Source organism: Luteibacter sp. NPDC031894 (assembly GCF_050273135.1).
Taxonomy (GTDB): Bacteria; Pseudomonadota; Gammaproteobacteria; order Xanthomonadales; family Rhodanobacteraceae; genus Luteibacter.
The window spans coordinates 738423-793165 of the sequence record NZ_JBNNMV010000002.1 but is presented as its reverse complement, the minus strand read 5'-3'; the positions used below and the strand labels follow the sequence as shown (position 1 = coordinate 793165).

Genomic DNA, 54743 nt, shown 5'->3' with positions numbered 1-54743 from the left:
GACCCTTCTTCAGTTGACGGCAGGCAGGGACGCCGCCGGGTGCGTTGTTGTCAGTCATTCACACACCTGACCAGACGCCCAAGACTCCCTGAACGAACGGCCGTGCCTCGTGCACCCAATGACGCTCCCTCGATTGACCGCACTCGATTCGACGGTACACGCTGGTCCCAAGGCGCGCCCTAACGCGCGGCTGGAGGACCTTCCATGAAACGCATCACACTCGTGCTCACCATGCTTATGACGGTTTCATCGCTGAGTGGCTGCATCGTCGCGCCGCATCGCTGGCATGACGGCGATCGTGATCGCTACGATCACCGCGACAACGACAGGTGCGATAGCCGCTATCACGACTGCGGTCGCAACTGGCGCCACTGAGCCCATCCCCGGAGCCGATCATGTCCACGTCCGCACGCTTGCTGTTTGCGCTGGCTCTCGGTGCCTTCGTCACCAGTCCCGCCTGGGCGCGGAAGGACGACCCGGCCACCGAACTCGCCAAGCTGACCGAGGGCCGCGTCGCAGGTAAGCCGCAGCGCTGCATCAACCTGCCCTCGGTCACGGACACCCGGGTCATCGACAAGACCACCGTCGTGTATCGAATCGGCAACATCAACTACGTCAACCAGGTGAAATCCGGAGCTAGCGCTCTGGACGACGACGAGATCGCCGTGACCCACACGTCCGGCTCCCAATTGTGCGAGCTGGACACGGTGAAGATGGTGGATCGTTATGGCGGTGGCCTCCGCGGCTTCGCGATTCTTGGGCCGTTCGTACCGTACAAGGCGGCGCCGGCAAAGCCGTGATAGCGTCACGGAACCGCCCGCATGACAGGCACGGAATCCTGATCTCATTTTGACGCAGCGGCGGACATGGTCCGGGGGAGCAATTCAAAAGGACTCCCCATGAACGATGTCGTCAGCCATGTACTCAGCCCCGAGCCACTGGGATGGCTCGCCTCGCTGATCCTGCTCACGACGATCGGGCGTCAAATCTGGCGCCAAGCGCATGCGCCGTCGATAGAGGGTGTATCGAAGTGGCTGTTCCTGGGCCAGATGGCAGCGTCTCTGCTTTATCTGATTTACAGCGTCCTGCTCAGGAATCCCGTCTTCATCGTCAGCAACGCGGCGCTCCTGGCGGCCGGAATCACCGGCCAGGTGATCTACTGGCGCCGGCGGCGCCGGGAGACGCGCTCCACCGCCGCCTCAATCTAACCCAGGCCACACCGCTTGCTACGGGTGAGGCGCATGATGCCCTCCCCCAACTAGGACGCATGCGTGGGCACGGGGATCGCCGTGTTCGTTTCGAGTGGGCGGCCATGATGTGCGTCTGCCTGAGCGTGGCGTCATGCCTGAGGGCTCATCGCCGCTAGTGGATCCCGTGGCGTAAATGACCCGGAATCTGTCGTTTCCCGCCATACCTGGCGCGGCGCCGCCGCATCAGACTCCGCGTGGTCATCCTCCTGTTGCAGGTGCCCCCACGCATGAAACTCACCCCGGAACTGCACGTCCTCGCCGTCGTATGCGTCGTCACCATCATGATGTGGATTCCCTATATCACCGCGCGGATCTTCACCCGCGGCCTTACCCGGACGTTGGCTAACCCCGATCCCTCCTTCACCCCCGATCCAGCGTGGGCGGAGAGAGCGCGCAGGGCGCATGCTAATGTCGTAGAGAACCTCGTGGTTTTCGCACCGCTGGTCATCGTCGCGGCGCTGATCGGCGTGAGCACACCGACGACGTTCGCCGCCGTCCAGGTCTACCTCTGTGCTCGGATCGTCCATTACGTCGTTTACGCCCTCGGCATTCCCGTGCTTCGTACGCTCGCCTTCGCGACAGGCTTCGCGGCGACGCTTGCCATCGCGGGCGCCGTGCTCGGATCATGACGACGACCTAGCCGACGATCATCACGCCATGCGCATCCTGGTACTCGCTCTCGAGGGGCTCTTCGACACGGGGCTAGCCGTCACCCTCGACGCGGTGGCGACTGCGAACCATATTGCGTCCCGAGCGATGGGTGGCACACTGCGCTTCGATGTGTCGGTCGTCGGTGTGCGCAAGAAAGTACGATCCGGCCAAGGCTTCACCGTTCCGGTTGAGCGCATCGAGCCAGGGCTTAAGCCCGACTGGGTCGTGGTCCCCGCGCCGAATGCGACGACGCCTGAGCAATTGCTTTCCGCGCTCGCGCGAGCCGACGTGCTGGATGCACAGGCGCAGCTGTTACGGTGGCATGCGGCGGGCGTTCCGATCGCCGCGTCCTGCATCGGCACCTTCCTCCTCGCCGAGACCGGCCTGCTCGATCGTCGCGAGGCGACGACGACATGGTCGCTCGCGCCGTTGTTCCGGCAGCGTTATCCCCAGGTCTTACTCGACGAGTCGCGGATGCTCGTGCCGACGGACGTCGGTATCACCGCAGGCGCGGCGATGGGGCATCTCGACCTCGCACTGTGGTTGATCGGCAGGGCCAGCCCCGAGCTGGCCGCGATGGTGTCGCGTTACCTGCTGGCCGATGTTCGGTCCTTGCAGGCGCCGTACATCATTCCCAATCACCTGGCGATGGCGGATCCGCTCATTCACCGCTTCGAACGGTGGGCCCGGGACAACCTCAAGGGCGGCTTTTCATTGCAGGAGGCGGCCCGTGCCTTGGCGACGAGTTCCCGCACGTTGCAGCGAAAGTGCGAGGCGGTATTGGGCCAATCGCCGCTCGCCTTCTTCCAGGACCTGCGTGTGGAACGGGCGCGCTCGTTGATCCACGGCAGCAGCATGGCCGTCGATGCGATCGCGGCGGAAGTGGGTTATGAGGACGGGGCCACGCTGCGGACGTTGTTGCGAAAGCGACTGGGACGCGGCGTAAGAGAGCTTCGCGCTGAGTTCCGGTGATGTCGACGTAGGGAAGCCAGCGATGCGCAGGGTGCGCGGTGACGCCGCTACCTCGCCGTCGGAAGGAGCCACTCGTTCCGCAAGGTTTCCCGCAGCGTCTGCACGATGATCGAATGCAGTTGTTCGCCGGTCGCGCCGATGTCCTTCTCGGCCCGGTGCAGTGCGAGCCCGAGCGATGGCAGTTCCGGCAGGCCATAGTCGGACGGCTCGAGTTGTTTCACGGTGGCCGGGCGTCCGATCGGTGTGCGCAAGGCGATCCCGAGTCCCGCCGAAGTGGCTGCCCAGAGGCCGCCGAGGCTAGGACTGACGAAGGCGATGCGCCATGACAGTCCCTGTCGATCCAGGTGGTCGCAGGCGATGGTGCGCAACAGGCACGGCGCCTCCAGGGCGGCCAGGGGCAACGGCTCGTCATGACCGGCGCGCCAGGTCGGCGGCACGTTGGCCGAGCCGAGCCAGCACAGCGGCAAGGACGCGATGCGTTGTGCGCTCGTCTGCACAGCGGCGTCCATGTCCCACGCCAGAGCGAGGTCGAGCTGCCCCGAGGCGATCTTTTCCGTGAGCTCGGCATTGCGCGCGATGCGCCCCTCGATCCTCACCTTCGGGTGCGCGCGAGCGAAGCGGCCGAGTACCTGCGGCAAGATCGTCTCGCCGAAGTCCTCCTGCAGGCCGAGCCGTATCCAGCCTTCCAGCTCGACTCCGCGCACCGCGCTCACGGCCTCGTCGTTCAGTTCCAATAGCCGGCGGGCGTAAGACAGCAGGGCTTCCCCGCTGTCGGTGAGCGTCAATCCACGGCCCGACTTGCGGACCAGGTTCGTGCCGGACAGTTCTTCCAGCTTCTTCAGTTGGGCACTGACCGCGGAGGTCGAGCGGCCGAGGCGTTCGGCGGCACGCGCGAAGGAGCCCGCATCCACGCCGGTGACGAAGCTACGCAGCGCGTCGATGTTGAGGTTCGTGAGGCGCATGAAATGTCCTGATTTTCAGGAAGATCAGTCCTGAATTATTCGATTGCCGGGATGATGGTTGCGCGCGATAGTGCAGGTGTCAACTCGCCCACCGGGAGCCCGTCATGCCGTTCACTCGCGTATCGCTGCTGGCGGGAAAGCCGCCCGCCTATCTCGCCGCCATCTCGGACAGCCTCGACCGTGCGCTAGTGGAGTGTTTCAACGTACCGGAAGCAGACCGCTTCATGGTGTTCCACCAGCACCAGCCCGGCGAGATGATCTACGACCGTACCTATCGCGGCGGACCCCGCTCCGACGATTTCGTCGTCTTCCATGTCACCTCGGGCAAGCAACGCTCCGCCGCCACGAAGGAACGGTTCTTCCAGGGCCTGGTGGAGCGTCTTGCGAAGGCGCCGGGAATTCGACCCGAAGACGTCATGATCTTCATCGCGAACTCGGAGTTCGAAGACTGGTCGTTCGCGTCGGGCGTGTCGGCCGCGGCGCCTGTCCCGGCCGACCATTGAAGGCCATCGGAGCGACATCGTGATCGCCATGCAATACAGCTTCACCTTACCGGCGGGCTACGACATGTCGATCGTCGACCGACGTATCCGCGACAAGGGGCCCTCTTTCGACGGGTTTCCGCACCTACGCTTCAAGGCGTTCCTTTCCGCGCGCAAGGAGGACAGCGCGGTCGCAAGCGCGGAGAACCTGTACGCGCCTTTTTACCTGTGGAACGAGACGGAAGGCCTGAATGCCTTCCTGGCCGGGGCGGGGTTCGCTGCGCTCACGCACGATCTGGGTTGGCCGAGTGTGCGCACGTGGATGGTGTGGCATGCGGAACTCGCGGCAGATTTTTCGACCGCAAAGTACGCGAGCCGCGAGATCGAGCCGATTCTTCCCTATGCGGATCTAGGCGCCTTGCGCGCCCGCGCGGTCTCCCAGGCACGTGACGACGGGACGACCGGCGCCCTTGCCTCGGTCGTCGCCTTCGATCCGACAGCCTGGACCACCGTTCGCTTTCGTCTTTGGGACAGCGTGCCTTCCGTCGGTGCCGGTACCGGCCAGCTTTACGACGTGGGGCACGTGTCGACGTCCTGACGAGCGTGTCGGGTACGGGCGAGCCTCAAGCGATCGCGGTCGGATCCACTTGCCGGCACGCCTCGTCCATCGCCTTCGGATGGGTTCTGTCGCAAGGGCGATCGTCGACCACGGCGGCGGCCTGTGGCGCGATGCGCGTCACGATGTCCGCACCGGCATGCAGCGTCTTGCTGACCGGGCACGCCTCCGCGATGGCGACGAGGCGCTCCCGCTGTGCCTGCGTCAGGTCGCCATGGATGAAGACATTGCGCTCGAAGACATCGCGCGTGGTCGATTCATCGCGCCTGTGCGTCACCGACGCCTGCACCGTGACGAGGGGCCACGCCTTGCGCCGGGCGTACATCCGTATCGTCATGACGGTGCACGCGCCGAGGGCCGAACTGAGCAGGTCGTAGGGTGTCGGCCCGGATGCCATCCCGCCGAGGTCCAGCGGCTCGTCGATCAGGAACGACGGGCCCTGCCCGTGCGCCCTTACCTGATAAAGACCCTGCCCCGTTTCCTCGACGATGACCGGATTGGATGTCATGACATTGCTCCCATGCGATGCCGGCAGGGTAACTGCGATATCCGGGCGTGGATATACCGTTTGAATCGCCGCGTTCGGCGTTCGCGCCGACGCCACATTGGTGAAGCGGTGGCACTACGGGTTCAGTGAAGTGGTTTATCCCTGCACGCGGCAGTGCCGGGACTTCATCATGCCCTCTGAAGAATGTCATGGCGCCCGACCCAGGGCGCACAACGACTCGGGAGATCCACATGAAAAAGATCCTGATTTCCGGCCTCGCCCTGTCCCTTGCCGCTGCGGGCGCGTGCGCCATGGCCCAATCGGCAAGCTCGACGGGTAGCCGCAGCACCGACCCACAGGGCAAGTCCGGCACGCAGAGCCAGGACGCCAGCCGTACGGGGCAGCAAGGCAGCTCGTCCACGTCGGGCATGCAGAGCGGTAGTTCCAACAGCGGCATGCAGAGCGGAAGCTCCAGCACGGGCAGCCAGAGCGGTAGTTCCAGCACCGGCATGCAGAGCGGCTCTTCCAGCACCGGCACGCAAAGCGGTTCGTCGTCTTCCATGGGCACTCAAAGCGGGGGCACCTCTTCCGGTAACTCCACGGGTCGCCAGGGAAGCGGGATGGGCACGCACGACCGCACGCGCCGTGGCTCGTCCTCGAGCGGCACCACGGGGACGACTGGCACCAGCGGGTCGTCGACCGACTCGAGCAGCCAGCCGGGCGGTTCCACCGGCGGAACGTACCCGCCGTCGCAACAGCCCCCGTCGCCCCAGGGTGGGCAGCGCTGAGGACGTGACGGTAGATTGTTGCCCTTCGGGCAACACCATGGTCCGCGCCCCCTGGCTACCGGGGGCGCGGGTACGCGCCTAACCTCCACGCATTGGATGCGTCGATGAGGTGGGCTCGTGAGCCAACAACTTTCCAGCACTCTCCGACGGGTGCAGACCGCACGCGACGACGCCCTGGAGGCCGTCGCGGCGAAGGATCGCTTCGTCGTCGTCGCCGCGCACGAGCTGCGGCAGCCCCTTGCGGCGATGATGATCCAGGCCGATCTCCTGAGGCGACTGGCGGTGCAACGTCAGGATGCGCCCTTGGTGGAGCTGGCCGAGGATCTCCGTGCCACGCTGCACCGACAGGGGCGCCTGGTCGCCGACCTGCTCGACGTATCCCGCGCACGCGTCGGTAAGCTGCCTCTCGAACTGGAACAGGTGGAGCTCGGCGCCCTGGTGGCACGCGTGGCCACGTCGATGGCGGAAACCCTGCCCTCCGTGCAGTTGCGGCTCGACATCGACCCGCCGGAGACGCTGCGCTGCCGTGCGGATGGCGTTCGCGTCGAGCAAATCCTCAGCAACCTGATGGATAACGCGCTGAAATGCGTCGGCACCCAAGGTGTGATCGACGTGCGCGTTGTCGCGGAAGGAGACTTTGCCCGCATCAGCGTGCTGGATAACGGCCGCGGCATGGCTCCCGAGAAGGTCGCACGGCTTTTCCCCTCCCCTGACGAGGAACCGGTTCGTCGCATCGTTCCCGGTGAAAGCGACACGGGCCTGGGCATTGGTCTCGCCCTGGTCAGTGAACTGGTGAACGCCCATGGTGGCCGCGCGCGTGCCAGGTCGCAAGGCGTGGGCAAGGGCGCGGAGTTCACCGTGTGGCTGCCGCTGTCCGCCACCGACCGCTATGTACAAGCGCATGAAACGGCGACCTGCTTAGATAGGCCAGTCCGACAACCCCGAGGCAGATCACCATGCAGCACATCCTCTTGCAGACCACCATCGAAGGCGACCGCGACGATTGGCACATCGGGCGCTTCGGTCACCTGAAGGCGTTCCTCGAGGGTCTTCGCGACGAGAACGGCGACCCGGCGTTCCGTGTCACGGCTCGCGACCGTGATCCGGTCGGGCAGCCCGACCCGGTGCTGTCGACGCTGCACGAGTCCGATTACCAACAACTCTGGCTCTTCGCCGTCGATGTCGGGAACGGCCTCACCGCGGAAGACTGCGCGGGCATCAGCCGGTTTCGACGCCTCGGTGGCGGCCTGCTCGTCACGCGCGACCACATGGACCTCGGCAGTTCGATCTGCAGCCTCGCCGGCGTCGGCGCCGCGCACCACTTCCATTCGCACAATCCGGATCCCGACGCGACCCGGCACCGCATCGACGACGATGTGACGACCGATATCTCCTGGCCGAACTACCACTCCGGCGCGAACGGCGATTACCAGCGCGTCGAGGCGGTCGGCGACGTACACCCGGTGCTGCGCGACCCGGAATCAGCGGGCGGCACGATCGCATTCCTGCCTTCGCATCCGCACGAAGGTGCCGTCGGCGCGCCGCCCGAGGATCCGACGAGCCGCGTCATCCTGAAAGGATGCAGCCAGTGCACCGGCAGGGACTTCAACATCGCCGTGGCCTTCGAAGCTTCCGAGAACGGCGGGCGCGCCATCGCCGAGTCCACCTTCCACCACTTCGCCGACTACAACTGGGACGTCGCCGCCGGTTGTCCGTCGTTCGTATCCGAAGCGCCCGGCGATGGCCTGCTGCAGTTTCCGGAGGCGCTCCGCTCGACGAAGCGTTACGTACAGAACATCGCCTTCTGGCTGACCGGCCGGGCGTAACATGAGGGACGTGTCATGAACATCGTGGTCATCGGCGGCAGGGGTCTCGTCGGGCGCAACATCGTTGAGAGGCTGCGTGCGGAGGGGCACGACGTATCGGCTGCATCCCGTGCCACCGGCGTGGACGTCATCACAGGTCAGGGACTCGCCGAGTGCCTGGCTGGGGCGGAGGTGGTCGTCGATGTCACGAACTCGTCGACTTTCGATGGTGAAGAGGCCTTCGACTTCTTCCGGACCGCGATCGTCAACCTGCTGGAAGCCGAGCTGGCCGCGGGCGTCAGGCACCACGTCACGTTGTCGATCGTGGGCACCGACCGCTTGCAAGACAGTCATTACCTTCGCGGCAAGTCATTGCAGGACCGCATGATTCGCGCCTCGGGTATTCCCTTCACGATCGTCCATGCCACGCAGTTCTATGAGTTCCTCCTCGCGATCATCGCGGCCGCGTTGCGCGAGGAAAGCATGCATCTCTCACCGGCCTACATCCAGCCTGTGGCCTCGGACGATGTCGCCGCATTGATGGCCGAGCTCGCCATCGGTGAGCCGCTGAACGCCGCCATCGAGATCGCGGGGCCGGAGCGGGAGCGTATGTCGCAACTGATCCAGCGCTTCCTTATCGACATGGAGGCGCCGTGCACGGTGCAAGCCGATAAACACGCGCCCTACTTCGGCGCGCTACTCGACGAGCACAGCCTCGTGCCGACGGAAGGTGCGTTACAGGGTACGGTGGGTTTCCAGGCCTGGCTGGACCGATCGGCGTTCTCGCGCGTCGGCTGGTAGGAGCGCGCGCTCACATCTTGCTGTGCTCCACTTGCCGTTCGCGTTGCATCAGGGTCCACTCCGCATGCTCGGTCAGCGCGGCGTCACCCAGCGCATGCAGGATCGCGCGCTGCCTCGCCGGGTCGTCGGTTCGATCCAGCGCGGCACGCGCGCTGGCGAAGATGCGCTGCATGAAGCGGTACTGCCGGATCAGTTCCCGATCCGCCTTGCGATACGCATAGGCTTCGCGCACCGCGGCCACGATCGACAGGACCGCCATCGTCGTCACCAGGATCACCTTGCTTTCCGTGCCCAGGTTCGTCGCGAACGCCGCCAGGAACACGCTGATCGCCACGCCGCCCCAGAGGCTGATGTGTCCGATCGTCTCGGTGATGTGGTGCACGCCGGTGCGCTCGGCCGTCTTGCGTTCGTAGTAGTCGAGTTGCCCTGAGGTGCCCGACCGGCCCACCCATTCCTCGATCACTTCCCTGAGTGCGTCGTCGCCCGGTTCCTCCGGATGCGTGGAGGGATAGAGGCTGGCGGCGCGCATGACATGGCGGATCCAGCCCAGTTCGATGTTCTGCTTCTGCAGGAAATTATCGTGCGCGAACTCGTGGTCCGCGTCCGGCACGATGCCAGCACGACGCCAGCACGACTGGATGCGCAAGCCCTCCGCCAACGCGCGGTAATCGAGGTATTTTCGGTGCCACCCGCGATGTCGGGCGAGCAGGGCGACCGCGCCGCCGGTGGCGAAAAGGAGCAGGAAAAGATAGATGAGGGAGTCGTGCGCCGGTACGTGCGCATAGAAGGTAAAGGCGATGCCCATCAACGCGGCCACCGTGTACGTGATGCGCAGCGCCATCAACACGCGCTGGCGAAAGTGCACCGCCAGCCAGTCCGCCGCCTGGAACACCTGCTCGATGAGGGCGGTGGAGGCGCACGGCGTTCCATGCAGCAACGGCGGGGCGGCCGCGATACGCGCCGCGTGGCGTGCGCACTCGCGGTTGAACTCGGCCATGCGTGTGAACATCAGGTCGAACTCCTCCGGCATGCGCGCGTGCATCGCCGGGTCGTCACCGGTCCGCCATCCCGCGTCGAGCGGCTGCAGGCCGGACGCGGGGCCGCCGTCGCTGCGCGAGCAGACGATGTGGTAGAGCAGGCTTTCGGTACCGCCGCCGAGCACATGGCGCTTGTGTGGATGGCGCACGATCAGCCCGGGTAGCGTGCCGGTGAGGTGGTACGTCACGATCTGCGCCGTGCCGCCGAACCCACCGACGTCGTTGCCGTCCCAGAGCGCCAGCAGCACATGGCAATGGCTGGCGATGTACACGCCCGCCGTTGCGTACTGCCGGTCACGTTCGACGCCCGGCGTCGCGATGGCATGGCGCGGCTTGTCCATGAGGCGTGGCAGCAGTACCACCTCCGCCTGGGCACAGAGGGTTTCGAACGAGCGGCGCACCTCGGGGTCGTCGAAATCGTCCAGGTAAAGGTCCGGGGGCAAGGGCAACGGCGCCATCAGGTGCGCGCCGCTGGCCAACGCTTCGCGCGCGACCAGTTGGTCGCCTCCCTCCGCCAATGACGACAGCAGGACGATAGGCAGGCCGGGAAACCGGTCCGTCAGCGCGGCGAAGAAGTCGCGCACGCGCTGACGGATATCCTCCCATTGGTCGGGCGCGATATCGCGATGACTGGTGACGCCGACGACAAGGGGGATCATGGTGAAATCCATGCGTGGCGATGAACGGGTCAGCTCGGCTTGATCCCTGATCGCTTCGTCAGGTCCGCGGGGATGACCGGGGCGGTTTCCCTCCGGGGCTCGCTCGCATTGTCGTCATCGGGTGGCGCACGCCGTTCGGGCTTGTTGTCGCTGGGTGTGTTGGACATGGTGTTCTCCCGCAATGTGGAACGGTCCTTACCGACCTGCCGCCGCCGCTCCGTCGGCGGCCATCAACTGGCGCTGGAACAATGCATTGGGTGGATAGTCGATGCCCTGTTGCTGCAGGCGAGCCAGCAGGGCGGCGTCCCGGTAACCATCCGCCCAGAGGCGCGCGATCGCCGGCGTCGCCTCCGCCGTGCGGCCAAGCGATAACAACGCCTGCGTCCGCAGGGCGAGCAGACGCGGATCGGCGGCGTCGGGGCCTGCGGAGGCCATGGTGTCGAGGGCCTTCTCGCGCAATGCCCGCGCGCTCCCGGAGTCGGGCTCGGCGTCGGCCTGCGCCAGGAGCGCCGCTGTCGCGACGAGCAGGATGGAGCGATCTTCCGCGGCTTGCGCGGACAACGGCGCAAGGAGGGCCGAGGCTGCACGCGCCTGCCGGCGCGACCCCGCCAAGTCGTCCGCGTCCCGTAGCTGCGCGGCGTGTTCGACCAGCGTCTCGGCGTACTCGCGTCGCCACGTCGCGTTCCCCGGATCCATCGCCGTGAGCCGCGCAAAAATCGTCTCCGCCTTCGTCGTCAGCCGGCCCGCGGCGAGGAGGTCTCCGTCGAGGCGACGCAACCGGGCGAGTTGGGTGCCGTAGAGCGCGATCTGTTCCTGCAGTTCCGCGTTGCTTGCATCCCGGGCCGCGAGCGCCGTTGCGATGTCCACGGCGCGTTGCAGGCGCTCCATGCCGGAGGCAGGGTCGCCGACGAGGGCCTGCGTCCGGCCGAGGATCGCGTGCGCCGTCAACAACCGGCTCTGTCGATTGGCGTCCTTCGGCTCCTCGGCGGCGAGGCGTACCTGGATGCGTTCGTCCTCGGCGTATTTCCGCATGGCGTCGGCGAGGTCGCCACGCAGCAGCGCCAACTTGCCGAGGTTGTTATAGGCGGAGCCGAGGGATTCGCTCCATTCCGCGTTGCCGGGCTGCGCTGTCGCGAGGCGCTGCATCGACGCGAGCATGCGTCGATACTGGATCTCCGCCTCGTCCAGACGACCGCGCGCTTCCATGACATAGCCGATGTTGTTGTCGACGAGCGCCAGCTGGAACACGACGGCCAGATCGGCGGGCGCGCTGCCCGCCGCGCGCTCCAGTACCGTCTTCGCCGCGGCGAAGCTGGCCTGCGCAGCCTCGAGTTTGCCCTGGCGCCAGTAGACCAGGCCCACGAACGTCTGTGCCTCGGCATGCGCCAGCTGATGCGTCGTGTCGCCATCGTCCGCTGCGAGTTTGGCGGCGATGGCGAGAGCTGCCGCGTAGGACGCCATCGCTGGGTCCAGCCGTCCCTGGTCCAGGCGCACGCTGCCGATCTTTTCCAGCGCGGTCACCCGTTGGGCCAGTGCGCGCTCGCCGATGTCCTCGCCGGAGCGCGCCTGGAAATAATCCATTGCCTTGTCGTCGACCGCTTCCATGATGTCGAGCCGGGATACTTCGGCGAGCTTGTCGTTGAGGTCGCCGAGCATGAAGGCCACGAGGTCTTCGGCTTCCTTTTGCCGTCGTTCCGCCGCGTCGCGTGCGACGATCGCGGCGACGGCAAGCACGCCGGTGACGGCCGCGATGCTTACCGCGATCCCGGCAAGCATCATGGCGCGATGCGTGCGGCGCTGGTAATCGCGGCGCTTCAACGTATCGAGATCCACGCCCAGCAGGCCGGCGACGAGCCGGCACGTTGCTTCGCCGCGCGTGTCTTTTCCTGGCCTGACGTCGGCGGCAATCGGTTCGATCGCTTCGTTGGCGGCTTCGCCGCCGGCACCGGGCCGCTCGCGCAAGGCGGGAGCGAAACATTCCTCGCTCGCCTGTTCCGGCACCCGGCTTGCGTTCGGTTCGCCCGCGACGATGAGGCAATAGATGCGCTCGCTGCGACCGAGCCGCTTGAAGGTCGCCACCTCCTCGTTCACCCAGCGCGACATTGCGGCGCTCGGAGAGCAGACCACGATCAGGCTCGCGGATTGCGCCAGCGCCTCGCTTACCTTCCCGCCCAGATCGGCGGCCGTGGCGAGTTCGTCGCTGTCGCGGAAGATGGGCGTGAGCCGGCGCGGTATGTGCCCGTAAGGCGTGGCTTGGCCAACGAGGCGCCGCGGCACGACATACCCTTCCAGCGCCCGATGCAGCCAGCGTGCCCAGGACGCGTCCCGGTGGCTGTAGCTGAGGAAGGCGCGGTATCGGTATGCCGGTACCGCGGAAGTTTGGGCCGTCACGCGGGGCACTCCCCATGCACGCGGGTTTGCACAACCCTTCCGGCGTCCACGCCAGAAACGTGGTCACCGGGCCGCATCCGGACCCTGACGGATGCGGCGTTACGCTAGCACCAATAGTGTGATGCGTGTCACGTTTTCACGCGTCATTAACGGTTGCCGCTCAGAACGCCGCGAACTCGCGCGGAGCGTCGCCGGGCCGCACGGCCTTCGCTGCCAGTGACAGCACCGGGCCGAGCACGAGCACATGCACGGCGATGTCCATCGCCACCATGCCCACGGTGTTCTTGAACGGGGGTGCGAGCGAGAGAGGGAGCACCACCAAGTGCATGAACAGGTAAACCAGCAATCCGTACACCATGCCCGGAATGATGGGGCCGGAGCCCAACAAGGGAATGCGACGAGACAGCAACGCGTAGAGTCCCGCGGCAACGACGAGGATGCCCATGTGCAAGGCGAGGCCGAGGATGGCGACCCCTGCTCCCCCGTGGAAGGCGGCGGGTCCGAGCACGCCGCTGGCGATAACCATGGGGACGACGGCCGGCGGCATCCCGTGCAGGACCACCGTCGCGACCGCGTAGACCAGGTCGAGAACGCCAGCCGTCATGCCGGCCGCGACGATGATCCAACCGTTGACGCGACACGCGTCGCTCGAAACCTTGTTGTTGTTCATTGTCCTTTGCTCCGTGATGGTGCCGCGCCTGGATAGCGGCGCGAAGTCACGCTAGGCGCGCCTCCGGGGTGGCACAACGGCTTTGCGACGAGCGGACCGCGATCGACGGACAAGCGGTTCCATAGTCACTTCCGGAACGGCGCCTACGGAGCGCAAGCTTTGCGTCATGAACCGACAGGCAGCGGAACCGCGCCATCAAACCTTCTGGCTGTTCCAGCTGGGCGGCTGGATCGTCTACTGCGCGGTCAGCGCGCTGGGCGCGCTGCCTTACCGGAACAGCCGGCCGATCGTGCTCTACTTCGTCGCCACGGCCGCCGCGGGCGGCATCGCGAGCCTGCCACTCCGCGCACTCTGCCGGTGGCTGATGGCACGCGTGTCGTCATGGGCGAAGATCATCGCGGTCACGTTCGCCGCGTGCTACGGGCTGGGGTTCGCGTGTTCGTTGACAGGTGCCTTCATAGAGGCCCGGCTGGGTCACCTGCCGCCGAGCGTGTCGAGTTGGCGGGCCATGCTCCTCGTGAGCTTTTCCAACGCGCTCAGCCCCACCATCGTCTTGGTCGCATGGAGCGGCATCTACTATGGCGTTCGCCATTGGCAGGAAACGCGCCGGCGAGAACAGCGCCTCCTCTTGACGGAGTCGCTGGCGCGGGAGGCGGAGCTGCGTGCCCTGCGCTACCAGATCACCCCGCATTTCCTCTTCAACACGCTCAACGGCATCTCGACCCTCGTCGGCGAGGGCGAGGTCCAGCCGGCGCGGCGCATGATCGCGCTGCTTGCCGACTTCCTCCGCGCCACGCTGGAGCCGGGCGACGATGGCGACGTGAGCATCGAGGAGGAGCTGCAGCAGGTGCGCCGATATCTCGCCATCGAACAAGTCCGGCTCGGCGACCGGATGACCGTCCGGATCGCGTGCGCGCCCGAGGCGCGGGATGTTCCCATTCCCCACCTCCTTCTGCAGCCGCTGGTCGAGAACGCCATCCGCCACGGCATCGCGCCGCGACTGGATGGCGGCGTGCTGACGCTATCCATCGCCATGGACGTCGGGGTCGTGCACATCGACGTGCACGACAGTGGCAGCGGCAGCGAGCGGCGGGACGCCGTCTTCCAGGATGGCGTGGGCCTGACGAACACGCGTGAACGGCTCGCGGCGCGTTATGGCGCGGCGCACCGTTTCAGCGCGGGACCGGACCCCGACCGTGGTTGGCGAGTGGCCATCGACATTCCTTTCGACGGTCGGGAGGCACAGGCAGCATGATCAAGGTCCTGGTGGTGGACGACGAACCCCTTGCGCGACGAGGCGTGCGTGTCTGCCTGCGTGCCGCGAAGGACATGACCGTGGTGGGCGAAGCGTGTTCGGGACCGGACGCGCTGGAAAAAATCGCCGCGCTGTCGCCCGACCTCGTCTTCCTCGACGTACAGATGCCGGGTATGGACGGCTTCGACATGCTGGCACAGTTGCGACCCGCCGCCACACCCCTGATCGTCTTCCTCACCGCGCACGACGACTACGCGCTACAGGCGTTCGCCGCGCATGCGCTGGACTATGTGATGAAGCCAATCGACGACGCGCGCTTCGCCGCCGCATTGGATAACGTGCGGCGTCGCTGGCACGACCGTCAGGCTGGCGAGCAAATGGCGCACATACGCCATCTGCTCGCCGACCGCCCCGGCACGGAGCAGGCAGTCGGGCATGTCGTGGTCAGGTCGGGACATCGCACGCGTCTGCTGGATCACGCGGAGATCGACTGGATCGAAGCCGCCGGCGACTACGCCACGCTGCATGCGGGAAAACGAAGCTTCATGATCCGCACGACCATGGATGCGCTCGAGCAACGACTCGACCCGAGCGCGTTCGTCCGCATCCACCGCTCCACCATCGTGGCCGTGGACCGGTTGAGCGGCTTCAGCCTCTTGCCGAGCCGCGATGCACTGGTCCAGCTCAAGGATGGGACCGAGCTGCGCGCCAGCCGACGCTATCGGCATCGACTGGCTTTCCGGTGATTGCTCAGGGGTTGCTCGAGCGCGCATTGGTTTCCGCCGGCTCCTGGGCCCCAGCCGCATGGCCGTCGTCATGCGTTCTACCCGTGGGATCGGCGAACTGGATCACCTTGCCGTGCTGCCACGCGTCGGCACCGGGCGCGACGGGAGGCGGCTTGATGTCGCTCCGCTGCTGGCGTTCCCGGGCGGTGTCCACGCCGAGGCGCTGGTCCCGCGCCCGGACCATGGCTTGGTCGATCTGCCCGTCCTGGGTGAAGCCCATCATCAACTGCGGCACGCCCAGCGGGAGTTGCTTGTCCTGGTCGGTATGCCACGTGTGGAACGTCTTGCCGTATGTGCTGGCGAGCTTCTCCATGAGTTCGTGCTCCGCGACGTCGGGAAGCCCTGGCGCCACGAGTTCGCCGGACGTCACCTCGTACACATGGCTGTGCCAGAGCGGTTTCTCGGCCTCCGGTAGCGTGGCGAAAAGCTTCGCGCTGATGATGTATTCGACGCCCATGATCTTCGCGTCCGCGCCGTTACCGTCGAAGATGACGCACTGGTTCACTTCCTCGTTGAGCGCCGAGCAATAGTGGTGGGCCTCCATCTGTCCGGTCATATGGCCGTTGTAGAAGTGGAAGCCGTCCAGGTACATGTCGAGCGCGTTGAGCGGCGGCGCACGCTGGAGCATCGCGGCGCCCGCCTCCAATGCCTTCGTCTTCGCGGACTTGTCCGCTCCGGGCGCCTGTACGGGCGAATCCGTGTCGCCACCCTTGCAGGCCGCGAGCACGAGGAGAAGCAGGCATGGCAGGAGGCGGCGCATGGTCGTGTTCCCTCGGGGACGTCGCGGGAACTGTCGGGCACGCGCGCGAAACGCCGCGTGGAGCGCCGGCGGAATCGACCACACTTAGCTGAATGGGGCCGCTACGCTCCCGGCGGATTGGAGTCGATGACCTTTACCTTCGCGCCGGTGGTGGCGGGCTGGATGCTTTCGTCGGTGGCGAGCAGGACCGAGCCCGGTGCAAGCAGCGGCAAGACCTTCTCCATGAATTCGCGCGGCACCGCGACGCGGTCCACCAGCGCTTCGTCCACCACCTTGCCCGCCTCGTCGCCGTGACCGGGAATGCCGATCGTGATCCAGTTCGGCATGCGCATGCCCGCGCGTGTGGGCGCGTCCGCCATGTAACCGGAGGCGACGATGAACGCGTGCGTGCCCGTCAGCGGGTCGGTCACCTGGATCCTGCTGCGGCCGATCTCGATGCCGTTGCGCAGGACGATGACACGTCCGTCCGTCACGCTCATCACCATGGAGATCGGCCCCGTCGGCGAAACCTCCGGCGTCCAGCGATAGGGCTCGCCCGTGGCGAGTGGCGGCAGGTCGAGGTCCGCGCCGTTACGCGGATCGATCGGAATGACCGCGCTTGGGTGTACCACCGTGACCGGTGCCGTCCCCTCCTCCGCCACCACGACCGTCATGCCCATGTTCGTCGCTTCGAACAGCACGCGGGCGAACTCGGTGGGCATGTGCACGCACCCGTGCGACTCCGGATACCCGGGCAGGCCGCCCGCATGCAAGGCCACGCCGTCCCAGGTCAGCCGCTGCTGGTACGGCATGGGCGCGTTGTCGTAGGTCTTCGAGCGGTGGTCCTTGTCCTTCTGCAGGATCGTGAACACGCCCGTGGGCGTCTCATGCCCCTTCTTGCCCGTGCTCACCGTCGTCACGCCGACCAGGATGCCGTTGCGGTACGCGTAGGCGCGCTGCTCGGTAAGGCTGACGACCACGGCCATCGGGCCCGCGGCCACCGCGCGGCCTCCCCAGATCCATTCGCCGGGCTTCAGCGCCGAGGGCGGCGTGTCGGCCGGGCTCGATTGTTTGGCACCCCAGACCGGCACGCTCGCCACGGCGGACGTGGACAGCGCCACAGACAGTGCGATGCCGATGAGCAGGCGTTTCATAGACGCTCCCTTTTCCGATGCGCGGAGGTTAGCGGCCACCCGGCACGCCCGCGAGTACGCTTCACCCCTGGTTTGGCTCATATTCCTACGAAAACGCCGGGACGGGAGGGGTCGTATCGCGGCGTGTCGATTTCCGAGGTGTCCACTCGACGCATAGTCAGTACCCCCAAAACGGTGACGCCATGTCCTTGAAGCTGTATGCCCACCCGTTCTCCTCCTACTGCCAGAAGGCGTTGATCGCCATCTACGAGAACGGCACGCCGTTCCAGTGGAAGATGCTTTCGCCGGAGCACCCGGAGATTTATGCGGAGTTCGCAGAACTTTGGCCGCTCAAGCGGTTTCCGGTCCTGGTCGACGGGGATCGGACGATCACCGAAGCCACCTGCATCATCGAGTACCTCCACCTGTATCACCCCGGACCGGCGCCGATGCTGCCGGCCGATCCGAAGCAGGCCCTCGAGGTTCGGGGCATGGACCGGTTCTTCGACAACTACATCTCCACGCCGCAGCAGAAAATCGTCTTCGACGCGATGCGGCCCGAGGGCTCGCACGATGTCCACGGCGTCGCCGAGGCACGGGAGATGCTCGAACTGGCCTATGCGTGGCTCGACAAACACATGGCAGGCCGCGAGTGGGCCGCGCTGGATCGCTTCACCCTGGCCGACTGCGGGGCGGCGCCCTTCCTCTTCTATGCGGACTGGACCCACGCGATCGACCCGCGGTTCGAACATGTCCATGCGTATCGCCGACGCCTGCTCGCCCGCCCCTCGTTTGCACGGGCGGTCGACGAGGCTCGGCCGTTCCGCGCGTTCTTCCCCCTCGGGGCCCCCGACCGCGACTGATCGCAGGAGAGTGTCGAATGAGCAGCCAACCGCTTGTCCCCGCCGCCGAACTGGCGGCCCGCAGCACGTTCCGCGTACCTAACGAGAGCGCCGCATACCGCGGGGCGCGCACCGCACTGCTGGTCGAGGAGATCGAACTGCGGCGCCATATCGAGCGCGTGGCCGAGTTGCGCCGCGCCCTGCCGCCGGGCGGCGAAGTGCGCGGCGATTACCGCTTCATCGGTGAGAATGGCCCCGTCGATGTCGCCGGGCTGTTCGGCGACAAACCCAGCCTCGCGACCTATAGCTGGATGTTCGGCCCGCAGCGCGAGCGCCCGTGCCCGATGTGCACGTCCCTCCTCAGCGCGTGGGACGGCGAGGCGCGAGACATCGAGCAGAACACGGCGCTAGCGGTCATTTCCCGGTCGCCCATCGAACGCATGGTCGCCTTCGCGAAGGAGCGCGGATGGCGACACCTGAAGCTCTATTCGGACGCGAACGGCAACTTCAGCCGCGACTACTTCGCCATCGGCAAGGACGGAGGGGACGAACCCGCCTTCAACGTCTTCACGCGCCGCGAGGGCACGATCCGCCACTTCTGGTCGGGCGAGATGGACGGCAACACGATGGATCCGGGGCAGGACCCGCGCGGCGCACCCGACCTGATGCCGTTGTGGACGGTGATCGATTGCTTGCCGCAGGGGCGTTCGCCCTCGTGGTATCCGAGCCTCGACTACCCGGCCCGTTGATGGTCTAGCCGTTTCGCCGCGCGGGAGTCGCGTCCGGTCAGCGCAGCTGGCTGTCCTTGCTGCCGCGGCGGTTGTAGCCGCTGAAGGCGGCTTCTTCGCGGTCTGCCGCTTCCTGGCAGGCGACGCACAGGCGCACGCCCGGCACGGCCTTGCGCCGCGCTTCCGGGATGGGCTTTTCGCACTCCTCGCAACGCTCGAGGCTGGGGCCCTTGGCCATGCGGCTCCGCGCCCGCTTCACCGCATCTTCCACGGTGGCGTCGATTTGGTCTTGCACGGCGGTGTCGCCCGCCCAGCCGGTAGCCATGGTTTTACCTCCTGGCGCTCGGATCACACGAGCGTAGATGGTGGCAAGCCCTTGATTTTAAAGGCGTGATGAGGCTGTCGTCAGGCCCGCGGCTCGTCGTAGAGGCCGAATTCAGTGATGCCGGGCTGCCTGCCCTTCACGCTCAGCCGGACGCGGCTCGCCGTGGTGCGCGGGATCTCGTGGAACTGGTAGTGCGCTGGTGTGGTGCCGGCGACGAGTTCGGTCCAGGCGCCGTCACGCTCCACTTCGACCTTGTAGGACGCGATCCGGCTCGTATCGCCGTAGCCTTCCGCATGCAGGGGCTCGACGATCGACAGCGTGTTGAACGACACGGGTTGGTCGAAGCGCACTTCGATCCAGGCATCTTCCTTGCCACGGTCGGCTAGCCAATAACTACGGAAGTTGTCGTCGAAAGCCTGATCGGGTCCGACCGCCTCGTCGCTCGCACTTGCCCAGGCGGGTTTGCCGGCAGCGAGGTCAGGCGTCGTGATCGTGACGGAGCGGCCGATCCTGGAGGCCGGGCCCGTATTCTTCCAGAGACGGCCGATTTCCGCGAGACGCGCCACGGCGTTGTCGTCGAAGCGGCCATCGCGGTTCGGTGCCACGTTGAGGATGAGGTTGCAGTGGTTCTGGTTGAACGGCTTCAGCCATTCCTCGACGATCGTCCGCGCCGGAGCCAGTTCGGAGGTCGGGTACGCCTTTTTCCAGAACCAATCGCTCTGTAGCGTCGTGCCGGACTGCGACGGCACCGGGCTGTCCGACGGAATTTTCTGCCCGGCGTGCTGCTCGTACTGCTTGATGTCCGTGTAATACAACGCCGTGCCGGGGTAGCTGCCCGCGTTGTGGTCGGTGAGCAGGCAATCCGGCTGCAGCGACTTCACGAGGTCGTAGATCTCGCGGTACGGCAGCTCGGCGTAGGAAATCCGCGACCACGAGGCGTTCCAGCCGTCCAGGATCAGGGCTGTCAGGGGCCCGTATTGCGTGAGCAGCTCGGTGATCTGCGCCTTGATCAGCGCGATCTTTTCCGGCGTGACGGTGCGTGCGCGGATGTCCTGGCGCAGATCGAGGATGGAGAAGTACAGGCAGACCTTGAGGCCCGCCTTGCGGAACGAATCCACGTATCGCTGCACGACGTCGTGCGGGTACGACGACTGCATGACGTTCGCACTGCCCGTCTTCGTGGGCCACAGGCAGAAGCCGTCGTGGTGCTTGGTGGTGAGGCAGGCGTAACCCATGTTGGCGGATTTCGCCGCGCGTGCCCACTGGTCGGTATCGAGGTGGCGGGGATCGAATAGCGTCGGCGACAACGTCGGGTCGCCCCATTCGCGCTCTTCGAAGGTGGCCATGTTCAAGTGGATGAACATGCCGAAGCGCAGGTCGAGGAACGCCTGTTGCAGGGACTGCAGCCGCGCCGGGTCCACGGCCACATGACGTGTCGAAGGTGGCGGCGACGGCGTCGCGGCGATGGCACGGAGAGCGGAGCCCATGCCACCGGCGAGCGTTCCCGCCACGGCCACGGCTTTCGCGAAGTCACGTCGATTCAATGCACCGTCCTCACTGCGTCGTCGGATTTCGACTGTCGCCGGGGGCGGTGCCCGTGTCAATGCAGCATGGCCGCGCTCACTCGTCTTGCTTGCGCTTGTGCTGCGGGTCGCCGGAACCGGTGGTTACCGGCTCATCAGGCTTCTCGCCGTCGCCGTGAGCCGGATCGCCGGTGCCCGTGGTCGGATCGTCGTAGGTTTCGCGATCTTTCATGGCTTTGCTCCGTCGGGAGGCATGAGTGTGCCGTGGTCGTCGTTGAGGCCGCGTCATGCAAGGCGTGACAGCCCGCGACGCTGTAGGCTGGTCGACCATGAACTCGGCCAGCACCCTGCCCCCCGACGCCCTCTCCGACGACGAGGCCGTCACCTGCAGCGAATCCGCACGCCGCTGGACCCTCGTCGCGGCGATCGTGGGCTCCGGCATGGCCTTCGTCGACGGCACGATCGTCAACGTCGCACTACCGGCGATACAGCAATCGCTGGATGCCACCACGGCGGATGCGCAATGGGTGATGGAAGCCTATGCGCTCCTGCTATCGGCCCTGCTCCTCGTCGGCGGCGTGCTCGGTGACCGCTTCGGCAGGCGACGCGTCTTCGTCATGGGCACCGTGGTCTTCACGTTGGCCTCGCTGGCCTGCGCCCTGTCGCCCTCTATCGGGGTACTCATCGGCGCGCGCGCGTTGCAGGGCTTCGGGGCGGCGCTGCTCGTACCTGGCAGCCTCGCCCTGATCAGCAGCGCCTATCCCAAGGAGCGCCGCGGCGCGGCCATCGGTACCTGGTCCGCCTTCAGCGGTATCACGGCGGCCGCCGGGCCCGTGCTCGGTGGTTACCTCGTCGAGTACGTGTCCTGGCATTGGGCTTTTCTGATCAACTTGCCGCTGGGCATCGTCCTGGTGGCGATTTGCCTTTGGCGGGTGCCGGAGAGCCATGGCGCGCACGCCGGCCGCCTCGACATCGGCGGTGCGGTGTTCGCCACGCTCGGACTGACGGGAGTGGTGTATGCCCTCATCGAGGCGCCGCTGCGCGGCTGGACCGCTCCCTCGGTGCTCGTCGCGGCGGGCGTGGGCATCGCGGCGGTCGTCGCTTTCGTGATCGTCGAGCGCCGCTCGACGGCGCCCATGCTTCCGCTGACGCTGTTCCGCAATCGCGATTTTGCGGCGGCCAATGCGCTCACCCTCCTACTCTATGCCGCCCTCGGTGGCAGCCTCTTCTTCGTGCCGCTCAACTTCATCCAGGTACAAGGCTACGGAGCGACAGGCGCGGGTGCGTCGCTGCTGCCTTTCGTCGTGATCATGTTCGCGCTGTCGCGCTGGACAGGCCAGCTCGTGGACCGGGTGGGCGCCCGACTGCCGCTGGTGGTCGGGCCGCTCGTCGCCGCCGCGGGCTTCGTCATGTATGCGATACCCGGTGTCGGCGACAGCTACTGGACCACGTTCTTCCCCGCCAGTTGCGTGCTGGGCTTCGGCATGAGCATCGTGGTCGCGCCGCTCACCACGACCGTCATGAATGCGTTGCCACCCTCGCTCGCGGGCACCGCATCCGGCGTGAACAACGCCGTGTCACGAGCCGCGGGCCTGCTTGCCATCGCCGTCTTCGGCGCCATCCTCACGCATGCCTTCGATACGACGCTCGACGTGCGCCTCGCCGCGATCGACCTGCCGCGCGACGTCGTTGAACGCATCACGGCGCAGAGGGCCAAGCTGGCGGGCATCCAGGTTTCCGAACCGCTGGCCCGTCGCGCCATCGACGACGCCTTCGTGGCGGGCTTCCGCGCGGTCATGCTGGTGTCGGCGGCACTCGCTGTCCTCTCGGCCGTCGTCACCGCCTTCGCACTACGCGGCCCCGATCGCCGAAGCGACGTGTGATGGTCAAAGCCAGATGCGGATGCCGGCGACCCAGCGTCGATCGGTGACACGCCGGCCATCGCGGCGGGCGAGGCTTGCCGTGCCGGCGGTGAGATGTTCCCAGGCGACGCCGACGTAAGGTGCGACGGAGCGGCGCACTTCGTAACGCAGGCGCAGGCCTCCGGCGAGACGGGAGACGCCGGCGCCGATGTCGCGAAGGGGATCGGCCTTGCCATACGCGTTGATTTCGACCTCCGGCTGCAGGACCAGGCGTTGGGTGAGCAGCAGCTCGTACTCGAGCCGAATGCGCGCCGCCGTCCGCCCGCTCTCGCCGGCATAGGCGGTGGCTTCCACCTCGAACCAGTACGGCGCCAGCCCTTGCACACCGACGGCTAGCCACGTGCGTCCCGGTCCCTCTCCGATGTCGCGCCGAACCCCCACCTGGGCGTCCCAGAAGGCCGCCACGGCGCGGCTCCAGAAGAGCTGCACATCGCCATCGTGCAGGCGCGCGCCGGTGCGCTCACCTTCGCTGCGCAGCCAGAGCTTGTCGGTATCGTTGCCATACCACCCTTCGCCTTCCCACGATTGCCCATGGTCGCCTTGCCCGGCGAACGCTTCGAGGCGGTCGAGCAGCAGCATGCCGGTCGGTGCGGTGTCGTCCATGTCCATCATGTCCATGCCGTGCATGGAGGACGGCGCGACGCCGTCGGACCAGTCCGCACTGCGCGTTTCCGTATCGTGGTGCATCGTCGAATGATCCATGCCTTCCATCGATTGCGCGAAGGCGAAGGCAGGGGCAACCCCCAGGAGCACGGCTGCGACGCGCCTCACGACACCACCACTTCGCGGAACATGCCCGCTTCCATGTGGTAGAGCATGTGGCAGTGGAAAGCCCAACGTCCCGGATTGTCGGCCGTGACCCGATAACTGACCTGCTGTGCGGGCTGCACGTTGACGGTGTGCTTGCGTACCTGAAAGTCCCCGTCCGGCGACTCCACTTCGCTCCACATGCCGTGCAGGTGGATCGGGTGGTTCATCATGGTGTCGTTGACGAGGCGCAAGCGCAGGCGTTCGCCCTGTCGGAAATGAACGGGTTTCGCCTGGGAATACTTCAGCCCGTCGAACGACCAGGCGAAGCGTTCCATGTTGCCGGTCAGGTGCAGCTCGATGGTACGCACGGGTTCCCGCTCGTCGAGCGTGCCGCCCACGGTCCGCAGGTCGGCATAGGTGAGGACGCGATGCGCGCGTTCGCGCAGGCCCACGCCCGGATCGTCAAGGTTCGTGCGCGGCATGTCCACCCGCATATCGACCCCGGGGCCATATTCGGTGCCCGCGTGCGTTGCCATCGTCATGGCGCCCGCATCGCCCGAGCCGTGCGCCATGCTGCCCATCATGTCGCGCATCGCGAGGCGCTGCCGCGTGTCGAGGGTGGGGACGACGGCCGTCATGCCGTCGCGAGGCGCTAGCGTGGCGCGCGCATAGCCGGAGCGGTCGATCGATTGGGCGAAGATCGTGTACGCGCGGTCATCGCGTGGTTCGACGAGCACGTCATACGTTTCCGCCGCGGAAAGGCGCAACTCGTCGACATCCACCGGCTCCACGTCCTGGCCATCGGCGGCGATCACGCGAAGACGCAGCCCCGGTATGCGCAGGTCGAATATCGAGTTCGACGAGCCGTTGATGAGCCGGAGCCGGACCCGCTCGCCCGGCCGGAACAGCCCCGTCCAGTTGCCGGCAGGCGTGGCGCCGTTGACGAGGTAGGTATAGGTCGCCGCGGAGACATCGGCGAGATCGGTGGGATCCATGCGCATGCGATGCCACATACGCCGCATCGCCACGGCGTCCTTGAACCCTTTCGCGTGGGCATCGCGCAGGAAGTCGGCGAGGGTGGGCCGCCCGTAGTTGTAGACGTTCCCCCGCGTGCGCAGGTTCGCGTAGATGCGCTCCGGGTCCTCGTCGCTCCAGTCGCTGATCAGGATCACGTGCTCGCGATCCGCCGGATACCGCTCGCCCTCCTTGGGCTCGATGACGATCGCGCCGTAGAGGCCGCTCTGTTCCTGGAAGCGGCTGTGCGCGTGGTACCAATAGGTGCCCGACTGCTTGACGGGGAAGCGGTAGGTGAAGTCGCTGCCGGCGGGAATGCCGTCGAAACTGAGCCCCGGCACGCCGTCCTGGTCCGCCGGCACGACGAGGCCATGCCAATGGATCGACGAGGCCACGTCCAGTTCGTTGCGCACCTGCACGCTCACCGTATCGCCTTCCCGGAAACGGAGCGTCGGGCCCGGCACGCCGCCATTCACGGTGACAGCGCTGCGCGCACGTCCGGTGAAGTCGACGGGTGCACGGCGAATGCCCAGGCGAACGAGGCGACCGGTTTCGTCCTGCGGCCGGCGCATGGTGTCCATCGCGGCGGCAGGACGAAGAAGGCCGCTTCCGAGGCCAACGCCGGCGATCGCCAAGCCTTGCACGAAACGCCGGCGAGGCAGGTTTTGAATGTGCTGGCTGCGGCGCATGGCAAGGGCGGGTCGGGACGGTGAAGACAGGAGCGTAGAAGCCCAGGCTGCGCGCGACAACTCTGGACAAGGCTCCGCAAAGGCGGGTGACGCGCCACCCGCCTTCGATCGCTCAGTTGCGCAGGCTGCTCGCGCAGTCGTCGACGTCCATGAAAGCCCTCATGAGATCGGGCTGCGTGGCCGCGGTACTCGAGTCGCCGCCGAGCAGGGGCGTGCCCGACGTCGTCAACAGAGACCGGACACCGGTCGCAGGAAGGCCGAGGCCCTTGGTGCGCGCGTACCCGAGGAGGCTCGCCGCGGCACCCGCGACGATGGCGCCCGCGGCCGGGGTGCCGGCGTGGCGGTCGGTGTAGCCGTCCAGCTCGGCGCCGTCCGGGTGGCGGAGGTTGCTCGCCGTGGTGAACACGTCGCCACAACTCCAACTGGAACTGTCGATGCGCGCGCCGTGGTTACTCGACGCGGACCGCCTGCCGTCCATGGCGCAGAGGCCCGCGACCAGGATGGCTCCGGAATCCCTGCGTGTGCGGTCGAACGTGCCGCCGAGATCGGGATGGCCGAGGTCGATGCCGCTGTCGCCCGCACTTTCCACGACGACGACACCGCGATCGGTGAGGTCCTTGATCGCATCGAACCACGCGGGCATGTATTCCATCGGAAGCATGCACCCCGTGGCACAACCGGCAACGGGGCCCGAGGCGGCGGCGAATGCCAGCACGAGTACATCGCCGGCCTTCAGATAGTTCCTGAGCTCGGCGAAGTTGCTCACGTCGGGCGACGCATGAGCGAGCGATGCCTTGTTCGCGATGCCCCTGATCCCGAAGCCATTGTCGATGCCGGCGAGGATGCCCGCTGTGGCCGTGTTGGCATGGTCGATCCGGTAGTCGCCGATGTTGCGGACGGAGGTGGGCAGGTCGGGATGCGAGGGATCCCATGCTCCCGGCTCCATGGTGACGATGGTGACACCTTCGCCCTGACCGCCGGCGAGTCGCGCCGCGAAGTGGGCGTCGACGCCACCCAGCATGTAGACGCCGTTCCGCGCATCCGCCGGATAGAGGTAGAACTGCCTGAAGAAGTGATCGGGCAGGTAGCCCGAAGGGAGGCCCTTCATGGACCGGCCCGATCGCGCGTACGCGGCAGCGGGCGACGCGGGAGCAAGTTCCGGATACGCCAGTTCGACGTCGTCGCGGCGGGTGAGACTGCCGAGCACGCGGTTGAGGTATTTCCAGTCGCCTTGTCTGTCGGCGGGAAGGGCGACGCGGTAGTAGCGCCGAAGCCCCCGCGGATCGATCGCGTCGTCGACGGAGGGGACGTCGAAGAGCGGGACGACGTCCATGTGTTGCAACAGCGCGTCGGACGCCTCCGGTTCGTCAATCCACCTTGCCTGCCGCCCGCGCCGTACCGCGGCGTCCTGACGAACCTTGAAGACGACCGCGGCGTACGATGCGCCCGCCGTGGCGGCGAAGTCCGGTCCATCCGCGTGCATGCTGCCGTGTACCTTCACCCATGATCGCGGCGCGAGGAAGGGGCACATGGCTTCCTGCGGCTTGATGCGGGCGTCGACCAGGTCGACCATGGCCTGGACGCGGCCGTCGTAACCCGCGCCCGCAAGCGTGCCAGTGCGCAACTCGCCTCCGTCAGTGATGGGACCGGTGACAACGAGTTCCACCTTGGCGCCGTTCAGCCGGGACTGGAAGATCCATCCCATATAGGCGGACTCCGGCGCGGGGTAGTACGTGCCCCCGCCATAATCGAACGAGACGCGAATCCCCACGCCGGGCACATTGGTCTCGTAGACACCGTTGCCGATCGCACTGGGCGTCTGGAAAAGGTTCATCGCCGAGGTGCGTGTGGCGAAGAGGCAGCGGATGTCGTAGGAGAGGCGAGGTGTCGCCGTGCGCTCGGCGAGCACGGTGCCGGGCTTGGCGTCCGCCGGGACGGCAATGAGCCCGAACGACACCCGTTGCGGCGCACCTTGCGACGGATGGAACAGACATCCTTTCGCATAACACGGTCCGGCGAGCACGAGGAGGGGGAGCAGCAGGCAAGAGCGCCTCACGTTGCGTGGTCGCATCGTGTCATTCCTTTGTTGCGAGGGGGCCGCCTACTTTGCGCGGGGCAGGCGGGTTCGCCCATCGGCGGCTGCCGAGATGTATGACGGTGCCGTGGCCGCCCTAGCGATAGGCGACGTTGACCGTGATGTGCGCGTTGGCGGAGCCAGGTGCCAGCACGGTGCCCGTGGTCCGATATCGCGCGCGGAACCCGCACACGTCGCAATGGGGCCAGACCCGCAGTTCCAGGGGCTTGGGATCGTTCGGGACGATGCGAGTATCCAGGTAGTTGGCGCGCAACTCGACGGCGACACCGCGGGCGGCACCGGCTGCGTCCAGCTTGAACAAGGCCGGGTCCGTCTCGTCGGCAACACCGGCGAAGCGCATCAACACGTGCGTCGCGTTGGCGCAGCCGGTGACGACGAGCTCCTGTGTCGCCCAGTGACTGTGCCCTTCCGCCGCGAGGGCGCCTCCGTCGACCTTGCCGAGGTCGAAAAGGAGGCGGCGGGACTGGAACGTGCAGGTCGGACGCTGGGGCTCCACCCGCGCATCTCCAAGGTCGAGACTGACCAGGGGCTTGTTGTCGTAGCCCGCGTTGGCAATCCGGCCGGGCGTCAATGTGCCGCCGTCGCCTACCGGTCCCGTTTTGACCAGGTCCACCGTGAACGATGCATTGAGCATGGCGAGGTCGAGTTTCGGCCCAAGCGGTGGCGCCTGGTACGCATTGGAGAATGGCAGGAGGTATTCGCCGGCGTGGTAGTGGAAGCGAATGCGCACGCCCACCCCCGGCACATTGCTGGCATATACACCGTCGCCCAGCGCGGGCCCGGCGAAGGCACCGAGCGTGAAGGTGCGCGTGTAGTGTCCGCAGAAATGGAACTGGGCCGACGACCAGGCCTGGCTGCGGCGGGTTGCCAACACCTGGCCCACCGGCGCGTTGTCGGGAACGTGGACGACACCGAACGACACGTACTGCGGCGAGCCCTGCGCGGGCGGCAGTTTGCACGGGATCTCCGCGAACGAAGGACGGGGCGCGGCAAGGAGCAGGACGAACAAGGCGAGCAGACGGGCGTGTGGGACCATGACGGGCGCATCCTGCGCTGGGGGTGCCAAGTGTGCCTTCGGCGTCAGGGCCGGCCCATACGATCAGTCTCAAAGTGCGATGACAGTTGATGCCGGCATTGCACGGTGCTTTCACCCTACGTCGCCAACCATCCCTCCATGAGCCTCCAGGACTACCGCCGCAAGCGAAACTTCGCCAAGACGCGCGAGCCGACGCCCGACGATTCCGCACCGGGTGGCAGCCGCGCGATCTTCGTGGTGCAGCTACACCACGCATCCCGCCGACACTTCGATTTCCGTCTCCAGGTGGGTGACGTACTGCGCAGCTGGGCGGTGCCGAAAGGGCCGAGCTACGACCCGAAAGTGAAGCGCCTCGCCGTGGAGGTCGAGGACCACCCCGTGTCCTACGCCAACTTCGAAGGCGAGATCGAGGAAGGGTATGGCAAAGGACACGTCGACCTCTTCGACCGTGGCGTGTGGGCGACGACCGGCGATCCGGAAGCGCAGCTGCGCAAGGGGCACCTCACCTTCGAGCTGTTCGGCAAGCGCCTGAAGGGCAGCTGGCACCTGGTGCGCGGCGCGAAGAAGGAGCGCCAGCCCGCCTGGTTCCTCATCAAGGCCGAGGATGCGTACGCCGGCGACGTGGAAGCCGACGACCTGCTCGACGCGAAGATGCGCGAGAGCACGCGCAAGGCGGCGACGACGCCCGCGCTGCGCGCCGCGGCGAAGAAGTCCACCTCGCGGAAGAAGGCGCCGCCGAAGGCACGGCGGGTGCCCCTGGCCACGCTGACGAAGTCCGCCGCCGCGCTGGAAGGAGCGCGCAAGGCGAAGGCCGACAATGCCTTCTTCGCGCCGCAACTCGCGCGACTCCGGGAGACGCCTCCGCAGGGCGACGACTGGGTACATGAAGTGAAATGGGACGGCTATCGCATCCTCACCGGTGTCGCGGGCGGCGAGGTGATGCTGTGGTCTCGGAATGCGCTGCCGTGGAACGAACGCGCACCCGAGATCGCCCAGGCGATCGAGGCGCTCGGCCTCGACAGCGCCCGGCTGGACGGCGAACTGATCGCGCTCGACGCCGAAGGTCGCAGCGACTTCAACGCGTTGCAGCGCACGCTGTCGGGCGAGATGCAGGCGCCGCTGGTCTACATGCTCTTCGACATACCCTACCTGCAAGGCTACGACCTCTCGCGCACGTCGTTGGTCGAACGCAAGGCATTACTCGAACGCCTGCTGGCGCATGCCCCGCCGCACCTTTCGTACAGCTCGCATAACGTGGGCCACGGCGACGACGTGTTCGCCATGGCGATGGAACAGAAACTCGAAGGCATCATCTCCAAGCGCGCCGATGGGGCTTATCACGGCGGCAGGGGTGACGACTGGCAGAAGATCAAACGGCTCGAAAGCGACGAGTTCGCCGTGGTGGGATACACGCCGGCGAAGGGTTCACGCCTTTCCTTCGGCTCGCTGCTCCTGGCGAAACCGGACGGCGACGGCGGGTGGACCTACGTCGGTCGCGTGGGCACTGGCTTCACTGACGAGATGCTCCGGGAACTGGGCAAGACGCTGGCAAAAGGCGGCTCGAAGAAGCCGACCGTACGCATCGAGGCGGTCGACCCGATGTTGCGGGGCGCACTGTGGGTGCCGCCGACCGTCGTGGCCGAGGTGTATTACCGCGGCATCGGCAACAAGGACCTGTTACGGCAACCGAGCCTGAAGACCCTGCGCGTCGACAAGTCGCACGACGACCTGCGCGATTCCGACCGCGGCACGGCTGCACCCGCGGCGCCCGCGAAGAAGACGGCGCGCGCCACGAAGAAGAAGGCCGCGCCCAAGGGTCCCGGCGCGGACGCCGTCGTCATCACGCATCCGGATCGCGTGGTGTTCCCGGACGACGGCATTACCAAGCAGGAGGTGGTCGACTATTACCGCGCGGTGATGCCGTGGCTCCTGCCAGCGATCGCGGATCGTCCGACCTCCACCATTCGTTGCCCCGGCGGCATCGGTGCGCAGTGCTTCTTCCAGAAGCACGTGATGGCGGGCCTCGAACACGTGGGCACGGCCAGGTTGAAAGAGGAGACCGGCGCGCAGGCCGTCTACCTCTACCCGCGCGACGAAGCCGGGCTGATCGAGCTCGTGCAGTTTGGCGCCGTCGAGTTCCATCCGTGGGGATCCCACGTGGATGCGCCCGACATCGCGGACCGCGTCGTGTTCGACCTCGACCCGGGGGAGGACGTGGAGTGGTCGCGGGTGGTCGCGGCGGCGCGCATGGTGCGTGGCCTGCTCGACGAATTAGGCCTCGTCTCGTTCCTGCGCACCACCGGCGGCAAGGGCCTGCACGTGGTGGTGCCGCTGAATCCCGGCGCGGACTGGGATACCGTGAAGGCCTTCGCGCGCGGCTTTGCCGAAGCCATGGCGGCGCTGCATCCGCTCGAGTTCGTGGCCACGTCCACCAAGCGATTCCGACGAGGGAAGATCTACGTGGACTACCTGCGCAATGGCCGCGGCGCGACGGCCGTCGCCTCGTATTCGTTGCGTTCTCGCCCCGGGGCACCCGTGGCGGTACCGCTGCGCTGGGAGGAGCTGGGCAAGGTCAAATCCGGCAACGCATTCGACCTGCGCAGCGTCCCCAAGCGCCTTGCCCGGCTGAAGAAGGACCCCTGGGAAGGCATCGATACCGTCCGCCAGGACCTGGCCGCGGTGAACGAGAAGCTGGGGTCGTAGCCTGCCCTGTACACTGGCCGCCTCCAAGACAGCCCTCAGTCCATGCTCGCTTCGCTTCCCACCTTCCTGCGTGTCCCGCTCGTCTGCGCCCTCCTCTTCGTCAGCACCGTCCTACACGTGCTGCCGTTGTTCGTGCTGGCGCTGCTGCGGCTGTTGGTTCCCGTGGCGGCCGTGCAGAAAGGCATCGGCGCCGTGCTCGTGCGGATCGCGGAAAGCTGGCTGAGCATCAACGGCTGGCTGTTCGGCGTCTTCACCCGCACGCGCTGGCAGGTCGAGGGCGTCGACGGCCTGCCCTTGCATGAGAATTTTCTTGTGGTCTGCAACCACCAGAGCTGGGTCGACATCCCTGCCCTGCAGAAGGTGTTCAACCGGCGCATTCCCTTCATGCGCTTCTTCCTGAAGAGCCAGTTGATCTGGGTCCCCTTGTTGGGCCCGGCGTGGTGGGCGCTCGATTTCCCGTTCATGAAGCGCCACTCGCGGCAGCAGCTCGAGGCGCGCCCGGCGCTGCGTGGCAAGGATCGCGAGGCGACGCGGCGGGCCTGCGAGAAGTTCCGCCACCTTCCCGTGTCGATCATGAACTTCACCGAGGGCACGCGGTTCACGCAGGCCAAGCACGACGCCCAAGGCTCGCCGTACACGCATCTCTTGAAGCCGAAGGCCGGTGGCGTGGCGTTCGTGATCGACGCCATGGGTGAAGCGATCCAGCACATCCTCGACGTCACGATCGTGTACCCGGACGGTCCGGTCACGACGATGGACATGCTGGCGGGCCGCATACGCGAGATCCGCATCCATGTGCGGCGGCTGACGATTCCCCCGTCGATGCGGGGCGACTACGACAACGACGCCGCTTTCCGCGAGCGGTTCCAGACGTGGATCAACGACCTCTGGGCAGAGAAGGACGCGCGGATAGCGGCCATGGCCTCTCGTGCCCAGGTTCCAGCCTAGAAGCCCGGTTGCGGCCTAGCGGCCGGATTCCTTGGCCAGCTGCTCGTCGAGGCGCTTGCGGCCCGCATCCGCGTAGGTCTTGCAGGTCTTTCCCACGGCCTGGTCGGGGTGCGGCGCGACGAGGATGTCGCAGGGCAGCGCCGCCACGCGATCGAAGGTTTTGCGGAAGTCGGCCACGAAGGCCGGATGGTCGCTGTAGCGGTAGCCGTCGGCGGCCAACGCGGAGAGGCTGTCGACATAAGCGATCGACTTGCACGTGCCGCCTTCGCAGGATTGCCATGTCCATGCCGTACCGCCCACCGTGTGACCGGGCGTGACATGCGCGGTCAGTGCCAGCGGCCCCACGCGCAACACCATCCCGTCGGTCACGTCGCCGATGGCCTCGACCTTCGCGTAAATCCGCACGTCGCCATGTTGCGGATCGCTATCGTCGTCGCCGCCCTGGCGTAGCTCCTTCGCGCCCGCCGCCGTCGCGCGGACCGTCGCGCCACTGTCCTTGGCCAGTCGGGCGATGCCACCGGCGTGGTCGAAGTGCGCGTGCGAGTTGAGGATCAGCTTGATGTCCTCGACGCGAAAGCCCAGCTTGCGGATGTTCGCTTCGATCCGCCCGACGTTTTCGTCCATCGGCCCGTCGATGAGTACATGACCCTGCGGCGACGTGACGAGGATCGACGAGAGGCCCTTCGTGCCGACGTAGTACGTATTGCCGAAGATCACATGCGGCTCCGCCGGCTGCGTCCAGGGCGCCGTGTCGACGGCGAAAGCGGGCAGGGCGGTGCAGGCGGCAAGGGCGAGCAGGGTGCGACGCATCGATTCGGTTCCGCTGGGAAGGGAGGCAGGCAGGATACGGACAGGCGGGGGCGCTGTGGGGCCGGTGTTATGGCCTTGCAGGGGCACGTCCGGGTACGCGCGGCTTGCGCCTGCGCGCGCGCCAGAACAGGAAGCCGGTCACCAGCAGGAACATCGGCAGTGTGCCGGTGACGCAGGCCACGATGCGCCACGCGAGCCCGCCCACCGCCGCGGAATGGATCGGAAACAGTGCATTCGCGAGACGGCCACCCGGCCCCAGCTTCGTCGCGTCGTCGCCGCCGAGCACCGTCGCCGTCACGGGGTCAATCCAAAGCGAACTGCGCCCGGCGAGATTCCACTCGCCGGGCCGGCGGACCCGCAGCACAAGGGTCCCGTTGTCTTTCGACGGCAAGGTCAGGCGGGTGAGCTGCGCGTCGGGTGCCGCCGCCTGTGCCGCGACGAGCACCGCCGGCCAATGAATGGTGCCGCGCGTGGCGATCGTCTTCGGCGGTCGCGCCGGTGCCGGCTCCCCGAACGCGGAAGCCAGGCCGCTGCGCACGGCCCCCCGGTACGCCATCGTCGTTCCGGTGCCGATCATCACGATCAGCAAGGGCAGGGCGACCACGCCAACGAAGCGGTGCAAGCTCGCCCAGCGCAGGACCGGCGGCCGCGCGTGGGGCTTGAGGTGCCTCAGGGCGCGGTGCCGGCCGGGCCAGTACAGCCAGACGCCCGAGACCAACATGAACAGACCGACGCAGGCGACGACTCCCAGTACGGTCTCGCCGACCGAACCGGACAACAGGTGCGTATGCCAGTCGAGCAGGATGAGCAGCCCGTCGCGCGACTTTGCCCGGTGTAGCAACAGCTCGCCCGTGCTCGCGTCGAAATAGCGGCGGTCGCCACCGCGTTCCATGGCTTCCCACACCGGCAGGTCCGCGTCGGGCAGGGAGAACGCACGCGCCCTGCTGCCTTCGTCGGAGGCGAGGATCGCCTGCAGCGAGCGGCCCTGCGCCGCAAGGTCGGGAAGCGGCCGCGCCACCATTTCGGGGTGGCCCGCGCGAAGCAACGGCTGCTCCCACAGCAGCACGCTGCCGGCGAGCGTCACGAGCGCCAGCAGGATACCGAGCGTGAGGCCGAGCCACAGGTGCAACGTCTTCAACGCATGGCGTACACGGCGCGGCGGGGGCGTCATGTCAGAAGTCCACCGAGGCCTGGACGAAGTACGTACGCGGCATGCCGACGTAGATGCCGTCGTTGTTGTCGGTGGAACGCGTGAAGTACCGCTTGTCAGCGAGATTCTTCACGCCGGCTCCGATGCGAAGGTTCGAGAGGGATGGCCCGAAGGCGTACTCCGCGCGCGCGTTCCAGGTGGTCCAGCCAGGGATGTCGCCCAGGTCGCCTTCGGGCGTGGGCTCGGTGACGTACTCGGTGGGATTGGCGGGATCGAAACTCGGCGAGCCCGGCGAATGCTGCCGCGATTGCGAGAAGGCATCGAGGTTGAAGGTCCATTGCGCGATGCCGTAGCGCAGGCCGAGGTTCGCCGTGCGCCGGGAATAGAACGGCAGGTCGCGCCCCTCGAACGAGCCGTGCTTGTAGAACGCATGGGTGTATGTCGCCGTGCCCCACAACGTGAGGCCGCGGAGCGTGTCGCTGAACTCACCGAGATCCACGTGCGCCGCGGATTCCACGCCCTTGTGCGTCGTGGCGCCCAGGTTGGTCCAGCCATCGTGCGAATCCGCCACGCCCGGGAGCTTGCCGACCAGCTGTAGCTCGTGGTCGAAGTTGATCCGGAACAGCGTGATCTCGCCGCCCCAGGCTTTCGTGTCATAGCGCGTGCCGATTTCGTACGTGCGCGCCGTCTCCGGTTCCAGCCCGGCGGCGAACTGGTTGTTCGAGTCCTTCTGGCCGATCTGGAAATACTGCAGCGAGCCGAACGATGTTTCCGCGTTGGCATAGAGCCGCAGTGCGTCGGTCACGTGATAGATCACGTTGAGCGACGGCAGCGGCTTGGCGTAATCCTTCCGCCGTTCCGTCGGCCCCTTCACCACCACGGTGCCTCCCGGATGCGCTTGCCATTCGCTGTCGATCCGCTCGTAGCGGATGCCCGGCGTGATGGTCCAGTTGCCCGCGTTGATCGTGTCGTCGAGGTACAGGGCGTGGGCTTCGTTGCTGCCCGTGTTGTCGCCGGAAAGCACATACGGTCCGTCGTACGGGAAACTGTCGTAAGGCGTATAGGACAGGCTGAAGTTGTACTTGGCGTTGCGCAGCGTGCGCTCGTGCATCGCTTCCTTCGTGTAGCGATAGCCGATGCCGAGCTCGTGCGTGACCTGTCCCCAGTCGAAAAGCTGCGAGTAACGCGGCTCGATCGCGAACACGTGGTAATTGCGCGGGTAAGCGTTGAGCTGGTGCGCATAGCTGCCGTTGGCGTTCTGCGTGATCGTTTCGATGTGGCTGCCGCGGAAGCTGTCCGAGTAGTACGACTGCACCTCGAAGCTGTGGCGGTCGTCCACGTGGCTGTACTTCAGCACGTAATCGGTGCGGCGGCCGTGGAAGTCGTCGAACGGCCGGCGCGACTGGAACGGGTCGGCGTCGTAGTCGGCCTGGGTCAGGCCACCCGGCATCCCGGCCTGCCCGTCGTAATGATGGATGCTGCCGGTGAGCGTGTCCTCGCTGCCGAGGGCGTACTTCGCCTTGAGCATCACGTCGTCGATGCTCTCGTTGTCCTCGCGCTCACGGAAGCCCGGACCGTGCAGGCCGTTGTAGAGCAGCGCCACGCCGAGGCCGTTGCTCGCCGTACCGCCGACGAAGGCATTGGTGTTCGTCCGGATGCCGCCGTGTTCGGCGCCCTGGAACTGCACGCCGGCGCTGCCGCCGAAGGTTTCGGGGATGGCGCGGGTCACGAAGTTGATGATGCCGCCCACGTTCTGCGGCCCATAACGCACCGATCCGCCGCCGCGGACCACGTCCACCGCCTCGACATTGCCCAGCCCCACCGGCGCCATCGAGACCTGCGGCTGGCCGTAAGGCGCCACGGCGATGGGCACGCCATCCAGCAGGATGGTGGAGCGAGGGGAGAGGCGCGAGGTGAGACCGCGCACACCGACGTTCAGCGAGACGTCGCTGCCGCCCGTACCGTTGCTCTCCTGGACCTGCACGCCGGGAATGCGGCGCAGCGCGTCGCGCAGGTTCACCGCACCGGACTCGCGCAGCTCCTCGCGGCGTACGACGGTACGGGCACCGGGATGGTCGGCCACGGTGTTGAGGGCCGCGTCGCCCAGCCAGTCCCCGACGACCTTCACCCCTTCCAGTTCAGCTGCTGGCGGGGGCGGAGCCTCCTGGGCCATCGCGGGGCACGACACGACGCCGGCAATGGCCAGGGCAAGGACGGTGGGACGGAAACACATCGGGCGTGGACCTTTGGTTCGAGCAAAGACCGCCATCGTAGGTGCGAATGATTATCAGATCAAATACGCTGTCGCTTCGACCGCCATTGCGGGCCCTTCTTTCAGAATCATCGGAAGCACTCGGTACGGCCTACGCCTGTCGGCCGACCTCCGCGATCAGGCTCTGGCGCGGCCTACAGCGCCTGATAGCAATAATCTATTGCTATCGTTATCCACCTTGTTGAGCATTCCCGCTGGTTCTAGCCAGGAATGCTCCCATGCGCCCATGGAAGGCGGCGGCCGCCGTTGTCGCCACATTTTGCGCCCTCGCCGCCGCGACATACGGCTCGGGCTACTTCATCTATCTGTTCCTCGGGCTCGACGGCTATCCGCTGCAGTGGACTACCGCCTGGCACTACATGCAGGCCCTCGACCAACCCGCCTACCAACCGTACGCCTGGCGCATCAAGTCGGGGCTTGTCGCGGGCTGCGTGTTGTCCTCCCTTGCCTGGGGCGCGGCACTGGTCGCGCTCATCAGGCACGCACCGGTTGAGGCATCCACGCACGGCGATGCCCGGTTCGCGACATTAGGCGACCTCAAGAAAGCCGGCCTGCTGACGCGAACCGAACAAAGCATCCTCATCGGCAAGTACAAAGGGCGCGAGCTCTGGCTCGGCGGCGCCCAGCACGTGATCGTCATCAGCCCGACGCGCTCGGGCAAGACCACCGGCGTCGCCATTCCCGTGCTCCTCACCTACCGGCATTCGATGGTGGTGCTCGACCTGAAGGGCGAACTGCACAAAGCCACGAGTGGTCAGCGCGCAGCGATGGGCCAGCTCGTCCTGGTGTGGGCGCCTTACGAGGAAGACGGCAACACCTATCGGTTCAATCCGATGACGCTATTTGCCGACATGGCCCACGGCAAGCGTATCGGCGAGATCCAGACCATCGCGGCCATTCTCTATCCCGACGCACCGGGGCAGGACCCGTTCTGGACGTCACAGGGCCGCGCCGCCTTCACGGCATTCACCTCCTACCTGTTCGAAGCATGGCAGCACGGCCTCGCGTCGCGTGACGGCGCTGACGCGGACCCGAACGCGGCACCGGACTATCCGTCCTTCGAACGCATCCTGCGCTTCTCCAGCGGGGACGACGACGTCGGCACGAAGGCACTGTTGCAGACCATCCTCAAGGATCCATGCCGCAGCTTCGTCAGTCCGCAGACACGCACCGTGTTCAGCAACCTCGCCGGGCTGTCCGAAGATACCTTCTCCTCGGTCATCGCCACCATGCAGGCCCCACTGCAGCAATTCCTGAATCCGATCCTTGCGGCGGCGACCAACGCGACGGACTTCGACATCCGCAGCCTGCGCAGACGACCGACGACCCTCTTCGTCAACATTCCCACCAACAAGCTGGACGAAAGCAGCAAGCTGCTGAATATCTTCTTCAGCACGGTGATCGGCAACAATCTGGACAAGCAACTCGGCGAAGACCCGGCACTGAAGTACCAGGTGCTGATGCTCATGGACGAGTTCACGGCCATGGGACGCGTGGACGTGTGGGCCAAGCGCATCTCCATATCGGCCAGCTACGGCGTACGCGACCTCTGCATCGTCCAGAGCCGCTCTCAGCTCCGCGCGACCTACGGCGACAACGACGCGCAGAACTTCATCACCAACCATGGCGCGCAGATCGTGTTCGCACCGCGCGAACAGTCCGACGCCAACGAGTACAGCGAGATGCTGGGCTACAGGACGGTGCGTAAGCGCCAGCGCAGTACGAGCCGCGGCGGTGGCGGGAATCAGGTCTCCACCAGCCATATGGACGAACGCCGCGCGCTGCTCCTTCCCCAGGAGGTCAAGGAGCTTCCGACGGACGACGAGCTGATCTTCTACGAAGGCTGCAAGCCGATACGAGCGAAGAAGAACTGGTTCTTCAAGGACAAGACCTATCGTGCGCTGGCTACCCTGCCGCCCACCACGATCGCCCGGCACACGAGCCCCGCCTCGCCTGCCGACGCAGTGCCAACCGTGACACCGGAGAGCACGCGGGCTCGATTGGCCTTAAGCCGATGACCCACGTCCTCTGGCATACCAGGAAGACAGCATGAACGACGAAAGTGATTTCCTCGAAGGTGAAGGTGCGCGGGCGTCGTCGCTTAAGTCCGTGCACAAATTGTCGGTCCGCGATCCACATCACGATCTGCAATTGCTACGCGACCTCGAGATCATCAATGCGCGCACCGAGGCGGAACTGGGGAAGCTGCCGCATGGCGGTGTTCCCGTGACGCCAAGCGTAAACCGCGGATATCCGCGCCCGCGTCGCCGGAGCCCTTGCGGCAAGGCATGCGCGGCGATGAGGTAGCTTCACTGCAGGCACGACTCGCCCAACTGGGTTACACGGACATGCTCGGCAAGCCATTGCGCGCCGACGGACTCTTCGGACCCATCACGCGGCTTGCGCTGCAATCGTTCCAGCACGACAGCGGCCTCGCTGCAGATGGAATCGCGGATGGCGCCACCGTCGCGGCGTCGAGGCGGGTTGTTCGGGAACGGGCTAATCAGGCAGCGGGGCGAATCGCGGTTACCTCGGACAGGACATACGACGTTGACTGACGTCCACGGTCAATACGACCACCGAAACAGTGGCTTGAGCGCGAACCTCGCCGCCTTCACCGACCGCGCGCGCCGTGCGTTCGCCGTCAGCTCATTACGGCGGGCGGGCGACATGAGGAGAGAGCGCGGAGCCCATTTCCTCGGGGGCGGCAAAGCCTTGATGGCTTTTCTATTCACTCTATTCGGAACAAACGACGTCATGAGCACTGAGCACAGACAACGGAAACCAGAACTAGTGGCGGGCGTGTTAAAGATACCGTTCTCCTCGCACAACTTCTCCGCGGCGTGCTTTGACACGCTGTCGTGCCGGGTTACCTACAACGGTCGCTATGTAGCAAAGAAGGATGAGCCCTCTCCTCCGCTGACCGAAGCTATCCGCGGAAATCTCGACGGAAATTGGGGTGGCATCGATAACTTTCCTTCACCTGCTCACGTTGTCTGGACATCAAAAGATGGCTCGGCTCACGAAGCGTAAATCGACATCGGCGAAATCTTTGCAGACCAGTGTATTCGCTACGGCCCGGAACTGGATATCGGCGACGTCCCTCTTGACCAATACATCTTGGATCCTGGGATTGTTCTGGTCGTCAATGACCGAACCATCAGTGTGTATATGAAGGCAATGATTTTCCTGCGCCACCAAAGGACACCAGGAAACCGGTACAGCAACTTTCGTAAAGACCTCGTATTGGTTTTCACTAAGGACTACTGAGAGAGAGCACGGACGTGGTTGAAAAACATAAGATGGGCCGGGACGGCCTGCTACACGATGGAGTTCGAGCAAATCCGGTTACCCCTGCCGATCACGGATGGTACGCCGCTGCGGGCTCGGAACTAGCGGCATTCTCGGTTCCAAGGATGTTCGATACAGCTAATCCCCATGCACGACTGTTCGTAGCTAACTTCGACGGCACGGGCAATGATGTAGTTTCCGACCGCGAACATGTGACTAATGTCGGCACATTGCATCTTCAGTTAGAAGAACTTGGTCGCAACGAACCGCGGGTATGGTCGCGCTACGTTGAAGGTCCAGGCACCCAACAGGGATTCGTCGCAAGAACGTGGGACGGTGTCACCGGCCGGACCTACGATAAGCGTATCGAGGAGATGTACCACCTGCTCCTCGACAAAGCCAGAGAGTGGAAAGGCGAGGATCCCGATGCCGACATTCGCGTCATCACGACAGGCTTCAGTCGCGGCGCGGAACAAGCGGCGGGTTTTGCGCGGCTAGTACACGAGCGGGGCATCCAGGATCCCGAAGGCCTTCGAGTCAAGGAACGGACGCCGGGCCGCGACACCACCCAATGGACACTACCCCCGCTCGTCCCACCCGGTAAAACCCTCATTACCGAGGTCCTCTATGACCCCGTCGGCACCGGCCGTCCGCACGATCGCAACCGCACGCCGCCGCCCTCGGTCGTCTCGGGGCTGCAGATCGTCGCGCGCGACGAGCGGCGCAACGCGTTTCCGTCCTCGCAGATCCTGCCCCAGGGGCGTTCCGGCGACGGCCGCTTCCTCGGCGTGACCGTGCCGGGCTCGCATTCGGATATCGGCGGGAGTTATCACCTCGATGGCCTGGCGGTGCTCAACTTCAACCTCGTGGCCGACTTCATCAATGCACACAGCGATATCCCGCTGGTGACGAAGCAGCCGGAGCCGGCCGATCCCCGGCACTATGTGATCCATCGTTCCGAGGACCACCTGATGGTCTATCGCACTACGCGATTCGAGCGGGAAGGTGTTCGCGACGAACTCGGATCACAGGTTTCCCCGCCGCATTGCCGCCTGGTCGAGATCTGTCCGCCGCCCGAGCCATTCGATTCATCGTTGGCGCCGCTCGTCGGGCAGCGTCATCCGGTGTCGATCGGCCCCCTGCCGCCTGACCGCGCAGCGGACGTAGCGTTCGATCGGCCGATGCAGGATTCGGCGCTGGATACCCACTGGGGAGCATCGCGCGATCCGATCATGGCTCCTCCTCCCATGGCGCGCCGGACCAGCATGCTCGAGGAACCGCCTTTCACGCCCTTGCGGCTCGATCCCGTGCCGATGGCGCCGGAAGTGGAGGCGAGGGCGCTTCGACACGGCATGCACGGCGAAGACGTCTCGACGTTGCAGGCGCAACTGGCCCAACTTGGCTACACGGACACGCGCGGGCGCCCGCTACCGGCGGACGGCCGCTTCGGCGACCTCACGCATGCTGCCGTGGATCTCTTCCAGCGAGAGCACGATCTCGCGCCGGACGGTATCGCGGGCCCACGCACACAAGCTGCGATCTCCGAAGACGTCCGCCAACGTGCGCCCACGCACTCGCGTGCCGAACCGGCGATGCCGCCTCTCGCGGCCTTGGACCGAAATGATCCGCGCCACTCCGATGCCCCGCAGCACGATCTTTACAGCGCCCTGCAGGAGCGCGTACCCGATGCTTCCGAAAATCGCCTGCTGCAGTTCACCGCGGCATGCCACGAGCACCGGATCAACGCTCGCAACTTGGGTGACATCCACCTCGACGAGGCGAACCTGACCATCAGCTTCCATGGCCAGGGCTGGCTGGCGACACCCGCCAGTGTCGACTTGAAAGTGCCTTCACCCGAACCGGAAGCGTCGATCCAGCATTTGCACCAGACCGACGCGTGGCAACAACAGATCTCGCAGGACATCGCGCAGAGCGCCCAGATGAGCATGGGGCACTCGCGATGACCGCGCCGCTGTTCTACGTCGGCCAGTGGTTGTGCAGGATGCACTGCACGAAGTTCGTGCGCTGGAACTGGGGCTCCTTATAGGCCATCACATCCGCCTTGACGTTGCCGAAGGTCGTGTCAGGCTTGTTGCGGATGCCGTTGTAGAACGCGTTGACGATGTCTTCCTTGAAGGCCGGACCACGCGGATGGATGTCGGCGACCTTCACGCGGTCCGCGGTGTCCACGTTCTCGAAGCCGAGCCCGAGCACGTCCATCTCCACGCCTGCCGTCAGCAGCGCGATCTCGGGCTTCATGTAGGGCGGGACGCCCGGTGTGGTGTGCAGCGCGATGGCCGTCCACACGAGGTCGATATCGGCCTCCGAGACACCCTTGTCACGCAGGAACTGGCGGGCGGTGTCCGCGCCGTCCACTTCGAAGCGCTTGTCCTTGCTGGAATAGTTCGGGGTGAGGCCCATGTCGTGGAACATGGCGGCGGCGTAGAGCAGCTCCGGGTCGTACTTCAATGCCTTCGCCTCGCCTGTCAGCGAGGCGAAGAAGAAGACGCGACGTGAATGGTGGTAGAGCAGGTCGCTTTCGGTGTCGCGGACAAGCTCGGTGATCTCGCGGGCGAGGGCACTGTCGGGGACGGCGATGCCGGCGACGCGTTCGATGGTGTGCATGGCGGTGGACCGTGTCGTGGAAGGTAGGGCTATTGGAATCCCGCGCGCCGCCGGCGTGATTTGACGTGAAGTAGCAATTCCTGCCAACATGCGCGCCATGCAGACGCCGCCCCTGATCGTCGCCATCCTCGCGCCGCCCGGCGTGCAGATGCTTGACGTTTCTGGCCCTGCGGACGTCTTCGCCGAGGCCAACCGACAGACGGGCCGCGAGGTGTACCGCGTCGTGACCGTGGGCACGGCGCCCTTGGCCGTCGCGGCGTCGTCGGGCATGCGCTTCCTGCCTGATTCCACCATCCATTCCGACCTCGACCGTCTCGATACCTTGCTGGTGGCGGGGTCACCGGATATAGCGACCGCGGCGATCGACCTCGGTGTCGTCGCCTGGATGCGGCGCCAGGCCGGACGGGCTCGACGCTATGGCTCGATCTGCAGCGGCGCCCTGCTCTTCGCCCGTACGGGCCTGCTCGACGGTCGACGGGTCACCACGCACTGGAAGGTGGCCGGGCTGCTGGCCGAGCGCCATCCCTCGCTGAGCGTGGAAGCCGATGCCTTCGTCATGCGGGACGGCCCGGTCTGCACCGCGGCCGGGGTCACCGCAGGCATGGACCTGGCGATCGCCCTGGTCGAGGAAGACCTCGGCCGTGATGTCGCCATGGCCGTCGCCGCCGAGCTGGTGGTCTTCTTCCGCCGCCCCGGCGGCCAGCTGCAATTCAGCCGCCACGGCGAGGCCGCACCGGCCGGACGCGGCGCCCTGCAGGAGTTGCAGCGGTATGTGGCCGCGCATCCGGGAGAAGACCATTCGGTCGGCTCCATGGCGGCGAGGATCGGGATGAGCGCGCGCCACTTCGCCCGGATCTTCCGCCACGAGGTCGGAATGACGCCGGCCGACTTCGTCGAGGCCATGCGCGTGGAGGCGGCGCGGCGCCTGCTGGAGGATGGCCATGAATCGCCCAAGCGAGTCGCGGCCCACCTCGGCTACGCGGACACGAACGGCCTGCGCCGCGCCTTCATGCGCCGGGTCGGCGTCACGCCCGCTGAGTACCGAAAGCGCCACGCCCACGCGCGCGCCTGACGGGTCCATTCACACGGGTTCGACCGCGCCGGGGAAACCATGGGATGGAACCCGCCGAAGGAGCCGCGATGAAAACCCGCCGCGTCTACAGCACGCCCGACATGACCCTTGCCCGTCGGGCCTTGAACGCCGCCCGCGAGGCCGGCGTGCCGGATGACGACCTCTCCCTGATCGCCCGACACGACATCGAACTGGACGACATTCCCGAGGATCGCAAGGACGACCATACGGACTTCAAGCCCGCTGCCGTGCGCGGTGTCGCCCAAGGCGGCGCCGCCGGATTGGTGACGGGCCTCGTGGCCATGGCGTTCCCGCCGCTGGGCGTGACCATCCTCGGGGCGCTGGGTGCCGCGGTGGCAGGCGCGGCGGTGGGTGGATGGTCCGGCGCCCTCATGGGGTCCGCCGTGCCGGATCCAGTCCGGAGCAAGTTCGAAGGCGAGATCGAAGCCGGCCGGATCCTGGTCGTGGTGGATGGCGACGGTGCGGAAGGCGAGCGCGCCGACGCGGCCATCGTGGCCACCGGTGCCACACCGTTGCCCTTCGAGCAGCCCACGGCCCTCAGCTGAGGCCAGCCGAATAGCTACAACTCGATAATGCCGCGCCGTAGCGCGATCGCCACCGCGTGTGTGCGGTCCTTCGCCTGCAGCTTCGCGAGGATGCTCTTCATGTGGGCCTTTACCGTTTCCTCGGCGATGCCGAGTGCGCTGGCGACATCGCGGTTGGCTTCGCCACGCGCCACGTGAGTCAGCACCTGCGTCTCCCGTGGCGTGAGTTCGTCGTCGTCGGCGTGCCCTGCCATGTCCTGCGCAATTTCCTCCGGAATGCGCTTCTTGCCCTGCATGAGCTGCTGGATGGTCGCCAGCAAATCCTTGCGAAGTTCGCTCTTCAGCAAGTAACCCTGGGCGCCCGCCCGGAAGGCGCGCAGGGCCTGCACGTCGCCCCGGTACGTCGTGAGCACGAGGATCCGCGCGTCCGGGTACTCGGAACGTATGGCTTCGATCGCCGCGATGCCGCCCATGCCCGGCATCTGCAGGTCCATCAGGGTGAGGTCGGGCAGGTGCTCGCGGTAGCGTTCGATCGCCTCTTCGCCGGTGCTCGCCTCAGCCACTAGCTCGAGCCCTTCATGCCCCTCGATCACCGCGGCGATGCCTTCGCGCAGCAAGGGGTGGTCGTCGACGGTCAGGATACGGATGGACGGCATGGCCACTACGCGGGAAACTCGGGACCGCGAGTATCGCCCAAACGTTTGGCGGTCCGCTTGTACGGGATCGTCAGTGGGTATCCACGACGCACCTTCCACTCCACTCCTGCGAGCATCGCGCCATGGCGACGAAACGCGTTCGAGGCAAAGGGTCGATCGGCACCATCCGCACCGGCATGGGCGGCTGGGTCTTCCCACCCTGGCGCGGCGTTTTCTACCCCGAAGGCCTCGTGCAGAAGCGCGAACTCGAATACGCGAGCCGGAACGTCGCGGCGATCGAAATCAACGGCACCTATTACCGTGCACCCGACGCCTCGACGTACGAAAAGTGGGCGGCGCAGACGCCGGAGGGCTTCATCTTTTCGGTGAAGGCGCCGCGGCTCATCGTGCAGGCTCGTTCGTTGGCCGGGACCGGGCAGCGAATGCGCAGCTTCCTCGATGGCGCGGTGGCGCTTGGCGATCGCCTCGGGCCGCTGCTTTGGCAGTTCATGCCGACGCGTCGCTTCGATCCCGATGACATAGCGGCCTTCCTCGATCTCCTGCCGGAGAAGCACGGGGGCCTGGCATTGCGCCACGCGGTGGAAGTGCGCCACGAGAGCTTCATGGACGAGCGCTGGCTGGAACTCGCGCGCGAGCGTGGCGTGGCGACGGTGTTCACCGATTCCCCCAAGTACCCTTCGTTGGCCGACCTTACCGGGCCGTTCGTCTATGCCCGCCTGATGCGCAGCGTCTCCGACGAAGCCAACGGTTACCCCACGGCCGCTCTGAAGAAGTGGGCGGTACGCGCGAAAACCTGGGCGGACGGAGGCGATCCCGCCGAGCTTCCGCATGTCGGGGCGCCGTCGCCAGACGGTGCGCCCAAGGACGTCTTCGTCTACTTCATCTCGGCGGCGAAGGAACGAAATCCCGCGGCCGCGGTCGCACTCGCGAAGTTCGCCGGCAACGCATAATCCATCCTCCCTACGACCGGAAGCTCCATGGACCGCCTCATCCAGAACTACCTCATCGACCTCTTCGCCGATAACAGCATCGTCCTGGAGCCGGACGAAGACTGGCTGCTCACCGAAGGCGAAGACTTCCCCGCCATCCGCGGTATCTGGCACGAAGGCAAGGACGGCGGCATGGGTCGCCTCGACATCGATGTCGTGCTCGACGAGGAACGGACCATCGAGGAAAGCTTCGGGGGCATCGGCACGGGCAAGGAAGGGTGTCGCGATGCGCTCGACAGTTTCGCGCGTAACGATTTCCACGTGGTGCTCGCCGCATGCTGGCACGTCGTGAACGGGCGCAAGCTGGCCGTGCGCGAGCTTACGGCCGGTGGACAGCGCTTCACCGCCTATGTCGGCGATTTCACGCTACGCGGCGAGAAGAACGCGCCGATGGAAATTCCGGAGGACGGCTTGTCGGCCCTGGAAGCCGCCATCGCCACCGCGCCGCTCAGTGCGGACGTGCATTGGATCCGCGTGTTCTACGGCAACGTGGGCGACGGCAAGACGCAGATCGAAGTATTGCTGGACAACGAGCCGTGGGCCTCCGGGCATAAAGCGATCGCCTCGGTGGAGTGGCCGCAGCACGACCGCTATTACAGCCTGCGCAATTTCATCGCCCTCGTGCCGGCGGATTGATCGGCTCCCGCCAGGTCGCGGCAAGCACCCATCGCCGACAGGGTCGGCTTCCACCGAGCGAAACTCCGGCACGGCCAGTCGAACTCAGAGAACCCAGTCCTCGGGCTTCATGATCGCGAAGAGGCCGCCGCGGAGGGTTCGGCGGCCTAGTCGCAGCACTTCGGCATCGCGTGAAAAGAGCACTGCCGCGCCCGAAGCGGCGGCCAGTTCCAGGAACTTCTGGTCGTCGCCGTCACGGCAACGCGGCGGCTTCGTCGTGGCCTCGGCAGTCGGCAGCAACGTCACCAGCGCATCGAACCTCGCGCCCGCGGCCGCCCGCTTTGCCTCGTCCAGCTTCAACAGCGGATAGCTCAGCACGGCCAGCCATTCGGCACGGCAATCGGCGCGCGTGACCGCCTCCACCTCGCCCGACACCAGCGCCGTGACGAGGGTCGCGGCACGCGGATCGTCGAAGACGAAGGCGTCCAGGCAGACATTGGTGTCGAGGACGACGCGCACCTGTTCAGGCGGCAAGTTTCGCGTGCTGCTCGGCCACGATGGTGTAAGAGCGCTTGCGTGCCTCGTGGTCGAAGACCTGCGCGGTGATGATGAGTTCGTCCGCGCCGGTGCGTTCGATGAACGCCGAGAGGCCTTCTCGTACCGTATCCGGCGAACCGACTACGGCGCAGGAGAGCGCATGGTCCACCTGCGCCTTCTCCATCGGCGTCCACACGCCGTCCATCGAGTTCACCGGCGGCGGCAGCTGGCCCGGCGCACCGCGGCGCAGGTTCCAGAAGGCCTGCTGCTGCGACGTGAAGAGGCGCCTCGCCTCCTCGTCCGTGTCCGCGGCGACGACATTGATGCCGAGCATGGCGTATGGCTTCGCCAGCACGCCGGACGGGCGGAACATCGTCCGGTACACCTCGAGCGCCTTCATCATCAGGTCGGGCGCGAAATGCGACGCGAAGGCGAAAGGCAGGCCGAGTTCCGCCGCGAGCCGGGCGCTGAACAGGCTCGAGCCCAGGAGCCAGATCGGAACGTTCGTGTCCATGCCCGGCACAGCGCGCACCGTCTGGCCCGGCTGCTGGGGACCGAGGAAGAACTGAAGTTCCTGCACGTCGTCGGGGAAACGGTCATCGCTCGGTCCGAGCGCGCGGCGCAAGGCGCGCGCTGTGCCCTGGTCTGTGCCGGGTGCGCGTCCCAGGCCGAGGTCGATGCGGCCTGGATAGAGCGAGGCGAGCGTGCCGAACTGCTCCGCGATCACCAGCGGCGCATGGTTGGGCAGCATGATGCCGCCGGAGCCGACGCGTATGGTTTTCGTCGCTTCCGCGATGTAGCCGATCACGATGGCGGTCGCCGCGCTGGCGATGCCGGTCATGTTGTGGTGCTCGGCCAGCCAGTAGCGATGGAAACCCAGGGCCTCCGCGTGGACCGCGAGGTCGCGCGAATTACGCAAGGCGTCCCCTGGCGTGGCGCCACGGACGACGGGGGAAAGGTCGAGCACCGAGAACGGAATCATCCGGAAACACCTCCAAGTGGGTGGCGGACGAACCGCCAATCCGTCCCACATGGGATCGGCGCACCATGGAAACAATCCGTTCCCGCGAACGATGCTTCACGGGCGCGATGGAAGAGGAAAATACACCCATCCACTCATCCAGTCCGGTAATCCCGGAGGAGCATCCCATGATCGACGTCCGCCGTTTCGATAGCCTGGGCGGTGCCAACCACGGTTGGCTCGACGCGAAGCACCATTTTTCGTTCGCCTCGTACCACGACGCCAAGCGCATGGGTTGGGGCGCGTTGCGGGTGTGGAACGACGACACCATCGCCGCCGGCACGGGTTTCCCGCCGCATCCGCATTCGGACATGGAGATCATCACCTATGTCCGCGAAGGCGCGATCACCCATGAAGACAGCCTGGGCAACAAGGGCCGCACGGAAGCGGGCGACGTGCAGGTGATGAGCGCCGGTACGGGCATTCGTCACGCCGAGTACAACGCCGAGCCGGAGGCAACCCGGATCTTCCAGATATGGATCATTCCCGATGGCGAGCGGAAAGCGCCGTCGTGGGGTACGCGCCCGTTTCCCAAGGGCGAGCGCTCGGGCCGCTTCGTCACCCTGGCCAGCGGTATCGAAGGCGATGGAGACGCCCTGCCGATCCGTACCGACGCCCGCGTGCTCGGCGCGAGCATCAAGGCCGGCGAAACGGTCGAGTACACGCTCGCCCCGGGTCGCTACGCCTATATGGTGCCCGCCGTGGGCTCCGTCGAGGTGAACGGCATCACGCTCGGCAAGGGTGACGGTGCTGCGATCCGCGACGAGACGACGCTGCGTGTTACGGCGGGCACCGACGCGGAACTGGTGCTGGTCGATACGACCGCCTGACGGACCGGCGGCGCACCGGGGGTATGCTGTGGGTCATGACGACCCACGGCACGCCCCACCTCGACAACCCCATCCTCGACACCGACAGCTACAAAGCCAGTCACTGGCTGCAATACCCGCTGGGGACGGACGCCACGTTCTTCTACGTGGAATCGCGCGGCGGCAGCTACGAAAGCACCGTCTTCTTCGGCCTGCAGGCGGTGCTTAAGTCGCGCCTCGGCCAGCCGGTCACGCATGCGCACGTGGACGAGGCGCGCGATTTTTTCGCCGCCCATGGCGAACCATTCAACGAAGCCGGCTGGCGGCACATCGTCGATACCCACGGCGGCCGCATGCCTGTGCGTGTGCGCGCCGTTCCCGAGGGAAGTGTCGTGCCGACGCACCAGGCCCTCGTCACCATCGAGTCCACCGATCCACTGACGTACTGGTTGCCTTCGTACCTCGAGACCCTGCTGTTGCGGCTCTGGTATCCGGTAACGGTGTCCACGATCAGCTGGCAGGCGCGGCGCACGATCCTGCATTACCTGGAGCGCAGCTCGGACGATGCGGCCGGGCAGATCCCCTTCAAGCTGCACGACTTTGGCGCGCGTGGCGTATCCAGCGCCGAATCCGCGGGCCTGGGCGGCATGGCGCACCTCGTCAACTTTCTCGGCACCGACACGGTGTCGGGCGTGCTCGCCGCACGTGCGTATTACGGCGAACCGATGGCCGGCTTCTCCATCCCCGCCGCGGAGCACAGCACGATCACGAGCTGGGGCCGGGAGCACGAGGTCGACGCTTATCGCAACATGCTGAAGCGCTTCGCACGCCCCGGCTCGCTGGTCGCGGTGGTTTCCGACAGCTACGACATCTTCCATGCGATTTCCGAACTCTGGGGCAAGACACTCCGTGACGAGGTGGTCGCCTCAGGCGCGACGGTCGTCGTGCGACCGGATTCGGGCGATCCGGTCGAGGTCGTGCATCGCTGCGTGAGCCTGCTCGACGAGGCCTTCGGCAGCACGGTGAACGGCAAGGGCTACCGCGTGCTCAACCACGTGCGCGTCATCCAGGGCGACGGCGTCAACCCGGAGAGCATCCGCGCGATCCTCGAACGCATCACCTGCGCAGGCTATTCGGCGGACAACCTCGCCTTCGGCATGGGCGGCGCGCTGTTGCAGAAGCTCACGCGCGACACGCAGAAGTTCGCGCTCAAGTGTTCCGCCGCCCGCATCGATGGGCACTGGCGGGACGTCTGGAAAGACCCCGTGACCGACCAGGGGAAAATGTCCAAGCGCGGCCGCATGACCTTGCTGCGCCACCGCGAATACGGCAGCTATCGCACCGTGCCACTGCCGGACGATGCGATCTCGTTACCGCCCGAAGCCATCGAGCCGGGTTGGGAAGAGGCGATGCTCACGGTGTGGGAGAACGGGGAACTGAAGCAGGAATGGTCGTTTGCGGAAATACGCGAGCGCGCCGCGGCGGCGCGCTAGAACCTGTCGTGGATCAGTTCTTCCGCTTCATCAACCCGTGCGTGAACAGGTACGCCGCGGTCTGGTAGTACGTGATCGCGTCCTTCGCATCCACCGGGTCGGGATGCGCCACCGGCGTCGCGTCACCTGTCGTGCGTTCCGGCAGCATCTGCTTCACCGGCATGCGCGGCACCAGCGACGTGAGACGGTCGCCGTGCAGGTAGCCGAGTTCCTGGTACGTGCTGAGGAAAGCGCGTTCGCGACCGGGCTCGATCCTGAAGAGGTCGTACCCGTAGAAGCGCGAGGTGTAGCTGAAGCCGAGCATGCCCAGGACCGTCGGCGGGATGTCGATCTGGCTCATCAGCCGATCCACCCGTCCAGGCTGCACGTGCTTCGGTGAGTAGATGAAGAGCGGGATGTGGTAACGATCGACCGGCAGGCTGGTCTTGCCCGCGCTGGTGGCGCAATGGTCGGCGGTGATCACGAAGATCGTGTCGTCGAACCAGGGCTTCGTGGCGGCGCGCTTCAGGAAATCGGCGATGGCCCAATCGGTGTATTGCACGGCGGCGCGGCGCGAGCCCTGGCGTAATGACACCCGCCCCTCGGGGAATGTGTACGGCCGGTGGTTCGAGGTGGTCATCACGTGGCCGAAGTAGGGCTTGCCCTCCGCGTACGCCGCATCCATGCGCTTCATGACCAGCGTATAGAGGTCTTCGTCGGCCACGCCCCACACGTTCTCCGCGTGGATGTCCTTGTCGTCGATCGCACTGCGATCCACCGCCGTGTAGCCATTACTGGAGAAGAAGTGGTCCATGTTGTCGAAGTAGCCGTAGCCGCCGTAGAGGAACTCGGAGACGTAACCCTTCGTATTGAACACGTCGGCGAGGGACCAGAGGTTCTCGTCGTTCGGCCGCTTCACGATCGACTCGCCCGGTGTCGGCGGCACCGATAGCGCGAGCGCCTCCAGTCCACGCACCGTGCGCGTGCCGTTCGCATAGAGCTGGGTGAAGAAGAGGCTCTTCGCCGCCAGCGCGTCGAGGTTCGGCATCAGGTGCTTGTGCTTGCTGACGTCGAGCCCTTCCACGTAATCGCCGGACAGGCTCTCCACGCTGATCAGCACGACGTTGAGCTTTTTCTCCGGCCGGTCCGCCGTGATCGTGCGGGTGATGTCACGCGGATCGTTGCTCGTGAACGCGGCATCGGGTGTCTGCAGCAGGCCGCGGAGGTTCGCGAAGGCCTGGTCGTCGGGCAGGGTAGGGTAGTACTTGGCGTAGTCGAGTTCGTTTTCGCGGAACGCGGCGAAAAATTGGTAGATGCCGTTGCCGGCCAGTTCGTTGACGTAGTTGTTGCTCGAGCGATCCTTCATGGCGCCTGTGACGGCGAAGCTGACGGCCACGGTCAGCACCAGCCAGACCCCCACCACGGCCGTGCGCCCCAGGAAGCGGGACCCCTCGTCGCGAGCCGCGAGCGCGCGACGACTCAGGACCATCACCACGAACGTCGCCGCGACCAGGAGCGCGGTCCATGTGGCGATCGGGTAGGACTGCTGGATATTGCCGACCACTTCATGCGTATAGACGAGGTAGTCCACCGCGATGAAATTGAAGCGCGCGCTGAATTCGCCCCAGAACACCAGCTCCGCCGCCCCGAGGTAGAGCACGGCGAAAGCCAGCACCGTGCACAGCCCGAAGAAGGCGCGATGCCCCCAGCGGGAGAGATAGGCCCGGCGTGGCAACAGCCAGAGCACCAGCACCAGGGGCCAGGCGAAATAGATGAAGGTCACCACGTCGTAGCCGAAGCCGACGGCGAACAGGTACAGCCACTGGCCCAGGTCGAACGGCACCTCGTGGCGCGTTTTCACCAGGAGGATGAGGCGGACGAGGAAGGCGGCGCCAACGAAAAGCACGCCAAACCAGAGGAGGGGGCGGAAGCGCTGGCGAAGTGCGCCGGCGGCCGGGGAGACGGATGACATGGAACCTCGCGAGCGGTCCGGCCCGGGAAAGGAGCTCGGCATGGTCGCAGGGTAAGAACGTGCGCTTACATAAGCCTTTCCCCTTTCTTAGCGTAAGCTTTCGAACCGCCGAAAGACCCGCGCAGGCGTAGAAAAATGCGGCCTGCCGCCCGCACGCGCTCTGTGGCAACCTACACGACCTTACGACAGACCATCGGAGCCACGGCGCACGTGGAGCACGAGACCCGGACGGAGCTCCCGTCGACCGACCCTTCGAACGCCCGGCGAGCCCTCTACGCGACGCTCCTGCGGCGCGCGGGCGGCCCCCTGCTGTCCGTGCTCCTGCTTTGCCTGGCGCTGTGGGCGTTGCGCGCCATGGCCAGCGAGGTGAGCTACCGGCAGATCGCCGCGTACGTCCACACCTTGCCAAACACCGACATCGCCCTGGCCGTGCTGCTGACCGCGGCGGGTTTCGCGGTCATGACCCTCTACGACTGGTTCGGCCTGGCCAGCGTCGGGAAGCACCTGCCGGCGCAGCGTGTCGGCTTCATCTCGTTCATCAGTTATGCGTTCTCGAACGCGCTCGGCATGTCGCTGCTGGTATCCGGTTCGATCCGCTACCGCTTCTACCTGCAAGCCGGGCTGACCACCGGCGAGGTGGCCCGCGTGGTCCTCTACACCACGCTGAGTTTCTGGCTTGGCCTGGCCGCCCTGACCGGCGCGACCCTGCTGCTGGTGCCGATCCCGCCGGAAGTCCCCCTGTCCAACCTGCGCATTCCGCTGGCCATCGTGCTCGTGCTCGTGCCGCTGGCCTGGTTCGGCATGGCGGTGGCGGTGCGCCGGCCGGTGCGGCTCTGGCGGTGGACGATCGCGACGCCCACGCCCGCCGCGGCAGCCCGGCAGATCCTCGTCGGCGCACTCGACTGGGGCCTCGCCGCGGGCGTGCTGTACGTGTTGATGCCGGAAGCGATCGCCGGTGGCTTCGGTCATTTCCTCGCGATCTTCGTGCTGGCCCAGATGGCCGGCCTGATCAGCCACGTACCCGGTGGCCTCGGCGTGTTCGAGGCGGTGATGCTGGCCGGCTTCGGCGCCACGGGTAACCATGGCCTCGAAGCGCCCATCCTCGGATCGCTCGCCGCCTTCCGTCTCGTCTATTACCTGCTGCCGTTGGGCGTGGCGACGCTGCTGGTGATCGGGCGCGAGGTGCGCGCCCTGCGCCATACGGCGCTCATCACGCCTTGGTTCAGCAGCCTGCTGCCGCCGTTCTTCGCTGGACTGACCCTGGTCTGCGGCGCCGTGCTCCTATTCTCCGGCGCGACCCTCGCGATCCCGGGACGCATGGAGATCCTGCGCGGGTTCGTGCCGCTGCCGCTCGTCGAGGTGTCGCACTTCCTGTCGAGCATGGTGGGCATGCTGCTGCTCATCCTCGCGCGCGGGTTGCAGCGACGGCTGGACGCGGCTTACGTCCTCACGCTCGTACTGCTCATCCTCGGCGCGATCTTCTCCCTGCTGAAAGGCATCGATTACGAGGAAGCGACGCTGCTCGCGCTGCTGGCCCTCGCGCTGGCGCCCGCGCACCGGCACTTCTACCGCCGCGCCTCGCTCTTCCGCGCCACGTTCTCGCCCGGCTGGGTCCTGGCGATCGCGTCCGTGCTCGCCTGCGCCACCTGGCTCGTCTTCTTCAGCTTCAAGCACGTCGAGTACAGCAACAACCTCTGGTGGGAGTTCAGCTTCCACCACGGCGGCGCGCCACGCGCCCTGCGTGCGCTGGTGGGCGCGACGGCCGTGGTGATGCTCTTCGCGCTGGCGAACCTGATCCGGCCGGCCCGGCCTCGCCGCGCGCTGCCGGGCGAGGCCGAACTCGCGCGGGCCATGCCGCTGGTCAAGGGCTTCGACTCGGCCCAGGCCCACCTCGCGCTCGTCGGCGACAAGATGCTGATGTTCGCGCCGGGTGACCGCGCCTTCATCATGTACGACGTGGAAGGCCGCAGCTGGGTCGCCATGGGTGACCCCGTGGGCACGGACGACGATGCACGCCGCGAGCTCGTCTGGGCGTTCCGCGAGGGTTGCGAACGCGCCGGGGGCTGGCCGCTGTTCTACCAGGTGCGCCCGCGCGACCTCGACCTGTACCTGGAAGTCGGCATGAACCTGCTCAAGATCGGCGAGGAGGCACGCGTGCGGCTCGCCGACTTCAACCTCGACGGCAAGACGAAGAAGACGCTGCGCGGCACCGTCAACAAGCTCTCCCGCGAGGGCCTGCGCATGGAGATCGTTCCGATCGAGGACGTACCCTCGCTGCTTCCGAGGCTGAAGGCGATCTCCGACGCCTGGATGCGAGACAAGAAGGTTCGGGAGAAACGCTTCTCCCTCGGGCTCTTCGACGAACGCTACCTGGCACGCACGCCGATGGCGGTGGTCTGGCAAGGCGACGAGCCGGTCGCCTTCGCCAACGTCTTCGTCACCGACACGAAAGAAGAAGCGTCCGTCGATCTCATGCGCCACCTCCCCGAAGGTCCGTCCGGCATCATGGATTTCCTGTTCATCGAATTGATGGTCTGGGCGAAAGCCGAGGGCTATCGCTGGTTCAACCTCGGCATGGCCCCGCTCTCCGGCTTGCAGAACCGGCGCACCGCACCGCTATGGAGCCGCTTCGGCGCCATCGTGTTCGGCCGCGGCGAGCGCTTCTACAACTTCCGCGGACTGCACCGTTACAAGGACAAGTTCGACCCGGAATGGGAGCCGCGGTACATCGCCGTGCCGGGTGGCATCGCCCTTCCGCTGGCACTGGCCAACGTCGCCAGCCTCATCTCGGGCGGCCTCGGTGGCGTGGTGCGCCGATGAAACCCGTCGTCAGGAAAGCGATTCGCTAC

General features: G+C 66.2%; 54 protein-coding genes (1 of these 54 only partly in view). 31 read left to right on the top strand and 23 right to left on the bottom strand.

Annotated features, from left to right (window positions below; all coding sequences use genetic code 11):
* Positions 1 to 204 precede the first annotated feature (204 nt).
* From ACQKIE_RS09510 to ACQKIE_RS09490, 5 genes are all read left to right on the top strand, one after another.
* Complete coding sequence (locus ACQKIE_RS09510; RefSeq protein ID WP_427458286.1) at positions 205 to 375, top strand: hypothetical protein; 171 nt, start codon at positions 205 to 207, stop codon at positions 373 to 375.
* A 20-nt stretch (positions 376 to 395) separates the two neighbouring features.
* On the top strand, positions 396 to 800 hold the full coding sequence (locus tag ACQKIE_RS09505) for a hypothetical protein (protein ID WP_427458284.1): 405 nt from the start codon (positions 396 to 398) through the stop codon (positions 798 to 800).
* A gap of 99 nt (positions 801 to 899) precedes the next feature.
* A complete protein-coding gene (locus tag ACQKIE_RS09500) occupies positions 900 to 1208 on the top strand; it encodes a hypothetical protein (protein ID WP_427458282.1) in 309 nt (102 codons plus the stop codon).
* Positions 1209 to 1477: 269 nt separating this feature from the next.
* On the top strand, positions 1478 to 1879 hold the full coding sequence (locus ACQKIE_RS09495; RefSeq protein ID WP_427458280.1) for an MAPEG family protein: 402 nt from the start codon (positions 1478 to 1480) through the stop codon (positions 1877 to 1879).
* Between the two features lie 28 nt (positions 1880 to 1907).
* Complete coding sequence (locus ACQKIE_RS09490) at positions 1908 to 2873, top strand: GlxA family transcriptional regulator (protein ID WP_427458278.1); 966 nt, start codon at positions 1908 to 1910, stop codon at positions 2871 to 2873.
* Positions 2874 to 2920: 47 nt separating this feature from the next.
* Here the strand turns inward: ACQKIE_RS09490 and ACQKIE_RS09485 are convergent, their stop codons facing one another.
* Positions 2921 to 3835, bottom strand: coding sequence for a LysR substrate-binding domain-containing protein (locus ACQKIE_RS09485; RefSeq protein ID WP_427458276.1), 915 nt, complete (start codon positions 3833 to 3835; stop codon positions 2921 to 2923).
* A 104-nt stretch (positions 3836 to 3939) separates the two neighbouring features.
* On the opposite strand from ACQKIE_RS09485, the gene ACQKIE_RS09480 reads away from it, so the two are divergent.
* Both ACQKIE_RS09480 and ACQKIE_RS09475 read left to right on the top strand, forming a co-directional pair.
* Entirely contained in the window at positions 3940 to 4338 is a 399-nt protein-coding gene (locus ACQKIE_RS09480; protein WP_427458274.1) for a tautomerase family protein, read from the top strand.
* Between the two features lie 28 nt (positions 4339 to 4366).
* On the top strand, positions 4367 to 4915 hold the full coding sequence (locus tag ACQKIE_RS09475) for a DUF4865 family protein (protein ID WP_427458436.1): 549 nt from the start codon (positions 4367 to 4369) through the stop codon (positions 4913 to 4915).
* A 25-nt stretch (positions 4916 to 4940) separates the two neighbouring features.
* On the opposite strand, the gene ACQKIE_RS09470 is transcribed toward ACQKIE_RS09475, so the two are convergent.
* Positions 4941 to 5441: an OsmC family protein gene (locus ACQKIE_RS09470; RefSeq protein ID WP_427458272.1), complete on the bottom strand. Its 501-nt coding sequence runs from the start codon at positions 5439 to 5441 to the stop codon at positions 4941 to 4943.
* Positions 5442 to 5671: 230 nt separating this feature from the next.
* Between ACQKIE_RS09470 and ACQKIE_RS09465 the strand changes: the two genes are divergently transcribed.
* From ACQKIE_RS09465 to ACQKIE_RS09450, 4 genes are all read left to right on the top strand, one after another.
* On the top strand, positions 5672 to 6208 hold the full coding sequence (locus ACQKIE_RS09465) for a hypothetical protein (protein ID WP_427458270.1): 537 nt from the start codon (positions 5672 to 5674) through the stop codon (positions 6206 to 6208).
* A gap of 117 nt (positions 6209 to 6325) precedes the next feature.
* Positions 6326 to 7240, top strand: a complete 915-nt coding sequence (locus ACQKIE_RS09460; RefSeq protein WP_427458268.1) for a sensor histidine kinase — start codon at positions 6326 to 6328, stop codon at positions 7238 to 7240.
* Entirely contained in the window at positions 7165 to 8034 is an 870-nt protein-coding gene (locus ACQKIE_RS09455; protein WP_427458266.1) for a hypothetical protein, read from the top strand. Before ACQKIE_RS09460 ends, ACQKIE_RS09455 begins: the two co-directional genes overlap by 76 nt.
* 15 nt (positions 8035 to 8049) lie before the next feature.
* Entirely contained in the window at positions 8050 to 8814 is a 765-nt protein-coding gene (locus tag ACQKIE_RS09450; RefSeq protein ID WP_427458264.1) for an SDR family oxidoreductase, read from the top strand.
* A gap of 10 nt (positions 8815 to 8824) precedes the next feature.
* On the opposite strand, the gene ACQKIE_RS09445 is transcribed toward ACQKIE_RS09450, so the two are convergent.
* The 4 genes from ACQKIE_RS09445 to ACQKIE_RS09430 form a co-directional block, all read right to left on the bottom strand.
* Positions 8825 to 10510: a hypothetical protein gene (locus ACQKIE_RS09445; protein WP_427458262.1), complete on the bottom strand. Its 1686-nt coding sequence runs from the start codon at positions 10508 to 10510 to the stop codon at positions 8825 to 8827.
* A gap of 29 nt (positions 10511 to 10539) precedes the next feature.
* Positions 10540 to 10677 carry a hypothetical protein gene (locus tag ACQKIE_RS09440; RefSeq protein WP_427458260.1) on the bottom strand — a complete coding sequence of 46 codons (138 nt, stop codon included), beginning with the start codon at positions 10675 to 10677 and terminating at the stop codon, positions 10540 to 10542.
* A 28-nt stretch (positions 10678 to 10705) separates the two neighbouring features.
* Positions 10706 to 12901 (bottom strand): TIR domain-containing protein, encoded by a 2196-nt coding sequence (locus tag ACQKIE_RS09435; RefSeq protein WP_427458258.1) that lies wholly within the window; start codon positions 12899 to 12901, stop codon positions 10706 to 10708.
* Between the two features lie 160 nt (positions 12902 to 13061).
* Positions 13062 to 13571, bottom strand: coding sequence for a hypothetical protein (locus ACQKIE_RS09430; RefSeq protein WP_427458256.1), 510 nt, complete (start codon positions 13569 to 13571; stop codon positions 13062 to 13064).
* Between the two features lie 166 nt (positions 13572 to 13737).
* On the opposite strand from ACQKIE_RS09430, the gene ACQKIE_RS09425 reads away from it, so the two are divergent.
* On the top strand, positions 13738 to 14826 hold the full coding sequence (locus ACQKIE_RS09425) for a sensor histidine kinase (RefSeq protein WP_427458254.1): 1089 nt from the start codon (positions 13738 to 13740) through the stop codon (positions 14824 to 14826).
* On the top strand, positions 14823 to 15572 hold the full coding sequence (locus tag ACQKIE_RS09420) for a LytR/AlgR family response regulator transcription factor (RefSeq protein ID WP_427458252.1): 750 nt from the start codon (positions 14823 to 14825) through the stop codon (positions 15570 to 15572). Before ACQKIE_RS09425 ends, ACQKIE_RS09420 begins: the two co-directional genes overlap by 4 nt.
* 4 nt (positions 15573 to 15576) lie before the next feature.
* Here ACQKIE_RS09420 and ACQKIE_RS09415 read toward each other — a convergent pair whose 3' ends face one another.
* Complete coding sequence (locus tag ACQKIE_RS09415; RefSeq protein WP_427458250.1) at positions 15577 to 16371, bottom strand: OBAP family protein; 795 nt, start codon at positions 16369 to 16371, stop codon at positions 15577 to 15579.
* Positions 16372 to 16472: 101 nt separating this feature from the next.
* The gene (locus ACQKIE_RS09410; protein ID WP_427458248.1) at positions 16473 to 17504 is read right to left on the bottom strand and encodes a L,D-transpeptidase; all 1032 of its coding nucleotides are present in this window, start codon (positions 17502 to 17504) and stop codon (positions 16473 to 16475) included.
* A gap of 182 nt (positions 17505 to 17686) precedes the next feature.
* Here ACQKIE_RS09410 and ACQKIE_RS09405 point away from each other — a divergent pair, with 182 nt between their 5' ends.
* Both ACQKIE_RS09405 and ACQKIE_RS09400 read left to right on the top strand, forming a co-directional pair.
* Positions 17687 to 18346, top strand: a complete 660-nt coding sequence (locus ACQKIE_RS09405; RefSeq protein WP_427458246.1) for a glutathione S-transferase family protein — start codon at positions 17687 to 17689, stop codon at positions 18344 to 18346.
* A 17-nt stretch (positions 18347 to 18363) separates the two neighbouring features.
* The gene (locus ACQKIE_RS09400; protein WP_427458244.1) at positions 18364 to 19074 is read left to right on the top strand and encodes a DUF899 family protein; all 711 of its coding nucleotides are present in this window, start codon (positions 18364 to 18366) and stop codon (positions 19072 to 19074) included.
* A 37-nt stretch (positions 19075 to 19111) separates the two neighbouring features.
* On the opposite strand, the gene ACQKIE_RS09395 is transcribed toward ACQKIE_RS09400, so the two are convergent.
* From ACQKIE_RS09395 to ACQKIE_RS09385, 3 genes are all read right to left on the bottom strand, one after another.
* Positions 19112 to 19378 carry a DksA/TraR family C4-type zinc finger protein gene (locus ACQKIE_RS09395; protein WP_427458242.1) on the bottom strand — a complete coding sequence of 89 codons (267 nt, stop codon included), beginning with the start codon at positions 19376 to 19378 and terminating at the stop codon, positions 19112 to 19114.
* 80 nt (positions 19379 to 19458) lie between these two features.
* Positions 19459 to 20922 (bottom strand): alpha-L-fucosidase, encoded by a 1464-nt coding sequence (locus ACQKIE_RS09390; RefSeq protein ID WP_427458240.1) that lies wholly within the window; start codon positions 20920 to 20922, stop codon positions 19459 to 19461.
* A 76-nt stretch (positions 20923 to 20998) separates the two neighbouring features.
* A complete protein-coding gene (locus ACQKIE_RS09385) occupies positions 20999 to 21133 on the bottom strand; it encodes a hypothetical protein (RefSeq protein ID WP_427458238.1) in 135 nt (44 codons plus the stop codon).
* A gap of 97 nt (positions 21134 to 21230) precedes the next feature.
* Between ACQKIE_RS09385 and ACQKIE_RS09380 the strand changes: the two genes are divergently transcribed.
* Positions 21231 to 22784 carry a DHA2 family efflux MFS transporter permease subunit gene (locus ACQKIE_RS09380; RefSeq protein ID WP_427458236.1) on the top strand — a complete coding sequence of 518 codons (1554 nt, stop codon included), beginning with the start codon at positions 21231 to 21233 and terminating at the stop codon, positions 22782 to 22784.
* A gap of 3 nt (positions 22785 to 22787) precedes the next feature.
* On the opposite strand, the gene ACQKIE_RS09375 is transcribed toward ACQKIE_RS09380, so the two are convergent.
* The 4 genes from ACQKIE_RS09375 to ACQKIE_RS09360 all read right to left on the bottom strand — a co-directional run bounded on the left by ACQKIE_RS09375 (position 22788) and on the right by ACQKIE_RS09360 (position 28407).
* Positions 22788 to 23594 carry a copper resistance protein B gene (locus ACQKIE_RS09375; RefSeq protein WP_427458233.1) on the bottom strand — a complete coding sequence of 269 codons (807 nt, stop codon included), beginning with the start codon at positions 23592 to 23594 and terminating at the stop codon, positions 22788 to 22790.
* Positions 23591 to 25276 carry a copper resistance system multicopper oxidase gene (locus ACQKIE_RS09370; RefSeq protein WP_427458231.1) on the bottom strand — a complete coding sequence of 562 codons (1686 nt, stop codon included), beginning with the start codon at positions 25274 to 25276 and terminating at the stop codon, positions 23591 to 23593. Before ACQKIE_RS09370 ends, ACQKIE_RS09375 begins: the two co-directional genes overlap by 4 nt.
* 112 nt (positions 25277 to 25388) lie before the next feature.
* Positions 25389 to 27347, bottom strand: a complete 1959-nt coding sequence (locus tag ACQKIE_RS09365) for a S8 family serine peptidase (protein WP_427458229.1) — start codon at positions 27345 to 27347, stop codon at positions 25389 to 25391.
* Between the two features lie 100 nt (positions 27348 to 27447).
* Positions 27448 to 28407 carry a fimbrial protein gene (locus tag ACQKIE_RS09360; RefSeq protein ID WP_427458227.1) on the bottom strand — a complete coding sequence of 320 codons (960 nt, stop codon included), beginning with the start codon at positions 28405 to 28407 and terminating at the stop codon, positions 27448 to 27450.
* 138 nt (positions 28408 to 28545) lie between these two features.
* On the opposite strand from ACQKIE_RS09360, the gene ligD reads away from it, so the two are divergent.
* On the top strand, positions 28546 to 31110 hold the full coding sequence (gene ligD / locus ACQKIE_RS09355; RefSeq protein WP_427458225.1) for a DNA ligase D: 2565 nt from the start codon (positions 28546 to 28548) through the stop codon (positions 31108 to 31110).
* 42 nt (positions 31111 to 31152) lie between these two features.
* Positions 31153 to 32058 (top strand): acyltransferase, encoded by a 906-nt coding sequence (locus tag ACQKIE_RS09350; protein WP_427458223.1) that lies wholly within the window; start codon positions 31153 to 31155, stop codon positions 32056 to 32058.
* 15 nt (positions 32059 to 32073) lie between these two features.
* On the opposite strand, the gene bla is transcribed toward ACQKIE_RS09350, so the two are convergent.
* From bla to ACQKIE_RS09335, 3 genes are all read right to left on the bottom strand, one after another.
* Positions 32074 to 32868 (bottom strand): subclass B3 metallo-beta-lactamase, encoded by a 795-nt coding sequence (gene bla / locus ACQKIE_RS09345; protein ID WP_427458221.1) that lies wholly within the window; start codon positions 32866 to 32868, stop codon positions 32074 to 32076.
* A gap of 67 nt (positions 32869 to 32935) precedes the next feature.
* Positions 32936 to 34039 (bottom strand): PepSY-associated TM helix domain-containing protein, encoded by a 1104-nt coding sequence (locus ACQKIE_RS09340; RefSeq protein ID WP_427458219.1) that lies wholly within the window; start codon positions 34037 to 34039, stop codon positions 32936 to 32938.
* Between the two features lies 1 nt (position 34040).
* Positions 34041 to 36251 carry a TonB-dependent receptor family protein gene (locus tag ACQKIE_RS09335; RefSeq protein WP_427458216.1) on the bottom strand — a complete coding sequence of 737 codons (2211 nt, stop codon included), beginning with the start codon at positions 36249 to 36251 and terminating at the stop codon, positions 34041 to 34043.
* A gap of 257 nt (positions 36252 to 36508) precedes the next feature.
* Here ACQKIE_RS09335 and ACQKIE_RS09330 point away from each other — a divergent pair, with 257 nt between their 5' ends.
* The 5 genes from ACQKIE_RS09330 (at position 36509) to ACQKIE_RS09310 (ending at position 41545) form a co-directional block, all read left to right on the top strand.
* Positions 36509 to 38308 carry a type IV secretory system conjugative DNA transfer family protein gene (locus ACQKIE_RS09330; protein ID WP_427458214.1) on the top strand — a complete coding sequence of 600 codons (1800 nt, stop codon included), beginning with the start codon at positions 36509 to 36511 and terminating at the stop codon, positions 38306 to 38308.
* A gap of 31 nt (positions 38309 to 38339) precedes the next feature.
* Complete coding sequence (locus ACQKIE_RS09325; RefSeq protein ID WP_427458212.1) at positions 38340 to 38597, top strand: hypothetical protein; 258 nt, start codon at positions 38340 to 38342, stop codon at positions 38595 to 38597.
* Positions 38579 to 38848, top strand: a complete 270-nt coding sequence (locus ACQKIE_RS09320) for a peptidoglycan-binding domain-containing protein (RefSeq protein ID WP_427458210.1) — start codon at positions 38579 to 38581, stop codon at positions 38846 to 38848. Before ACQKIE_RS09325 ends, ACQKIE_RS09320 begins: the two co-directional genes overlap by 19 nt.
* 34 nt (positions 38849 to 38882) lie before the next feature.
* The gene (locus ACQKIE_RS09315) at positions 38883 to 39323 is read left to right on the top strand and encodes a hypothetical protein (RefSeq protein WP_427458208.1); all 441 of its coding nucleotides are present in this window, start codon (positions 38883 to 38885) and stop codon (positions 39321 to 39323) included.
* Positions 39324 to 39592: 269 nt separating this feature from the next.
* Complete coding sequence (locus tag ACQKIE_RS09310) at positions 39593 to 41545, top strand: peptidoglycan-binding protein (protein WP_427458206.1); 1953 nt, start codon at positions 39593 to 39595, stop codon at positions 41543 to 41545.
* A gap of 13 nt (positions 41546 to 41558) precedes the next feature.
* On the opposite strand, the gene ACQKIE_RS09305 is transcribed toward ACQKIE_RS09310, so the two are convergent.
* Positions 41559 to 42206: an HD domain-containing protein gene (locus ACQKIE_RS09305; RefSeq protein WP_427458204.1), complete on the bottom strand. Its 648-nt coding sequence runs from the start codon at positions 42204 to 42206 to the stop codon at positions 41559 to 41561.
* Between the two features lie 97 nt (positions 42207 to 42303).
* Here ACQKIE_RS09305 and ACQKIE_RS09300 point away from each other — a divergent pair, with 97 nt between their 5' ends.
* Together ACQKIE_RS09300 and ACQKIE_RS09295 are read left to right on the top strand one after the other, a co-directional pair.
* On the top strand, positions 42304 to 43278 hold the full coding sequence (locus tag ACQKIE_RS09300) for a GlxA family transcriptional regulator (protein ID WP_427458202.1): 975 nt from the start codon (positions 42304 to 42306) through the stop codon (positions 43276 to 43278).
* Between the two features lie 68 nt (positions 43279 to 43346).
* Positions 43347 to 43844 (top strand): hypothetical protein, encoded by a 498-nt coding sequence (locus ACQKIE_RS09295; RefSeq protein ID WP_427458200.1) that lies wholly within the window; start codon positions 43347 to 43349, stop codon positions 43842 to 43844.
* 14 nt (positions 43845 to 43858) lie between these two features.
* On the opposite strand, the gene ACQKIE_RS09290 is transcribed toward ACQKIE_RS09295, so the two are convergent.
* Positions 43859 to 44479 carry a response regulator gene (locus ACQKIE_RS09290; RefSeq protein WP_427458198.1) on the bottom strand — a complete coding sequence of 207 codons (621 nt, stop codon included), beginning with the start codon at positions 44477 to 44479 and terminating at the stop codon, positions 43859 to 43861.
* Between the two features lie 122 nt (positions 44480 to 44601).
* Between ACQKIE_RS09290 and ACQKIE_RS09285 the strand changes: the two genes are divergently transcribed.
* Together ACQKIE_RS09285 and ACQKIE_RS09280 are read left to right on the top strand one after the other, a co-directional pair.
* Positions 44602 to 45429: a DUF72 domain-containing protein gene (locus ACQKIE_RS09285; RefSeq protein WP_427458196.1), complete on the top strand. Its 828-nt coding sequence runs from the start codon at positions 44602 to 44604 to the stop codon at positions 45427 to 45429.
* A gap of 27 nt (positions 45430 to 45456) precedes the next feature.
* Positions 45457 to 46104 carry a DUF6348 family protein gene (locus ACQKIE_RS09280; protein ID WP_427458194.1) on the top strand — a complete coding sequence of 216 codons (648 nt, stop codon included), beginning with the start codon at positions 45457 to 45459 and terminating at the stop codon, positions 46102 to 46104.
* A gap of 84 nt (positions 46105 to 46188) precedes the next feature.
* Here ACQKIE_RS09280 and ACQKIE_RS09275 read toward each other — a convergent pair whose 3' ends face one another.
* Together ACQKIE_RS09275 and ACQKIE_RS09270 are read right to left on the bottom strand one after the other, a co-directional pair.
* On the bottom strand, positions 46189 to 46617 hold the full coding sequence (locus ACQKIE_RS09275; RefSeq protein ID WP_427458192.1) for a putative toxin-antitoxin system toxin component, PIN family: 429 nt from the start codon (positions 46615 to 46617) through the stop codon (positions 46189 to 46191).
* Positions 46607 to 47602: an LLM class flavin-dependent oxidoreductase gene (locus ACQKIE_RS09270; protein WP_427458190.1), complete on the bottom strand. Its 996-nt coding sequence runs from the start codon at positions 47600 to 47602 to the stop codon at positions 46607 to 46609. Before ACQKIE_RS09270 ends, ACQKIE_RS09275 begins: the two co-directional genes overlap by 11 nt.
* Before the next feature lie 167 nt (positions 47603 to 47769).
* Between ACQKIE_RS09270 and ACQKIE_RS09265 the strand changes: the two genes are divergently transcribed.
* Together ACQKIE_RS09265 and ACQKIE_RS09260 are read left to right on the top strand one after the other, a co-directional pair.
* On the top strand, positions 47770 to 48471 hold the full coding sequence (locus tag ACQKIE_RS09265) for a pirin family protein (protein WP_427458188.1): 702 nt from the start codon (positions 47770 to 47772) through the stop codon (positions 48469 to 48471).
* A 35-nt stretch (positions 48472 to 48506) separates the two neighbouring features.
* Positions 48507 to 49943, top strand: coding sequence for a nicotinate phosphoribosyltransferase (locus ACQKIE_RS09260; RefSeq protein ID WP_427458186.1), 1437 nt, complete (start codon positions 48507 to 48509; stop codon positions 49941 to 49943).
* Positions 49944 to 49956: 13 nt separating this feature from the next.
* Here ACQKIE_RS09260 and ACQKIE_RS09255 read toward each other — a convergent pair whose 3' ends face one another.
* Positions 49957 to 51894 carry an LTA synthase family protein gene (locus ACQKIE_RS09255; RefSeq protein ID WP_427458184.1) on the bottom strand — a complete coding sequence of 646 codons (1938 nt, stop codon included), beginning with the start codon at positions 51892 to 51894 and terminating at the stop codon, positions 49957 to 49959.
* A gap of 135 nt (positions 51895 to 52029) precedes the next feature.
* On the opposite strand from ACQKIE_RS09255, the gene mprF reads away from it, so the two are divergent.
* Both mprF and ACQKIE_RS09245 read left to right on the top strand, forming a co-directional pair.
* A complete protein-coding gene (gene mprF / locus ACQKIE_RS09250; protein WP_427458182.1) occupies positions 52030 to 54714 on the top strand; it encodes a bifunctional lysylphosphatidylglycerol flippase/synthetase MprF in 2685 nt (894 codons plus the stop codon).
* On the top strand, positions 54711 to 54743 hold the start of the coding sequence (locus ACQKIE_RS09245) for an AcvB/VirJ family lysyl-phosphatidylglycerol hydrolase (protein WP_427458180.1). It continues 774 nt past the right edge of the window; only the first 33 of its 807 coding nucleotides appear in the window; the start codon lies at positions 54711 to 54713; its stop codon lies beyond the right edge, outside the window. Before mprF ends, ACQKIE_RS09245 begins: the two co-directional genes overlap by 4 nt.

Excerpts from the sequence above, each read along its gene's own strand:
- ACQKIE_RS09290 (WP_427458198.1), bottom strand. The coding sequence starts at position 44,479 with ATGCCGTCCATCCGTATCCTGACCGTCGACGACCACCCCTTGCTGCGC.
- ACQKIE_RS09380 (WP_427458236.1), top strand. The coding sequence starts at position 21,231 with ATGAACTCGGCCAGCACCCTGCCCCCCGACGCCCTCTCCGACGACGAG.
- ACQKIE_RS09500 (WP_427458282.1), top strand. The coding sequence starts at position 900 with ATGAACGATGTCGTCAGCCATGTACTCAGCCCCGAGCCACTGGGATGG.
- ACQKIE_RS09370 (WP_427458231.1), bottom strand. The coding sequence starts at position 25,276 with ATGCGCCGCAGCCAGCACATTCAAAACCTGCCTCGCCGGCGTTTCGTG.
- ACQKIE_RS09365 (WP_427458229.1), bottom strand. The coding sequence starts at position 27,347 with ATGCGACCACGCAACGTGAGGCGCTCTTGCCTGCTGCTCCCCCTCCTC.
- ligD (WP_427458225.1), top strand. The coding sequence starts at position 28,546 with ATGAGCCTCCAGGACTACCGCCGCAAGCGAAACTTCGCCAAGACGCGC.
- ACQKIE_RS09425 (WP_427458254.1), top strand. The coding sequence starts at position 13,738 with ATGAACCGACAGGCAGCGGAACCGCGCCATCAAACCTTCTGGCTGTTC.
- ACQKIE_RS09405 (WP_427458246.1), top strand. The coding sequence starts at position 17,687 with ATGTCCTTGAAGCTGTATGCCCACCCGTTCTCCTCCTACTGCCAGAAG.
- ACQKIE_RS09450 (WP_427458264.1), top strand. The coding sequence starts at position 8,050 with ATGAACATCGTGGTCATCGGCGGCAGGGGTCTCGTCGGGCGCAACATC.
- ACQKIE_RS09285 (WP_427458196.1), top strand. The coding sequence starts at position 44,602 with ATGGCGACGAAACGCGTTCGAGGCAAAGGGTCGATCGGCACCATCCGC.
- ACQKIE_RS09340 (WP_427458219.1), bottom strand. The coding sequence starts at position 34,039 with ATGACGCCCCCGCCGCGCCGTGTACGCCATGCGTTGAAGACGTTGCAC.
- ACQKIE_RS09335 (WP_427458216.1), bottom strand. The coding sequence starts at position 36,251 with ATGTGTTTCCGTCCCACCGTCCTTGCCCTGGCCATTGCCGGCGTCGTG.
- ACQKIE_RS09495 (WP_427458280.1), top strand. The coding sequence starts at position 1,478 with ATGAAACTCACCCCGGAACTGCACGTCCTCGCCGTCGTATGCGTCGTC.
- ACQKIE_RS09470 (WP_427458272.1), bottom strand. The coding sequence starts at position 5,441 with ATGACATCCAATCCGGTCATCGTCGAGGAAACGGGGCAGGGTCTTTAT.
- ACQKIE_RS09395 (WP_427458242.1), bottom strand. The coding sequence starts at position 19,378 with ATGGCTACCGGCTGGGCGGGCGACACCGCCGTGCAAGACCAAATCGAC.
- ACQKIE_RS09445 (WP_427458262.1), bottom strand. The coding sequence starts at position 10,510 with ATGATCCCCCTTGTCGTCGGCGTCACCAGTCATCGCGATATCGCGCCC.
- ACQKIE_RS09325 (WP_427458212.1), top strand. The coding sequence starts at position 38,340 with ATGAACGACGAAAGTGATTTCCTCGAAGGTGAAGGTGCGCGGGCGTCG.
- ACQKIE_RS09350 (WP_427458223.1), top strand. The coding sequence starts at position 31,153 with ATGCTCGCTTCGCTTCCCACCTTCCTGCGTGTCCCGCTCGTCTGCGCC.
- ACQKIE_RS09385 (WP_427458238.1), bottom strand. The coding sequence starts at position 21,133 with ATGAAAGATCGCGAAACCTACGACGATCCGACCACGGGCACCGGCGAT.
- ACQKIE_RS09305 (WP_427458204.1), bottom strand. The coding sequence starts at position 42,206 with ATGCACACCATCGAACGCGTCGCCGGCATCGCCGTCCCCGACAGTGCC.
- ACQKIE_RS09510 (WP_427458286.1), top strand. The coding sequence starts at position 205 with ATGAAACGCATCACACTCGTGCTCACCATGCTTATGACGGTTTCATCG.
- mprF (WP_427458182.1), top strand. The coding sequence starts at position 52,030 with ATGCGGCCTGCCGCCCGCACGCGCTCTGTGGCAACCTACACGACCTTA.
- ACQKIE_RS09475 (WP_427458436.1), top strand. The coding sequence starts at position 4,367 with ATGCAATACAGCTTCACCTTACCGGCGGGCTACGACATGTCGATCGTC.
- ACQKIE_RS09490 (WP_427458278.1), top strand. The coding sequence starts at position 1,908 with ATGCGCATCCTGGTACTCGCTCTCGAGGGGCTCTTCGACACGGGGCTA.
- ACQKIE_RS09485 (WP_427458276.1), bottom strand. The coding sequence starts at position 3,835 with ATGCGCCTCACGAACCTCAACATCGACGCGCTGCGTAGCTTCGTCACC.
- ACQKIE_RS09330 (WP_427458214.1), top strand. The coding sequence starts at position 36,509 with ATGCGCCCATGGAAGGCGGCGGCCGCCGTTGTCGCCACATTTTGCGCC.
- ACQKIE_RS09310 (WP_427458206.1), top strand. The coding sequence starts at position 39,593 with ATGGGCCGGGACGGCCTGCTACACGATGGAGTTCGAGCAAATCCGGTT.
- ACQKIE_RS09280 (WP_427458194.1), top strand. The coding sequence starts at position 45,457 with ATGGACCGCCTCATCCAGAACTACCTCATCGACCTCTTCGCCGATAAC.
- ACQKIE_RS09420 (WP_427458252.1), top strand. The coding sequence starts at position 14,823 with ATGATCAAGGTCCTGGTGGTGGACGACGAACCCCTTGCGCGACGAGGC.
- ACQKIE_RS09255 (WP_427458184.1), bottom strand. The coding sequence starts at position 51,894 with ATGTCATCCGTCTCCCCGGCCGCCGGCGCACTTCGCCAGCGCTTCCGC.
- ACQKIE_RS09440 (WP_427458260.1), bottom strand. The coding sequence starts at position 10,677 with ATGTCCAACACACCCAGCGACAACAAGCCCGAACGGCGTGCGCCACCC.
- ACQKIE_RS09415 (WP_427458250.1), bottom strand. The coding sequence starts at position 16,371 with ATGCGCCGCCTCCTGCCATGCCTGCTTCTCCTCGTGCTCGCGGCCTGC.
- ACQKIE_RS09400 (WP_427458244.1), top strand. The coding sequence starts at position 18,364 with ATGAGCAGCCAACCGCTTGTCCCCGCCGCCGAACTGGCGGCCCGCAGC.
- bla (WP_427458221.1), bottom strand. The coding sequence starts at position 32,868 with ATGCGTCGCACCCTGCTCGCCCTTGCCGCCTGCACCGCCCTGCCCGCT.
- ACQKIE_RS09455 (WP_427458266.1), top strand. The coding sequence starts at position 7,165 with ATGCAGCACATCCTCTTGCAGACCACCATCGAAGGCGACCGCGACGAT.
- ACQKIE_RS09320 (WP_427458210.1), top strand. The coding sequence starts at position 38,579 with ATGCGCGGCGATGAGGTAGCTTCACTGCAGGCACGACTCGCCCAACTG.
- ACQKIE_RS09430 (WP_427458256.1), bottom strand. The coding sequence starts at position 13,571 with ATGAACAACAACAAGGTTTCGAGCGACGCGTGTCGCGTCAACGGTTGG.
- ACQKIE_RS09480 (WP_427458274.1), top strand. The coding sequence starts at position 3,940 with ATGCCGTTCACTCGCGTATCGCTGCTGGCGGGAAAGCCGCCCGCCTAT.
- ACQKIE_RS09465 (WP_427458270.1), top strand. The coding sequence starts at position 5,672 with ATGAAAAAGATCCTGATTTCCGGCCTCGCCCTGTCCCTTGCCGCTGCG.
- ACQKIE_RS09410 (WP_427458248.1), bottom strand. The coding sequence starts at position 17,504 with ATGAAACGCCTGCTCATCGGCATCGCACTGTCTGTGGCGCTGTCCACG.
- ACQKIE_RS09300 (WP_427458202.1), top strand. The coding sequence starts at position 42,304 with ATGCAGACGCCGCCCCTGATCGTCGCCATCCTCGCGCCGCCCGGCGTG.
- ACQKIE_RS09360 (WP_427458227.1), bottom strand. The coding sequence starts at position 28,407 with ATGGTCCCACACGCCCGTCTGCTCGCCTTGTTCGTCCTGCTCCTTGCC.
- ACQKIE_RS09295 (WP_427458200.1), top strand. The coding sequence starts at position 43,347 with ATGAAAACCCGCCGCGTCTACAGCACGCCCGACATGACCCTTGCCCGT.
- ACQKIE_RS09260 (WP_427458186.1), top strand. The coding sequence starts at position 48,507 with ATGACGACCCACGGCACGCCCCACCTCGACAACCCCATCCTCGACACC.
- ACQKIE_RS09505 (WP_427458284.1), top strand. The coding sequence starts at position 396 with ATGTCCACGTCCGCACGCTTGCTGTTTGCGCTGGCTCTCGGTGCCTTC.
- ACQKIE_RS09265 (WP_427458188.1), top strand. The coding sequence starts at position 47,770 with ATGATCGACGTCCGCCGTTTCGATAGCCTGGGCGGTGCCAACCACGGT.
- ACQKIE_RS09270 (WP_427458190.1), bottom strand. The coding sequence starts at position 47,602 with ATGATTCCGTTCTCGGTGCTCGACCTTTCCCCCGTCGTCCGTGGCGCC.